At 47.1% G+C, this 57671-nt stretch carries 36 protein-coding genes and 1 pseudogene (1 of these 37 cut by a window edge); 4 read left to right on the top strand and 33 right to left on the bottom strand.

Translation table 11 applies throughout. The annotated features are described in order from the left end of the window. From MHI45_RS02015 to MHI45_RS01965, 11 genes are all read right to left on the bottom strand, one after another. Window positions 1–479: the 5' end (the start) of an MFS transporter gene (locus MHI45_RS02015; protein ID WP_076111062.1), read on the bottom strand. It extends 787 nt beyond the left edge of the window; only the first 479 of its 1266 coding nucleotides appear in the window; it begins with the start codon at window positions 477–479; its stop codon lies off the left edge, out of view. Continuing rightward, window positions 476–1495 carry a 2,3-diaminopropionate biosynthesis protein SbnA gene (gene sbnA, locus MHI45_RS02010; RefSeq protein WP_076111061.1) on the bottom strand — a complete coding sequence of 340 codons (1020 nt, stop codon included), beginning with the start codon at window positions 1493–1495 and terminating at the stop codon, window positions 476–478. Before sbnA ends, MHI45_RS02015 begins: the two co-directional genes overlap by 4 nt. A gap of 23 nt (window positions 1496–1518) precedes the next feature. Continuing rightward, window positions 1519–5616 carry a type I polyketide synthase gene (locus MHI45_RS02005; RefSeq protein ID WP_076111059.1) on the bottom strand — a complete coding sequence of 1366 codons (4098 nt, stop codon included), beginning with the start codon at window positions 5614–5616 and terminating at the stop codon, window positions 1519–1521. Window positions 5617–5636: 20 nt separating this feature from the next. Next, window positions 5637–15521, bottom strand: coding sequence for a non-ribosomal peptide synthetase (locus MHI45_RS02000; RefSeq protein WP_341118890.1), 9885 nt, complete (start codon window positions 15519–15521; stop codon window positions 5637–5639). A 28-nt stretch (window positions 15522–15549) separates the two neighbouring features. Next, window positions 15550–24012, bottom strand: coding sequence for an amino acid adenylation domain-containing protein (locus tag MHI45_RS01995; protein ID WP_341118888.1), 8463 nt, complete (start codon window positions 24010–24012; stop codon window positions 15550–15552). 93 nt (window positions 24013–24105) lie between these two features. Further along, entirely contained in the window at window positions 24106–26553 is a 2448-nt protein-coding gene (locus tag MHI45_RS01990) for a penicillin acylase family protein (protein WP_076114515.1), read from the bottom strand. 16 nt (window positions 26554–26569) lie between these two features. Continuing rightward, on the bottom strand, window positions 26570–27538 hold the full coding sequence (locus MHI45_RS01985; protein WP_076114514.1) for a 2,3-diaminopropionate biosynthesis protein SbnB: 969 nt from the start codon (window positions 27536–27538) through the stop codon (window positions 26570–26572). Window positions 27539–27563: 25 nt separating this feature from the next. Next, entirely contained in the window at window positions 27564–28520 is a 957-nt protein-coding gene (fabD, locus tag MHI45_RS01980; RefSeq protein ID WP_076114513.1) for an ACP S-malonyltransferase, read from the bottom strand. Window positions 28521–28532: 12 nt separating this feature from the next. Then, a complete protein-coding gene (locus MHI45_RS01975) occupies window positions 28533–29612 on the bottom strand; it encodes an HAD-IIIC family phosphatase (RefSeq protein WP_076114512.1) in 1080 nt (359 codons plus the stop codon). A gap of 33 nt (window positions 29613–29645) precedes the next feature. Continuing rightward, complete coding sequence (locus MHI45_RS01970; protein WP_076114511.1) at window positions 29646–29882, bottom strand: acyl carrier protein; 237 nt, start codon at window positions 29880–29882, stop codon at window positions 29646–29648. 40 nt (window positions 29883–29922) lie between these two features. Beyond that, entirely contained in the window at window positions 29923–30768 is an 846-nt protein-coding gene (locus tag MHI45_RS01965; RefSeq protein ID WP_076114510.1) for a 3-hydroxyacyl-CoA dehydrogenase family protein, read from the bottom strand. Between the two features lie 229 nt (window positions 30769–30997). Between MHI45_RS01965 and MHI45_RS01960 the strand changes: the two genes are divergently transcribed. Next, window positions 30998–32134 carry an acyl-CoA dehydrogenase family protein gene (locus MHI45_RS01960; protein ID WP_256718294.1) on the top strand — a complete coding sequence of 379 codons (1137 nt, stop codon included), beginning with the start codon at window positions 30998–31000 and terminating at the stop codon, window positions 32132–32134. 275 nt (window positions 32135–32409) lie between these two features. Here MHI45_RS01960 and MHI45_RS01955 read toward each other — a convergent pair whose 3' ends face one another. The 13 genes and pseudogenes from MHI45_RS01955 to MHI45_RS01895 form a co-directional block, all read right to left on the bottom strand. Continuing rightward, window positions 32410–33003 (bottom strand): hypothetical protein, encoded by a 594-nt coding sequence (locus MHI45_RS01955; protein WP_076114630.1) that lies wholly within the window; start codon window positions 33001–33003, stop codon window positions 32410–32412. Between the two features lie 20 nt (window positions 33004–33023). After that, window positions 33024–33518 carry a hypothetical protein gene (locus tag MHI45_RS01950; protein WP_076114631.1) on the bottom strand — a complete coding sequence of 165 codons (495 nt, stop codon included), beginning with the start codon at window positions 33516–33518 and terminating at the stop codon, window positions 33024–33026. A 1272-nt stretch (window positions 33519–34790) separates the two neighbouring features. Continuing rightward, window positions 34791–35849 (bottom strand): hypothetical protein, encoded by a 1059-nt coding sequence (locus MHI45_RS01945; RefSeq protein WP_076114633.1) that lies wholly within the window; start codon window positions 35847–35849, stop codon window positions 34791–34793. Window positions 35850–37126: 1277 nt separating this feature from the next. Further along, a complete protein-coding gene (locus MHI45_RS01940; protein WP_076114634.1) occupies window positions 37127–37639 on the bottom strand; it encodes a hypothetical protein in 513 nt (170 codons plus the stop codon). A gap of 315 nt (window positions 37640–37954) precedes the next feature. Next, window positions 37955–38635: pseudogene (locus MHI45_RS01935) on the bottom strand (hypothetical protein); the annotation flags it as partial. Between the two features lie 133 nt (window positions 38636–38768). After that, entirely contained in the window at window positions 38769–39287 is a 519-nt protein-coding gene (locus MHI45_RS01930; protein ID WP_076114565.1) for an Imm42 family immunity protein, read from the bottom strand. 14 nt (window positions 39288–39301) lie between these two features. After that, window positions 39302–42199 carry a contractile injection system protein, VgrG/Pvc8 family gene (locus MHI45_RS01925; RefSeq protein ID WP_076114566.1) on the bottom strand — a complete coding sequence of 966 codons (2898 nt, stop codon included), beginning with the start codon at window positions 42197–42199 and terminating at the stop codon, window positions 39302–39304. A gap of 35 nt (window positions 42200–42234) precedes the next feature. Next, on the bottom strand, window positions 42235–42651 hold the full coding sequence (locus tag MHI45_RS01920; protein WP_076114571.1) for a DUF4280 domain-containing protein: 417 nt from the start codon (window positions 42649–42651) through the stop codon (window positions 42235–42237). A 5-nt stretch (window positions 42652–42656) separates the two neighbouring features. Further along, window positions 42657–43187, bottom strand: a complete 531-nt coding sequence (locus tag MHI45_RS01915) for a hypothetical protein (RefSeq protein ID WP_076114567.1) — start codon at window positions 43185–43187, stop codon at window positions 42657–42659. Continuing rightward, window positions 43184–44404 carry a pentapeptide repeat-containing protein gene (locus MHI45_RS01910; RefSeq protein ID WP_076114572.1) on the bottom strand — a complete coding sequence of 407 codons (1221 nt, stop codon included), beginning with the start codon at window positions 44402–44404 and terminating at the stop codon, window positions 43184–43186. Before MHI45_RS01910 ends, MHI45_RS01915 begins: the two co-directional genes overlap by 4 nt. A 100-nt stretch (window positions 44405–44504) precedes the next feature. Beyond that, window positions 44505–45920, bottom strand: coding sequence for a contractile injection system protein, VgrG/Pvc8 family (locus tag MHI45_RS01905; RefSeq protein WP_076114568.1), 1416 nt, complete (start codon window positions 45918–45920; stop codon window positions 44505–44507). Beyond that, the gene (locus MHI45_RS01900; protein WP_076114569.1) at window positions 45917–46597 is read right to left on the bottom strand and encodes a hypothetical protein; all 681 of its coding nucleotides are present in this window, start codon (window positions 46595–46597) and stop codon (window positions 45917–45919) included. Before MHI45_RS01900 ends, MHI45_RS01905 begins: the two co-directional genes overlap by 4 nt. 466 nt (window positions 46598–47063) lie before the next feature. Continuing rightward, window positions 47064–47366, bottom strand: coding sequence for a MazG-like family protein (locus MHI45_RS01895; protein ID WP_340898080.1), 303 nt, complete (start codon window positions 47364–47366; stop codon window positions 47064–47066). A gap of 243 nt (window positions 47367–47609) precedes the next feature. Between MHI45_RS01895 and MHI45_RS01890 the strand changes: the two genes are divergently transcribed. Next, entirely contained in the window at window positions 47610–47768 is a 159-nt protein-coding gene (locus tag MHI45_RS01890; RefSeq protein ID WP_379140406.1) for a hypothetical protein, read from the top strand. A 609-nt stretch (window positions 47769–48377) separates the two neighbouring features. Here MHI45_RS01890 and MHI45_RS35070 read toward each other — a convergent pair. Together MHI45_RS35070 and MHI45_RS01885 are read right to left on the bottom strand one after the other, a co-directional pair. Then, the gene (locus MHI45_RS35070) at window positions 48378–48590 is read right to left on the bottom strand and encodes an SDR family NAD(P)-dependent oxidoreductase (protein ID WP_076110820.1); all 213 of its coding nucleotides are present in this window, start codon (window positions 48588–48590) and stop codon (window positions 48378–48380) included. Between the two features lie 38 nt (window positions 48591–48628). Beyond that, the gene (locus MHI45_RS01885) at window positions 48629–49615 is read right to left on the bottom strand and encodes a zinc-binding dehydrogenase (RefSeq protein ID WP_076110821.1); all 987 of its coding nucleotides are present in this window, start codon (window positions 49613–49615) and stop codon (window positions 48629–48631) included. Window positions 49616–49750: 135 nt separating this feature from the next. On the opposite strand from MHI45_RS01885, the gene MHI45_RS01880 reads away from it, so the two are divergent. Next, the gene (locus MHI45_RS01880; protein WP_076110822.1) at window positions 49751–50326 is read left to right on the top strand and encodes a TetR/AcrR family transcriptional regulator; all 576 of its coding nucleotides are present in this window, start codon (window positions 49751–49753) and stop codon (window positions 50324–50326) included. Between the two features lie 113 nt (window positions 50327–50439). Continuing rightward, entirely contained in the window at window positions 50440–50997 is a 558-nt protein-coding gene (locus tag MHI45_RS01875) for a sugar O-acetyltransferase (RefSeq protein WP_076110823.1), read from the top strand. Between the two features lie 230 nt (window positions 50998–51227). On the opposite strand, the gene MHI45_RS01870 is transcribed toward MHI45_RS01875, so the two are convergent. From MHI45_RS01870 to MHI45_RS01840, 7 genes are all read right to left on the bottom strand, one after another. Then, the gene (locus tag MHI45_RS01870; protein WP_076110824.1) at window positions 51228–52220 is read right to left on the bottom strand and encodes an alpha/beta fold hydrolase; all 993 of its coding nucleotides are present in this window, start codon (window positions 52218–52220) and stop codon (window positions 51228–51230) included. 22 nt (window positions 52221–52242) lie between these two features. Then, entirely contained in the window at window positions 52243–53226 is a 984-nt protein-coding gene (locus tag MHI45_RS01865) for an alpha/beta hydrolase (RefSeq protein ID WP_076110825.1), read from the bottom strand. 369 nt (window positions 53227–53595) lie between these two features. After that, window positions 53596–54354: an ABC transporter permease gene (locus MHI45_RS01860; protein ID WP_076110826.1), complete on the bottom strand. Its 759-nt coding sequence runs from the start codon at window positions 54352–54354 to the stop codon at window positions 53596–53598. Next, entirely contained in the window at window positions 54351–55100 is a 750-nt protein-coding gene (locus MHI45_RS01855; RefSeq protein WP_076110827.1) for an ABC transporter permease, read from the bottom strand. Before MHI45_RS01855 ends, MHI45_RS01860 begins: the two co-directional genes overlap by 4 nt. Beyond that, complete coding sequence (locus tag MHI45_RS01850) at window positions 55097–55819, bottom strand: ABC transporter ATP-binding protein (protein ID WP_445667497.1); 723 nt, start codon at window positions 55817–55819, stop codon at window positions 55097–55099. The genes MHI45_RS01855 and MHI45_RS01850 overlap by 4 nt, the downstream gene beginning before the upstream one ends. Before the next feature lie 38 nt (window positions 55820–55857). After that, on the bottom strand, window positions 55858–56910 hold the full coding sequence (locus MHI45_RS01845) for a sensor histidine kinase (RefSeq protein ID WP_076110829.1): 1053 nt from the start codon (window positions 56908–56910) through the stop codon (window positions 55858–55860). Further along, window positions 56907–57584 carry a response regulator transcription factor gene (locus tag MHI45_RS01840; RefSeq protein WP_076110830.1) on the bottom strand — a complete coding sequence of 226 codons (678 nt, stop codon included), beginning with the start codon at window positions 57582–57584 and terminating at the stop codon, window positions 56907–56909. Before MHI45_RS01840 ends, MHI45_RS01845 begins: the two co-directional genes overlap by 4 nt. Between the last annotated feature and the right edge of the window lie 87 nt (window positions 57585–57671).

Here is a 57671-nt window from a genome sequence, read left to right as displayed (position 1 = left end):
TTTGAGAATAACACGCCTCCCAGCCCGACACCAATGGCTAAAGCCAAATTCGAGGACCAATATTCCAGACGATAAATTAACTTCCGGTTGTCCGGTGTACTAACATCGACCACCATCGCTTGGGCCGCAGGAAGAGCAAGTCCACTTCCAATGTTAAGCAGGATCATCAAAACAAAAGTAAGGTTTGGCCATGTTTGCCAGGGGGAATTGCAAAAAATTAAAAAGAATAAGGCGACAAACCGGAGCACTTCCGATAAAAGCATAATCTTTTTTCTGCCCAGTTTGTCGGCAAGCTGTCCTCCGTACAGGCTTGATACCAAACCGACTACCGTAATCACCGCTACCAGAATACCAGCAAGCGTCTCACCAAAATATTTGGCAAAATAAATCGCCATAAATGGCAGAAACATAAACGTGATAAACGAGGAAAAAAATGATTCAGCAAGCCGGACCTTTATATTCAGATGAAGTTTATTCATTGAGAAATCCTCATTTCAGGGATTGTAGAATGGAGATTTACATACCGATCCTTGATATCTTCATCCATTAAAATGTCGTGTTCTTCTAACCAAGCATCCGAGAAGATCGTATCGTAATATCGTTCGCCACGGTCTGGAAGGATGATGAGCACCTTTTGACTGGGAGGTAAAGATTTGGCTAATTGTATACCTGCGTGGATGGCGGATCCTGAGGACCCGCCCGCCAAGATTCCTTCTTCCAGTGCAAGCCTGCGTGTCATTTGAAATGCTTCCCGGTCTGTGACGTGAACAACTTTATCAAAGAACTCTGGCCGCAAATTGCCGGGAACAACCGCTGCTCCAAGCCCTACCTGGAGTCTGGGGCCAGGGGGGGTCCCGAAGATAACAGACCCTTCTGCATCTACAGCCATAACCTTAATATCCGGAATGAGCTCCTTTAAACCCATACTGCAACCTGTTGATAGCCCTGCTGTTCCAACTGGAGTTACTACCCAATCCAAATCCTGTCCGAAATCTTGAAAGATTTCCCGGGCAGTTCCTAACCGGTGCGCTTCTGGATTGGCGGGATTATTATATTGATTAGGCCAGTATACATGCTCCAGCTGTTCACTCAGGGATTGAACCAGTTCAAGTCTGGCAGCCAAATAATTGCCGTTCTTATCCGGATGATTAACCATTCTGATCTCCGCCCCATAGGCTTGCAGAATCCTGAGATTTACACGGTTGATTTTGGGATCGACTACGGCAATCATCCGGTAGCCTTTGATACGGGCAATCATGGCCAGTCCGATCGCTAAATTACCCGATGACGATTCAACGATAACCCCGCCCGGCTGTAAATCTCCACTGGCTTCAGCTTGCCTGATAATATTAAAGGCGGTTCGGTCCTTCATACTCCCCCCTGGGTTAAAGCCCTCGATTTTGACAAAAACCTGCGCACCATCCGAAGGAGCGATTGTATGCAAAGCGACAACGGGTGTACTGCCGATCAGATCAATTACCGATGAATAGATCATATGAACAACCTGCTTTCTATAAGCTATAGTCTTGCAGCGAATGGACTTACCAAGAAACCGCAATCCACCAGATAGTCAAAATATCGGGTCAATAGGGAAGCGTCTACTTTTGGGCATAGGATGGAATTGTCTGTAAGTCTATCCGCCGTATTCTGCATATCGTACATTTTGCCCTGTACAGGAATCTTTTGACCGGGTGTATGCGGCTCTTTCTCGGGAGCAAAATAGAATAAAAAAGGTGTCAGCGCATTGTCTTTGGATTCCCGGATGGCTTGTTCCAGCTTGTCGTTCCAATCATTAACCGGGATCAGATCGAGTACATATCCATAACTTTGAATCCATTCAAGTAGTGAAAGCCAGGTTTCGGTTTCCGGATTGGTAATATGATAAATAGGCTGACAGCTGTCTCCTTGTCCGGACAGGAAGACGATAGATCGGGCCACAAAATCAACAGGCGCTATATTGACATACAAATCGGTGTATGGAGCAGCCCCGATTTGGATACACCCTTTTACCATGCGGAAGACAAAATCATTGATATTGCTTATTCCATTCAGACTGCTTCCCGTTACATAGGCCGAGCGGAAAATAGAAACGGGAAGACCGCAAGCCCGGGCTTCAAGCAGAAACTGCTCAGAAGCCCATTTGGAGTTCGCATAACCGGTCTGGAAGGTTCGCAAATGCCCGATGTCTTCATTCTCGTAACATACCCGGGTCAGAGGCAACTCTTGGGAATCAAACACAGCAACAGAAGACATAAAGTGTACAGGCTTCAAACGGCTGTAAGAAGCGAGCCGGATAATTTCTTTAGTACCGAGAACATTCGCGGCTCTCAGCTCGGAATACGGATAGATCCAGTTCACCCAAGCAGCCATATGGTAAATGACCGACGTTGTGCTGGCGATATCGACAAATTGCTCTTCGCTTATTCCCAGCCTTTCCTCATCCAAATTCCCCAGTACGGGAATAATGCGATCTCGATGGTCCTCCGTCCAAATCAAGTAGCGCTGCATAACGGATGAGATCCGTTCCATCGCTTCCTGTAGCGTCAAAGCCCGGACAAGGCAGTAGATATCGCTTTGGGTGTCTCGAAGCAGCTCACATAGCACGTGTGACCCGATGAACCCTGTAGCCCCTGTCAGGAAGATCCTGTCATCTACAGTTTCCAAGGCCTCATTCCCGGAGAGGCCTGCAAGAGTCCGAATGCTTTCAGCCACCTGCGGGTCCAGATGAATATCGTCTGGTGCGCTGGACCCCAGCACCGGATGATGTCCAGGTGTCTCCTGGTCTTGCACCTGCTCGCTACGCAAGCGGTTGACCTCGGCTGCAATCCCTAGTACAGTCGGGGCCATGAATATCAGTTCCATCGAGAAATGAGACTGGAAAGTATGATTAATCTTCGATAAAAATTGTGCGGCAACAAGTGAATTTCCGCCAAGTGCAAAGAAGTTATCCTGTGGACCCGGCTGCTCCACACCGAGAATATCCTCGAAAATTCCGGCGATAATGAACGCTGTCTGTTCTTCCTTTGTTGTCTCCCCGGGACCGCCAGTGTTATCCTCTGCTACGTTCATTCCCGGCGGGTGTTGAATCATGCCATCCCTTTCCCCTCCGAATACTGCGGAAAAATTAGATTCGATCCAGTGACGTTTTCTCTCGAACGGATACGTAGGCAGCGGAATACGGCGGCCAGGCCCTTGATCAAGACGCATTTCACTCCAATTTATCGTTTGACCGCAGACCCAGTGCATCCCGCCAAGATATAGGAGTTTGGACACTTCGGATTGCTCCTGATGTATCCTTTTTAACGTGCTGAATGTATATGTGGTCTGGCCTTGTGCTGTGAACATGCGCTGCACTCTCGCGCCTAGAACCTGGAGAGGCCCGACTTCGCTGAACAAGAATCTGGATCCCTGACGTTTGATTTGCTGAATTCCTGCCTCGAATCGTTCAGGGCTCTGCAAATGCCGAAGCCAATAGCTTGGATCTGTAGCTTCAGCTTCAGAAATCCAGGTGCCGGTTACAGAGGAGACGAAAGCAAGGTGCGGCGTCAGGAACTCAAGGTTATCTACTTCTCCCTTGAACGCGGTTATGCCAGGCTCCGGCTCTTCGGAGGATGAAGATGTAGCTTCGACTGTAAGCATCAGCCTTACGCGAGCGGATACCAATGCGACTGCATTCTCCAAACTGAGTATGCCGGAGACGCAAGCTGCCGCGTATTCCCCTGTTCCGCAACCGATAACGGCTGCTGGCTGAATCCCCCAGGAGAGGAGAAGAGAAGCTAGAGCATATTCCACTGTAAAATTCACAGGCAGGCTGTATAAGGAATCCAGCCGGTGCTCATACGGTTCCCCTCTACTTCCATTCGAAGTAATGATCGCCCTGACGTTTATTCCAAGATGAGAGCTAAAGAGAACGTTACAACGCTCCACTTCTCTTTTTACAACCGGAAAGGTCTCGAATAATTCTCTTCCAATACCAAAGTACTCCCCGCCAATGCTTGGAAACATGAAGATGCTTGCATAAGGCTCAGAATCAGCGATCGGCGATTGTTGCAAGAGGGTTCCGACGCGCTTGTCTTCCGGATGCTGCAGCAGATCAATGGCTTCGTCCCTTCCAGAACAGACAAGCAGTCTGCGGTTGGAGAACGTCTTTCTTCCAAACTGGAGCGTGTAGGCCACCTCGGATAATTGTGCTTGTTCGTTTCGAGTCAGATACGTTTGTAAATTTTCGGTCATCTGTTCCAATGCACCGGGCGTCTTAGCGGAAAGCGGCAGCACCTGTAAGTATTCCTGCTCCTCCAAAGCATGCAGAGGTAGAGCTTCTTCCAGTACAAGGTGGACGTTGGTTCCTCCAACGCCAAAGGAACTGACCGAAGCTCTCCGCGGCGCATTTCGAGATTCCCAATTTACTAATGAGGTATTGATATCGAAACAGGAATCTTCCAGCCCCAGTCGGGGATTAGGTGCGGAGAAATGTAGCGTTGGCGGAATCTGGCCGTGTTTCAGGATCAGTATCGTTTTTACAAGACCTGCAATCCCGGCTGCTGTATTCAGATGGCCCACGTTGGTCTTAACTGATCCAAGTATAATTTTGCTGTCGTCCGGCTGGTCATAGCACAACTTCAGAGCTTCAATCTCGATCATATCCCCCAACTTGGTTCCGGTACCATGGGTTTCGATATAACCAATTGTTTCTGGAGGTGTCTCTGCCATGCTGAGCGCCTCCGCAATAACTTTAGCTTGTCCTCTGGCGCTGGGGGCTGTGAAGCCAATCTTCATGCTTCCGTCGTTATTCATCGCGGATCCCTTAATGACAGCATGGATTGTATCTCCGTCCTTCAGGGCATCCTCCAAACGTTTGAGCAGCACAATCCCAACACCATCTCCGAAAATGGTACCGCCCGAGTCTTTGTCAAACGCACGGCAATGTCCGTCATCGGAATAAATATTTCCTTCTTCATAGAGATATCCGGAATGATTGGGCATGGCAATAGAGGCAGCCCCGGCAAGAGCCATGTCGCTCTCCCCGTTAAGCAGGCTTTGGCAGGCTAAATGAACATTCACCAGCGCCGTAGAGCATGCACTCTGTACAGTCATGCTGGGACCTTGAAGATTCAGTTTGTAGGACACACGCGTGCTCAAAAAATCCTTGTCGTTAAAGAGCTTGCTCTGCATCTTCCCTAACTGTTCCAACAGATCCGGCTGGCTGAAAATATGAAATAAGAAATAGGTGCTTTCTCCAACACCGCCAAAAACACCGATTGGGCCAGGATAATCCTCTCCATGGTACCCTGCCGACTCCAGCGCTTCCCAGGCGCACTCCAGAAACAGACGCTGCTGCGGATCCATCAAGCTGGCTTCCTTCGGGGTCAATTGAAAAAATTCTGCATCGAAAAGGTCAATATCTGTTAATACCGGCTTGGCGGAAACATAATTGTCGAGCTTATAGACCGAAGAAGGAATTCCATTCTTCTCCAACTCCTCTTCTGTAAAAAAGGTAACCGACTCGACTCCGCTTCGGAGATTATTCCAGAACTCCTCAATGGTTCCTGCGCCGGGAAACCGGATGGACATCCCCACAACCGCAATGGCATTATCCTGCTCTGTTTCGTAATTCATCTGAATCTCTCCTCTCCGGATTACTCCTGTGGATCGCGGGCTTGTCTCCGCTTCTTCATCTTTTCCTTGCGCTGGCTGACCCGTTCCATGGTCCCGGATAATTCTTCCCGATTGCGTTTATCTTGCTCAGCCGAGTCATGGAGCAGCACAGCCAGCGATTTGATGGTAGGATACTGAAATAAATCAGCAATCGCTATCGTACAGCCCAGTGTCTGCTCAAGCCTACTGTGAACTTGCATTAACCGGAGCGAATCCCCACCGATTTCAAAGAAATGCTCGTCGATTCCGACCGTTTCCCTTTGGAGTACATCCTGCCACACAGCGGCAATGGACTGCTGGAGCGCATTCTCAGGAAGTAGAACAGGCTCGTCATTCGACTCCTGATGCTCATTAGGGAGGGGCAGCTGTTTCCGGTCAACCTTGCCGTTTGGCGTTAACGGAATCGCATCTATGAACAATAGATAAGATGGAATGCAGTAATCGGGCAGCTGGGCTCTCAGATAGGAACGCAACTCCTTGGCTGACAACTTTAATCCAGGCTTTGTAACGATATAACCAGCCAGATATTTTTCATGGGGAGGCTTGTCTAGCGCGACTACGACGCTCTCCCGAATTCCCGGATGGCGCCCGAGAACGGTCTCTATCTCCCCGATTTCGATGCGATGACCACGGATTTTCACCTGGTGATCCACGCGCCCGAGGAACACCAGATTTCCGTCCTCAAGGTAACGGACCAGATCTCCGGTTTTGTACAGTCTGGAACCCAATGAAGTATCAAATCGGTTGTCCAGAAAGACCTCTGACGTTTTTTCGGGATTACCGACATACCCTCTTCCCACACCGACCCCGCCTACATAAAGCTCACCGGGCACTCCAAGGGGTACAGGCCTCAGGTGGCTGTCCAGCACATACATCGCCATGCCACGGACCGGAAGTCCGATCGGGACAATGCTCCACGGGTTAGCCGGTTCTTCGTAAATAGGGTAATGTGTAACATCGTCGGAGCACTCCGTTGGTCCGTAGGCATTCATCATTGGAATATGGGAATATTGCCCGAACCACTGCCTAACCAAATCTGGTGGAAGAGCTTCTCCGGTAGGGATCATCCAGCGGAGGTAAGGCAATTCAGGCGCTTTATCCATCCGGTCGGTTTGATCCAGCATCGTCCGTATCACCGATGGCACCATTTCCAGAATGGTAATTTCTTTGCGTTCAATAACTTGCAGCATGGCAGCTGCGTTATAGACAAGCTCATCCTCGCAGATATGCACGCTTCCACCAACCAAAAGCCCGGACAAAAATTGCCACACGGAAATATCGAAGCATTGCGATGCATTTTGGGCGATCCTATCACCTTCGGTCAGCTGAAGATCGGTTATTTTGGCGTACAGATGATTCATCATTCCTTTGTGCTCGACCATTGCGCCTTTCGGCCGGCCTGTTGATCCAGATGTAAAAATAATATAGGCCAGCTGATCCTTACCGGGGTACATGCCGGGGGAATCCGTAGCGTGTTCTGCCTGAAGCAGCTCTGTCATTGTAACAATCTCGCATAATTGATCTGAATTTCGGGTTTCCATCATGCGCTCAAACGGTTCCGAATACTCATCTGATGTAATCACCAGCCTGCTGCAGCTTATGTCCACCATATCTGCAATCCGCTCCTCCGGATAATGCGGGTCGAGCGGAACATAGACGCCTCCCGACTTTAGAACGGCGATTAGGGTAATCAAGAAATTCAGATTACGCTGGCCGAGTACAGCAATACATACGCCTGGACCCGCGCCCTTAGCGATCAGCTCACGAGCAGCCTTATTTGAGCGGGTATTCAGTTCGAAGTAACTGATGCTCTGATCCCGGTCACTCGCAGCAATCCGATTCGACCAATTCGCTGCTCTCTCTTCAAATAGCTGAGGGAATGATACATCCGGTAACGAAGGATCCTTTGAAGCATTGTTCTGGTTCCACCGGTACAAAAGCAACTCTTTCTCCTCCTCGGACAACAGATCCTGATGCAGATAACGGGCATGACGGTTACTGAGCAAGCAATCGAATGCTTTTTGGTAATAGCCTGCCACTTCGCCGACCAGTCTCTCAGACAAGATGCAGGCGTTGTAGTGCAGTTCAAAACGGACATGGCCGGTGGCAATATCGCGGGAAAACTCTGCGCGAAGCGGAAAGTCGGTTTCAAGCACAGTATCCATATCGGTCAATTCAAGCTCAGGCAGCCTCAGCAGCTTCTCAGCCACATGAAAGTGGGTGTAGTTAAAGACTGTCTCAAATAAAGGCTGGCCTCCCTGATCCCTTTGGATATGAGCCATGGGATAACGACGGTAAGGGAGCAAAGTGGTCTCTGTACGGAAAGTTTCCCGTATCAGCGATTCCCATGAGTCTTCTTCCACATTGAGATTTAACCTGAACGGAATGGTATTCAAGAACAAGCCCAGCATGCTCTCAGCCTGATTTGCCTCGGGTCTACCATTGTGCTCCAGCCCCGTCAGCACATCCTCCGTACCGCCCAGCAGGCCCATAACTCTCATGTGTACGGCTAGCAAAATGCTTTTTAGCGGCACCCCCATTTCCTCAGCCAGTTGGACAAGCTTATCCGAAACGTGCTGCGGGATATCCACCTTCCAGTAACGAATCGTAAACCTGCCGGCTACATCAGGTGAGGAAGTAATCCGCGGGACCGGGCTAAAAGTCATACCCTCCAATGCATCCAGCCAGAATTGCTTATCCCCCTCAGTGGCGGCCGCCTGCCTCTCCAAAGCCACATATTCACGGAAAGGAACAGCCGAGGCTCTTATCGAAGTAGCCGAGCCGTTGATCCGTTTGATATAGTCTGTGAACAGTTCGGCGATCAGGGCGTTAACACTCCAGCCGTCAAGCATGGAATCGTGGAAACTAAGGGTGGCACAGTATTTGTCGTCTCCCAGCACATGCACGAAGAAACGAACCAGCGGCTTGCTCCAATCGAATTGTAGCTGCCGCTCACTCTCCTTGAACCGGTGTAGCGCTTCTTTCCGCTCTGCTTCAGATACCTTGCTGAGATCTATAATGATCAGCGCCTCGTCTATCTGCAGATGGACCAGCTGAACCGGCTCGCTATAAGAGGATAGATCAAAGGTTGTCCGAAGAATGGAATGCCGCGCAGACAGATTTTGAATTGCCTGCTTGAAGGCCTCTTCGTCAAAACGCCCCTTAATCGTGAAGCTCATGATATCGTGATACAGAGCAGTATTCGGATACAATTTGCTATGATAGACAAGCCCTGCCTGAAGAACAGTCAACGGGTACGCATCCTCAACTCCAAGGCTTTTCAATTTGACGGCATCAGCAGGAGTCAGCAGCGCGAAGGGCTCGACGGATCTCACTTCAGTTATCTGTGCGGTATTGGCTCCAATCTGGTTCAGCAGCGCTGAAATCATAGGGAATTCAAAGAGCTGCTGCAGCGTAAAGAAAATTCCAGCAGTTGAGGCCTTCGATAATACTGAGATGCTCCGGATCGAATCTCCGCCCAAGGTGAAAAAGTTATCGTTAACGCCTACCCGGTCTACGCCCAACACATCCTGCCAAATGTCAGCCAGCTTGCGTTCTGCCTCGGTTGACGGCGGGACATACCCTGTCGCAAGTTCTGATCTGCTCTCCTGCGGCATCGGCAGCTGACGGCGGTCTGTCTTCCCGCTTGGTGTCAGCGGCATCGCCTCCACTTCCACCCACGCCGCCGGAACCATGTATTCTGGCAGCTCCTCTTTCAGAAAGCTCCGTAGCTCTGCCCCACTCACACGCCCCGGCTTCTTCGATGTCCAGTATCCGATCAGCCGTTTCCCGGCACGGCCGTCCTCCCGCACAACAACGGCACTTTCCACTACCTCAGAATGCTTCAGCATTGCCGCTTCAATTTCCCCCAGCTCAATCCGGAATCCTCGCAGCTTGATCTGGTCATCGCTCCGTCCGGCGTACTCCAGTCTTCCGTCCGGCCCGTATCTGGCCAAATCCCCCGTCTTATAAATTCGTGATCCCGTATCTTTGCGGAACGGGTCCGGCAAGAACCGCTCGTTCGTCAAATCCGGCCGGCCGTGATATCCTCGGGCTAACTGCACGCCCCCGATGTACAAATCTCCCGTGACACCCGCCGGCACCGGCTGCAGCTCCCGGTTCAGCACATACATCTGCGTATTGGCCACCGGATATCCAATCGGTATGTTGCTCGTTCCTGTTCCCGGGCTGCACTTCCAGAAGGTTACGTCAATCGCTGCTTCCGTCGGCCCGTACAGATTCCACAGCTCTGCACCGACCTGCGTGAAATACCGTTCTTGCAGTTCATACGGCAGAGCTTCCCCGCTGCAGATCACCCGCTTCAGGCTCGCGGTGTTTTCCACCCCGGGCTGCTCCACGAACATTTGCAGCATCGACGGCACGAAGTGCAACGTCGTCACCTGTTCCTTGCGGATCAGCCGAAGGAGGTAATCCGGGTCCTTATGCCCTTCTGGCGCTGCGATAATTAGCCCGGCTCCGGTCATCAGCGGCCAGAATAACTCCCACACCGATACGTCGAAGCTGATCGGCGTCTTCTGCATCACCCGGTCCTCCGGCGTGAGGCGGAAAGTATCCTGCATCCACAGCAGGCGGTTCACCACCGCTTCCTGAATATTAATCACGCCTTTGGGAGTACCCGTCGAACCCGAGGTGTAGATCATATACACCGCATTCTTCGGTCCTGCAGCCGACTTCACCGGTTCCTCTTCCACAATCTCCTCCGGTGGTGCGGACTTTGGCCCGTCTAGAAGCACGATCTGCGCAGCATGCTCCGGCAGTCCTGCGGCCAGATGGGACTGGGTCAGCAGGATCGGCACTCCAGCGTCCTGCAGCATGAAAGCCAGCCGCTCCCGGGGATACGTAGGGTCCAGCGGAACATAGGCTGCCCTGGACTTTAAGATGCCCAGCAGCCCGACCATCATCTCAAGCGAGCGTTCTACGCTGATGCCCACGAACCGGTCTGGACCAGCGCCCATTCTGCGGAGCCGTCTAGCCAGTTGTTCCGCTTGACGGTTCAGCTCGCTGTAAGTCAGCTCCCGGCCTTCGAATCGGACGGCCATCGCGTCCGGAGTCCGTTCGGCCTGCTCTTCAATCCACCGGATCAAGGGCTTGTCCAGCTCGTACTCACACTGCGTAGCGTTCCATTCCGTTAGGACCTTTCTCCGTTCGTCCGCAGGGAGAGGGGTAAACGCCGAATAACGGATCAAGGGTTCCTGAGTCATTGATTCCAGGGTCCGCAAGTAATATTCCTTGAATTGCACCATTTGCTCTTTGCTGAACCGAGAAGTGTTCCACTGCAAAATCAATTTGAGCTCCGATGATCTCGCGTCGAGATTAAATTGGGTCATCCAATCAAAGTTGGTGTAAGCTATGTCTGCCGCGTTCAGGACGCTCAAATTTTGCGCCCCGGCGAAGGATTGATAAATATGGAAATCGGTAAAGTTAAATACGCTATCAAACAACGGCTGCCCTTCAGCTGCGATTTTTTGGATTTCGTCCAGCGGAAGACGCCGGTGCGGCCAGACTTCCATTTCTGTTTTAAAGGTGATCTTCACCAGTTCCAGCCAGTTTATATCCTTCAACTGCAGCCGCAGAGGAAGTGTATTAAGGAACAATCCGAGCACCTGATCTCCAGACAACTCTTCCGGGCGACAGTTGGCAACGAGACCTGTAACCAGATCAGGTTCGTTGCATAACGTTCGGAGAACATACAGATGGCTGGCGAGAAGTACGCTTTTGAGCGGGACTGAAGCCATTGCCGCCAGCTGCCTGGCACCGTCAAAAAGCTCAGCCGGAACAGTATATTCAGCGGAATCCATTGCGATTTCCCGCAGACCGTTGTTACCGGTCCCTGTAGCACCAGGTAATCGGTTATAAGCCGCTTCTGACAGGTATTTCTCCCAGAATCTTCGGGTACCCTCGTCTTCCAAGGTCAGCTGTTCCAACTCCACATAGTTAGAGTATTCAATGGACAGTGCGGTTTCCTGCATGGGCTCCCGTTGCCAAATATAATCGTTATAGTATCCAAACAACTCGGTCAGCATCGAGGCTACACTCCACCCGTCCAGAATGGCATGGTGCTCGGTGAGCGTAAACTGGAATGTATCTTCGGTCAAAAGATGAATATGGATTCTAAACAATGGAAATGAAGTCCAGTCAAAAGAAGTTCTGCGTTCCGTTTCATGCCAGCTGTTTAACGCGGCTTCCTGTTCCCTCGTGGACATGCCACGCAGATCGTCCATGTTCACTTCAGCTTGAGCCCACCCGTGTACCAGCTGCAGCGGAACACTGTAGGAAGTCAGGTCAAAGGAAGTCCGCAGTACACGATGCTTTGAAACCACCTTTTGAACAGCTCTGTCGAGAGCTGCGAATTCGAGCTGACCCTCTAAGGTGATGCTGGTGATGTTGTGATAAATGGAGCTGCCGTTTGGATGCAGGACCGAATGAAATAACATCCCGGATTGGAGCCTGCTCAGCGGATAAGCGTCGATGACACTGTCCGGCATTTTGGACCGGTCCGATTCATTGAGACCGTGAAATGCCGTCCGTGTTGTACCTTCAGGTAAGATTTGCACTTCCGGTTTGAGAGCTTCTGCTAGCATACGGATTGTCTGGAGCTCGAACAGCTGCTGAATCGTGAACAGAATCCCCAACTGCTGAGCCTCCGCCCTTACGCGAATAGCCCGGATTGAGTCGCCGCCAAGTTCGAAGAAGTTATCATCAATCCCTATGGAATCAACACTGAGTACCTTCTGCCATATCGAGCACAGCTGTTGTTCTTCCCCGGTCCTTGGGGCGCTGAATCTGCTGTCCCCGTCGACCTGCTGTACATTCATGGACAGAATAGCCTTTAGATCCGCTTTCCCGTTATGGGTAAGCGGAATGGTATCCAGTTCATAGAATGCAGCAGGAATCATGTAATTCGGCAGCTTTTGCCCTAAGTAAACCCGGATAGCCTGAAGGTTTAGCTCCCTTCCAGGTTTTTTGACCAAATACGCCTCCAGGCGTTTCAGTACGGAGAGCCCCTGCTCCTCTCTAATGGTCACAACCCCTTCGCCAATCTCTGGAACTTGTTTCAATACAGCCTCAATTTCTCCCAGCTCAATGCGGAAACCGTTGATTTTGACCTGATGGTCAATCCGGCCGATATATTCCAGGTTCCCACCGGACTGAAAGCGGGCTAAATCCCCTGTTTTATAAAGCCGCTCTCCGTGAACGTAAGGATGAGGTATAAACCGGTCTGCAGTCAATTCTGCTTTTTTCCAATAACCTCTCGTGACCCCGGCGCCGCCGACATACATTTCTCCCGGAATGCCTACGGGTACGGGCTGCAAATGCTCGTTCAACACATAGATGGAAAGATCGCCCAGCGGACGGCCGATGATACTTCCACTGTGTGTTTTTGTATCCAAGCTGCTAATCGGGTAAAGCGTCGTATGAACCGTTGTCTCCGTTATCCCGTACATGTTGACTAACTGGACAGCATGTTCCCCATGACGCTGAAACCACGGCTTAAGCGAATCCATATCCAGAGCCTCTCCGCCAAAAACGATGTAACGCAGTGCAAGCTCAGTGCCAGGAAACGCGGATTCTTCAGCCTTCAGCAATTGACGAAAAGCCGAAGGTGTCTGATTCAGGACGGTAACCTGCTCTTGAAGCAGGGTACGGTAGAAATCTTCCGGTGAACGACTAATCCAGTAAGGTACTATCACAAGGCGGCCTCCGTACAGGAGTGCGCCCCAAATTTCCCAGACGGAAAAATCAAAAGCATAGGAATGGAACAGCGTCCACACATCTTTTTCGTTGAATGTGAAGTAGGACTGTGTGGTTTCAAAGAGCCGGACAGCGTTGCCGTGCTCTACCATAACCCCTTTTGGCTGTCCGGTTGAACCTGATGTATAGATCATATAGGCCAGATGACCAGATAAGATGGTACAATTGGGATTGCCTGTCGGCTTCCCGGACAGCAACATTCCAGGCCCGTCAAGTTCGATCCATGCGCCTTGATATGCTGAAAGCGAAGTGGAAAGACCATTCGATGTGATGATCGTCTGCAGACCGCTGTCACGCAGCATATAGCTTAGTCTGTCGGCAGGCAGCGCGGGATCAAGCGGAACATAGGCGCCGCCGGCTTTCAGGATGCCGATGAGACCGACGATCATTTCGATTGACCGTTCTATATATAAGCCGATGAATTGTTCTGCCTGTATCCCCGATTGAAGCAGATAATGGGCGACCCGGTTAGCTTGTTCATTGAGCTCCCGGTAGGTCAGCTCCGTTTCATTAAAAGTTAAGGCAATGTGATCGGGCGTATGTGAGGCTTGCTGTTCAAACCATTCAACCAGATTGTGATGTTGCAGCTGAGCTTCCGACGCTCCTCCGCTGTATTCCTTGATCGTCCGCTCCAGTTCCGCCCCACTCATAATGGATAGACGGGATATAGGAATGTCTGGCGATTCAACCGCACTCTTCATCATATTTAACAGGTGGTCCGCCATGCGCTCCATGTCCTCAGGATCAAACAGTCCGATGCGATACTCCAGCGTTCCTTGCAGAACACTTCCCTCCTCTTCGACCGACAACACCAGATTATACTTGGCTGTATCGTTATGAAGGTTCATGTATTCCAATGTCAGACCCGGAAGCTCCAGGTTCTGTTTCGGCGTATTTTGCAGCGTGAACACGGCCTGGAATAAGGGAGAGACTCCTGCGGACCGGCTGACATGGAGTTCTTGGAGCACCTTTTCAAACGGAACTTCCTGATTGGAAAAAGCGTTCAGGCATGTATGCTTTATCTCCCTAACCAATTCACGAAAGGTTGAGGCTGCAGAGAGTTGCGAACGGATGACGAGGCTATTCACGAAGCAGCCGATCAGATTGGCAGTCTCGGAATGGTTCCGGTTAGCCACCGGCGTACCGATCAGCAAATTCTCCTGTCCCGTATATCTGAACAACAGGGCCTTGAAGGCAGACAGCAGTGTCATGAACAGTGTGGCACCTTCGTTCGTTCCGAACTCCCGCAGCTTGGCGGTTAATACCGCTGGAATTTCAAAAGAACAGATGTCACCCTCAGTAGCCGGGACTAATGGAGATTTACGTTCCATCGGTAATTGCAGAACAGGATGCGGGCTTTGTAAATGGTTCTTCCAATACTCCAACTGCTTCCGGTAACCTTCTGATTGAAGCCACTCTTGTTCCCACCATGCATAATCCGCATATTGAACCGGCAGCTCCGGCAAGCTTACAGCCACCTGATCCACTAGGCTTTTATAACAGGACATAATTTCTTGGATCAAAAGCCCTTTGGACCAACCGTCTGAAATAATGTGGTGCATATTGATATAGAAAATCAAAGTATTCCTGCTGACATGAAACAGCTTGGTCCGCAGAAGCGGCGCTTCCGATAAATCAAATGGCTGCTGCGCATCCGCTTTGGCAGCACGGAGCGCCGTTTCCTCTCCATAATCTTCTTCCTCTCCCCTGAGGTCGATAATCTCAAGCGGGATACTAATCTCGCTCGCCATCACCTGCTGAGGTTCTCCGTTCAGCTCGATAAAGGAAGTACGCAGCGCCGCATGCCTGCGGGCAATAGCTGACAGACTTTCCTGCAAGGATGCGATTTGAAGATTCCCGGTCATTTTTACAGCAGCACACATATTGTATTCCGAGCTTAAGGAGTCATATTGACTCATAAACCACATTCCGGTTTGAGCAGAAGATAATGGAGCCGGACCTCCGGCTGCCCGTTGCATAATACGGGACCTTCTCGGCTCATGCTCTCCCCGGTTCATCCTTTTGCTCAGCAGCGCAAGTTTGGCATCGGATAATTTGGACAGACGAGAGTCTTGCGGGTCAAAGCTTGTCATTTTGCCAGTCTCCTTTACGATCTAGTCCCTATTCGGCTTCCAGCAGCAAGCGGGCTTCTTCTTCATCCATGCTCTCGATTTCCTCGATGAGAAGACGCTCGATTTCATTGCTCAAACGGGCAACTGTAGGTGAATCAAACAAATGCTTAACAGAAAGGTGCACGCCGAACTCGTCCCGGATCTGAGATATCACTTCCATAGCCAACAGGGAATGCCCGCCCCATTCAAAGAAATGATCGTTAATGCCCATATTAGGTGCTCCAAGAAGCTCCCGCCAGTATTTCAATATGAATTCATCAATCGCATTTCTTGGTTCTGCGCTGCATTCTGCTGGGTTGCTGGTGGTGTCCGGATGAGGCAGGCTCACCATGTCATATTGGCCACCATAGGTTAAAGGAATGTTGTCAAGCAGAACCAGATACCGAGGGATCAAATGACCCGGCAGCCTCATGTGCATGTACTCTTTCAATTCGGAAGCCGTTACGCTCTCTGGATAAACTGACAGATATACTGCAAGCACAGGGACAGGACCCGCGTCAATTTTCTTTATGCACACCTGTCTGACCGCAGGATGACGATACAAGACAGCTTCAACAGGTTCTTTCTCCATGCGGAAACCTTCGGATTCGGCGTCATCATCTATTGTTCCAATGTAGCGGATAGTACCGTCCTGCAATCTGCGGACCCAAATACCGGAACTGAACCATTCAGCCTGCAGTGAACTCGTTTCTGCATGATGTACAGCAGCGCTTTTCCAATACAGCGGCCCAGGATCAGATTGGGTAAAATACAGTTCTCCGGGTGCTCCTAAGGGTACTGGCTGCTTGTACCGGTTTAGAACGGCTGGCTTCACGTCATATAAAGGCTGACCCAGACAAGGCTCCGCGTAATCTGCAATCCGGCATCCAATCGCTGCTCCCGCCAGCTCCGGCAGTCCGAAAATTTGATAGAAACGGATATCCTCGCTCTTCGCCAAGCTACTCCACAGTGTTTGGTCCAGCAGCTCATCGATAACACAAATCGTCTTCAGTGCGGTTGGGCGCTGAAGTATTAGCCCCTCTCCGATCAGCATTCGCAGCTGAGGCGGCGTACAGACAAATACTTCGATTTCATGTTTTCTTGCAAAAGTGAGCATCTCGGTGGATTCTGTACGAATGTCATGCCGGACAGGATACAGGGTATGCCCATATAAAAGATACTGCAACTGCGTCAGAAGGCTCTCCGATTCAGTAGAACCGGTCCATCCTGCCCGCAGAGGTTTTTCTGTCAGCTCTTTCTTGAGCAAGTCTTCCATCCTTTTCGCTTGAACTGTCAGAGAGGAATGTGTGACAATAACTCCCCGGGGTGCTGAACCACTGCCGGAGGCGTATAATAGGCATACCGGCTGTTCAGGCTTCAAGCGGGTTTTAAACTCAAGACTGTCCTCCATGCCACAATTGGACCGTGTTATTCTGGCATCGTCAATAGTGATGATTTGTTCCAAGAATGACGGCAGCTTTTCTTTTAGATGCTGCTGGGTAAGAATCAGCAGCATACCAGAGTCTTCGGCTATCGTGTTGATTCTTCCAGTTGAACATTCAGCATCGATCGGGACGCATAAGGCTCCGGATTTCAATATCCCCAGGAAGGACACCACAAAATCAGGCGATCTTTCCATAAAAAGACCGACGGGGCAACCTTCCCCGATCCCTTCCTTCAGCAGCCTGGCAGCCAATAGCTCGGCACGCCCGTTTAATTCCGAATAGGAGACCGTATGCCCTTCATATACAATGGCTGCGGAATTCGGTGTCCGGTGTACCTGCTCTTCAAACAGTCCAATGAATCCTTTGGTTGACGGCTGTACCTCTCCATACTGCGGTTCTCCGCTTGTCTGCAGATATTCTTTTTGCGGTATAGACAAGGTATGGATATTCCAGTCTGGATGCGCTGTTACAGCGTGAAGCAGATCCTGGAAATAACCCGCCATCCTGTTTATCGTATCCGGATGAAACAAATCAGTGTTATATTCGAAATTCCCTTCCAGTCCGCTGGCCGTTTCTTCGAACGTCAGCGTTAAATCAAACTTGGCAATGCCCTGGTCATATTGGACCGGCTCCGTAAGGATATGATCGAGCCTAATAGCCGGAAGCTCGTTGTTCTGCAAAATGAACATCACCTGGAACAAGGGAGAATACATAGGATTCCGTACCGGCTGCAATATCTCCACAAGCTTCTCGAATGGAACATCCTGATGATCATATGCTTCAAGGCAGCTCTCACGGACTTTGCGAAGTAACTGTCTAAAGTCAGTTGTCCCTGACAGATCTGTCCGCAGAACCAGGGTATTGGCAAACAAGCCAATAATGGGTTCTATCTCTTTCCGGTTCCGGCCTGCGATGGGCGTCCCCACTGCAATATCGTCTTCATTCGTATATCGGCCAAGCAACATAGTAAATACCGCCAGAACAGTCATGAACAAGGTAGCTCCCTCAGAACGCCCCAGCTCTTGTAGTGACTCAAGCAATCCAACATCCAGCCTAAACCGTTGCACACTCCCTCTAAACCGCTGCTGTTCGGGACGCGGGAAATCAGCAGGAAGCATCAGGACAGGCTTAAGGCTACGCAGCTTCTTTTTCCAGTAATTCAGTTGACTTGTCCATTGCGGTTCTGCCGAAGAGCGGCGCTGCCAGCGTGCATAATGTGAATATTGGTATTGAAGCGGAGTCAGAGGTGAAGTCTTATGATGCAAATAGGCGTTGTAGAGCTTGGACAATTCTTGCGTAAATATCGCTAAGGACCAGCCGTCCGAGACAATATGGTGCATCGTGACTAGAAACAGATGATCTTCCGTATCTAAACGGAACAAAGACGCCCGGATGAGTGGATCGCTGGACAGATCAAAGGGTCTGCTTGCCTCCTCCGCAGCCAACCGCTGAATTGCAGATTCCCGATCCTCCTTGGCATATGGACAAGGCAGCAGTTCAAGCTCCAGACATACCCATTCTCGTATTTGAACAAAAGGAATACCGCTTAACTCATGAAAAGCAGAGCGAAGACCTTCGTGACGATTGACGATCTCGTTCAGGCTGCTGCGAAGAGCTTGTAGATTCAAGTTTCCCTTGAACCTTAGTGCGCCGGGAATATTGTAGGCCGCTTTATCTTCCATATAGTTATTCAGGAACCATAACCGCTGCTGAGCAAAAGAAAGCGGATAATCTGCGTCGCGGTCATCAGCACCTGCATTAAATCCTTCTAACTTCTCAGAGGATTCGCCATAAGCAGAGGGTAGACTGTGCTGCTCAAGGTAACGTGACATCTCGCTGATTGTCGGATTCTCAAAAATCGCTTTCAGCGAGATCTCGGCCTCTAAAGATTCCCTTATCCATGACGCCAGTTGTGTTGCCATAATGGAATGACCGCCCAAGGTGAAAAAGTTATCGTTAACGCCTACCCGGTCTACACCCAGCACATCCTGCCAAATGTCAGCCAGCTTGCGCTCTGTCTCGGTTGACGGCGGGACATACCCTGTCGCAAGTTCTGGCCTGCTCTCCTGCGGCATCGGCAGCTGACGGCGGTCTGTCTTTCCGCTTGGTGTCAGCGGCATCGCCTCCACTTCCACCCACGCCGCCGGAACCATGTATTCTGGCAGCTCCTCTTTCAGAAAGCTCCGTAGCTCTGCCCCACTCACACGCCCCGGCTTCTTCGATGTCCAGTATCCGATCAGCCGTTTCCCGGCACGGCCGTCCTCCCGCACAACAACGGCACTTTCCACTACCTCAGAATGCTTCAGCATTGCCGCTTCAATTTCCCCCAGCTCAATCCGGAATCCTCGCAGCTTGATCTGGTCATCGCTCCGTCCGGCGTACTCCAGTCTTCCGTCCGGCCCGTATCTGGCCAAATCCCCCGTCTTATAAATTCGTGATCCCGTATCTTTGCGGAACGGGTCCGGCAAGAACCGCTCGTTCGTCAAATCCGGCCGGCCGTGATATCCTCGGGCTAACTGCACGCCCCCGATGTACAAATCTCCCGTGACACCCGCCGGCACCGGCTGCAGCTCCCGGTTCAGCACATACATCTGCGTATTGGCCACCGGATATCCAATCGGTATGTTGCTCGTTCCTGTTCCCGGGCTGCACTTCCAGAAGGTTACGTCAATCGCTGCTTCCGTCGGCCCGTACAGATTCCACAGCTCTGCACCGACCTGCGTGAAATACCGTTCTTGCAGTTCATACGGCAGAGCTTCCCCGCTGCAGATCACCCGCTTCAGGCTCGCGGTGTTTTCCACCCCGGGCTGCTCCACGAACATTTGCAGCATCGACGGCACGAAGTGCAACGTCGTCACCTGTTCCTTGCGGATCAGCCGAAGGAGGTAATCCGGGTCCTTATGCCCTTCTGGCGCTGCGATAATTAGCCCGGCTCCGGTCATCAGCGGCCAGAATAACTCCCACACCGATACGTCGAAGCTGATCGGCGTCTTCTGCATCACCCGGTCCTCCGGCGTGAGGCGGAAAGTATCCTGCATCCACAGCAGGCGGTTCACCACCGCTTCCTGAATATTAATCACGCCTTTGGGAGTACCCGTCGAACCCGAGGTGTAGATCATATACACCGCATTCTTCGGTCCTGCAGCCGACTTCACCGGTTCCTCTTCCACAATCTCCTCCGGTGGTGCGGACTTTGGCCCGTCTAGAAGCACGATCTGCGCAGCATGCTCCGGCAGTCCTGCGGCCAGATGGGACTGGGTCAGCAGGATCGGCACTCCAGCGTCCTGCAGCATGAAAGCCAGCCGCTCCCGGGGATACGTAGGGTCCAGCGGAACATAGGCTGCCCTGGACTTTAAGATGCCCAGCAGCCCGACCATCATCTCAAGCGAGCGTTCTACGCTGATGCCCACGAACCGGTCTGGACCAGCGCCCATTCTGCGGAGCCGTCTAGCCAGTTGTTCCGCTTGACGGTTCAGCTCGCTGTAAGTCAGCTCCCGGCCTTCGAATCGGACGGCCATCGCGTCCGGAGTCCGTTCGGCCTGCTCTTCAATCCACCGGATCAAGGGCTTGTCCAGCTCGTACTCACACTGCGTAGCGTTCCATTCCGTTAGGACCTTTCTCCGTTCGTCCGCAGGGATTACAGGCAAACGGGACACCGGACAATCCGGATCGGCCGCAATCCCACCGAGCAGAACTTTGAATGCTTCTGCCATTTTTTTGGCCGTATCCGCTGTGAACAAATCCGTATTGTACTCCAGTCTGGCTCCGAGCGTTCCTTCCGTCTCCACGATCATAAGTGTAAGGTCGAACTGAGAAGTCTGCGGCTGCAGTCCGAAAGATTCCAGCTGCAACTCCCCAAGGGCAAATTTCTCCCCGGAACGTCCAAGAATGATACTGGACAGATGCTCCAGCTTCTGCGGTTTCTCCAGAACAAACATCACCTGGAATAGAGGAGAAACCCCGAGGTCTCTTGTCACCTGCAGGTGTTCGAGCAGCCTTGCAAACGGATAGCCCTGATGCTGAATTGCGCCAAGCACCTGTTGTTGGATTGTCTTAAGAAATTGGACAAAGGACAGGTTATCCTCTACAGAACCGCGGATTACAACCGGATTAACATAATACCCGACCGTATCCTTCATATTCGGGTCATGGCGCTCAGCAGTAGGAGTACCAACACAAATCTCTGATTGCCCGCTGTAGTGATGAAGCAGTACTTGAAAAGACGCCATAAGCAAGGCATACAGGGTTACACCCTGAGCCCTGGACAGGTCTTTAATCGCCTTCGTCAATTTCTGCCCAATCTCAAAATCGTAACAGGAGCCTTTATAGCTCATATTTTTAGGTCTTGGCTTATCCAAAGGCAATGCAAGCTGTTCGATAGGCTTGGAGAACTGCTCCTCCCAGTAAGCAGCAAGCTCTTGTCCGCACCGACTGTCCAGAAGCTCCTGCTGCTGCATAACAAAGGATCTGTACCGTCCGACAGACTCCGGCAACCGGACTTGCTCACCGCTTACCAATTTGGGGTATACCTCCCCCCATTCCTCCATCAGCTGCACAAGAGACCACAGATCCGCCGCGATATGATGCACGGATAGCAGCAGAATATCGCCTGCCTGCGAAGTTCGTATAAGCCGTATGCGGAACACTTCCTGCTCCAGCTTAAACGGCTTGTGTGCTTCACAGGACAGCAGAGACCGCAGCTTCTGTTCGTCATGGTCAGCTACATCGATGATTTCAAAATTGAGTATGGCGTTTGTAAGAGTGCTGGCGACTGGCTGTTTATCTTCCATAGGATAGACAGTCCGCAGCACTTCATGTCGTTCGATGAGATATTGAAAGGACTGCTGTAGTGCGACCTCTTGAAATCCCGATGAGGATTTAACGGCAAACGACAGATTGTAAGCGGTGTTCCTCGGCTCATACTGCTGAAGGAACCACAAAGCTTTTTGTCCATAGGAAAGCTGATGGTTCCAGCTCATCTCTTCATTAATAATAGAAGCAGGTTCGGCAGTCCCTTCCTCCATCTTTCTGCAAATGTCCTGTGTTAATTCGGGAAGGTTGGTTCCGTTAAGCAGGTTCACCACCGACAAGGAAACCCCTAAGTCAGTGTTAACTCGGTTAATCAATTCAAGAGCTGCAAGAGAGTCCAATCCCCAGTTCACTATGGACTCATCCCTTGAAAGACGGGACTCATCAATGTTCAGCGCATTTGCAAGCAAGCCCCGAACGTAGCGACCGATGCGCACAGCCCGCTCTTCAACCGGCAGCTTCAGCAGCTCCTGCTGATCGGGTGAATCTGTGGTTGGCGGTTCACTTGAAATGTAGTTATTACTGAGCATATCCAGGGTTCCTGACAGAAATTCTTTTTTACATAGCTGTCTCTGGATCTTACCGCTTGAGGTTTTGGGAATACGTCCTGGATTCAAGAGAATAACGGCATAGGTCTGCAGTCCGAACTCCTCCGCGATCCGGGAACGAATGGCATCGCTGACCTCTTCGGGATTCAAGCTTTTCCGGTATTTGCGCTCAACCTCATGTACAATGACCAGCATTTCCTGCCGGTTCATCTCAACTGAAAAAACCGCACCGTGGCCAAGGCGAAGCGTGGGATGGGCTTGTTCGGCTGAGGCTTCGATATCCTGAGGATAATAATTGATGCCGTGTATAATCAGCAGATCCTTTTTACGGCCTGTTATATAGAGCTCGCCATTTCGCATACATCCTAGGTCCTCTGTTGCCAAATAGAGACGGGGATCGTCTAGGAGCCTTCTTCCAAAACTCTGCCCGGTTGCTTCCTGGTTATTCCAATAGCCTTCCGCAACGCTCGGGCTGGAAACCCAGATTTCTCCGATTTCATCAACATCACAAACTTCGGACGTATCCGGTCGTACAATACAAATGTCCTGGCCTTCCATATTTCCGCCTGACCCAATCAGGATCATCTGGTCTTCCTGATCTTTCGGAGTCCTTACCTTATGCTCACCCAATGCTTTTCTTGAAAAAGCAGAGACTGAAGGTCCCTTTCCGAGCTCTCCTCCAGTAACCATCAGCGTCGATTCAGCCAGTCCGTAACAAGGGAAATAGGCATCATTCTTGAACCCGCTCACCGAGAATTTGTCCCTAAACCGCTCTAAGGTCTCTGCTCTTATTGGTTCTGCTCCGTTAAAGGCCAAACGCCAGCTCGTCAGATCTAGACCTTCCATTTGCTCCTCGGTTATGGCCTCGACACATAAATCATAGGCGAAATTCGGTCCTCCGCTTACAGTCGCCCTCTTGTCGGAAATCATCTTTAGCCATTGGAAAGGACTCTGCAGGAAGTCCACCGGCGCCATCAGCGTAGAGGGCAGTCCAGCATACAACGGAGATATAATGCCGCCGATCAATCCCATATCGTGATAAGGCGGAAGCCAGAGCACAAGCTTGGTCTCTTCTGTTAAGCCAAAGGAATGGGTAATCCGTCCCGCATTATGCAGCAAATTGCCGTTTGTCAACCGTACACCCTTGGGCTGGGAAGTCGATCCAGAAGTATATTGCAGGAAGACCAGGGTGTTTTCCTTTGATTTCATTTCCTTCCAGTACACCCCATCTCCCGCTTTGAGGAAGTCATGCGAAGTTAACCATTTCAGTTTCCGCAGCTCAGACGAACCGGTTAACTGATTCTGGATGCTCTGATAGATCCTGTCGCTCGTTAGCGCTAGCTTAGCCTGTGCATTGGCTACAATAGATTCAATCCGCGACAACGAGCGGTTAAGCCTCGGCGGATAGACCGGAACTGCAACAATTCCCGCATACAAACACCCGAAAAAAGCCGTTATATATTCTAGGCCGGGCGGATACATCAGTAGCGCCCGTTCCCCGTCCAGCTTCAATTCCTGAAGAACCGCAGCTATGGAGCGGGCGCGGTTGTCCAGTTCGGCATAGGTTATTTCCTGCTCCTGACCGTTTACCATAAATCCCAGAGCCTGCCGAGTGGGCTGCATGGCTGCTCTCCATCGGATCAATTCCACCAAACTTAAAAAATGGGACATCGTCACTCACCTCATAGCAAAGAATGTCATTTACGATGAAACGGATACCTGAAAGTGATTTTGGAGTATCGTTGCTTCGGAAGCATAGGCTTCTTATAAGGACGGCTTAGCCGTTTCCACTTGCGGGAGCATTTTTAACAGCGTTCCCTGCCGGTATTCTTCCGGGTCCATTTTTTGATTGAACTGCAGTCCAGCGGCATGATTCTGTGCTTGATCCTCATAATGCGGACTACATACATTACCCGATTGACCCGGTGCCAGGATATCATAGGAGCAGCGTTTCAGATCAGACAGGTCAACCACCGTCCGCCAGGATGCAGACCAGTATACGGCACCAGTGGCGTTCGGAACCATCGCTCCCACCGATATATTGCTGCCCCCGATGGGGCGCATTTTGGTGTTCAGCAAGCCTTTCAGGCCTTTTACGGCTGCGCCGAAGGGATGCACGGGACCAATGCGGTGATATGTCCCCCAGGTCCAAGTGCCGGGAGTATTCCCCTGCAGCCGGACACACTCCTGGATAGCTTGCTTGTAGCTCTTAACAACGGCTTCAGCCCATCCCCCTGCACGAATGAACCAATCATTTTCAACTCCCTTATCGGCTTCAATAATCATCCTGTCGAGAACATTGACCTTATCAAACATCCGGGTGAAGAGCACCTTTCCCATAACAGGCTCGAAGATGGCCCTTCCCAATTCATCCACCCATTTATAAAAAATAAGCGGTGCGGCCTGATCCGCTTCGTCCTTCCGGTTCCAGTGCTCCAGGATATCTAAAGCCGACTGTTCAGCAGGAGCAAGCTTAGCGTGCAGCCGGATTCTTGGAAGCAGAATTGGCAAAAGCAAATCAGCCTGCGGATTCATGTAGTCAACCTGAAGCTTCATCATCTCCTCGGCCCTTATCCCCGACATTTTGGAGAGCATTTCGTAAATACGGTTTGCCCGGTAAGGAGGAGCCCAAGCGTATGACAGGAAGTATGGATAACTTTCGTCAGCTAATTTGTTGTTAGCGCTGATAATCATACCTTCTTGCGGATTCACTGACTCTGGAAGTTCATCAAACGGAATATAACCGGTAGGTTCATATGCTTTCTTCCATCCCGGAACGGGCAGCAGGCCGTCATGGTTCTGCCGGATCGGCACTAGTCCCGCTACCTTGGAAGCTATGTCATCCTTTGACGCGAACATGAAGGTTAGTACCGGAGTCTGATACTGCCTCAGCGCAGTTCTGAACTCCTTCCAATCTTTCGCATCATTGAAAGCCAGCACGGCTTCCAGCTCTGTGGTAGGCAGATGAGCCGGCCATGACAGGGCCAATGCTTCCGAATCGTCTTCAAGCTCTTCATCCATCCCGAGTACGCCACATAAAATGGGACCGTGATGCGTAACCATAACCTCAAGCTCGGTTTCAGGCTCTCCCTTGACCTTTATTTTTTCGCGGTATATTTCGGCGTCTAACCAGCGTTCGTCATATTCATACTTGTATTTGTCTTTGGGATTTATTTTTTCTATATACAAATCTTGTGTATCAATTTTTGTGTTCGTAACTCCCCAGGCGATGTGCTCGTTATGGCCCAGCGTGATGCCAGGCACACCCGGTATGCTTACCCCGATCACATTTTTACGAGTCACTCCGTCTTTAATGATCACTAGATGCGATTGATACCAAAGTGAAGGATTACTGTGGTTAATGTGCGGATCATTGGCCAAAATCGGATAGCCTGATTTGGTATGTCTCCCTGATAATACCCAAGCGTTGGACCCAGCTGTTTCGTCCGGTAGCTCTGTTGTCGCTGCGAGGAGCTCTTCAAGATCAAGGAGCGGATTAATGGAAGGCTGCAATGGTACTCTGCTGCATTCTTTACCGCCTCCGGTGGATTGAGGGCTTGACTTAACCGTGACAAACCCGTCCGGCGGATATACGGGGAACAATTGGGTGCATAAGTGGAGTCCGGCCTTTTTAGCCAGCTGATAACGATAAGTCTCGGCCCGCCAATTTTCGCTCATGTCATATGACATCAGCTTGAGGATCATGAGGCAGTCTATCGGATGCCAGGGAGCCGGCCGATACCGCAGCAGCTTGAATTCCAAAGCCAGCTTTCCCTTCCCCGTCACCTGTTGGATGTAAGCGTTAACCCCCTTGCAATAGCTGTCCATGATCATACGTGTCTTCTCAGAGTAAGCAGCAAGAGAACGTTCGGCGGACTGCCGCAGCTGAAGCGTCCGGAAAAGCTTGTCGCTTCTTAACTGGGCGCTGCCGATAATTTCGGCCAGCCCTCCTCCGGCAAGCCGGCGCATCATATCCATTTGCCACAAACGGTCCTGTGCCGTGATGTATCCCTGCACCTGATACAGATCCTCTTCAGTCTCCGCTTCGATATGCGGTACGCCTCTTTGGTCCCGGTATACCCGGGATTCGTATGTTAACCCGGGTATGATCAGACTGCCCTTGGTTTGAACTCTTGAACGGGTGAGATAGCCGATTCCTGCTCGGGTAAACGAAGCAGCCATAATATTGTTGAGCAGATCCCAAGAAATCATAAGGAGCCTCCTTTACCTACTCTTTAAGCTCAATTCCAGCTCCAAGCCCAGCGGCCATTCGATAAAAATAGGAACCCACTGCGATATCAAATACCGCCATCCCCATCGGATTGAACATCACGGCTTCAGCAGTGGACAAGTGTTTAAAAGCGCCATTGATAACGATATCCCCGATGGAGAAGGTACCTTCTTTTTGCAGATTCTTAAGCTTATGCAGCATCTCGATGTCCGTGTTTTCCCGGCATACCTCATCCCAGTCGTCAACAGCGATTTGCCGGGTGTATTCGTAAATGTCCGCGGTGAAATCCCGCAGAGACACATTGAGCAGTAAAGCTCCGTCTTTGGGCTTTCGGTCAATATACCGGTGTTTCGATACCGTGCATGTCATAAAAATATCCGATTTCCCGTAAACCTCTTTCCAGTGATCACAGACGGTAACGCGGTCCCGGATAGAACTGTTGATATTTTCTGTATCCACTCCGCGCAGGTCATAGATAAGTACCCGCTCTATTTCTTCCGGGAAAAGCGCAGCGATCATTTTCAGATGGAGCTGTCCGATAGGGCCGAATCCGATAATTCCTGCGGTTAGATGAGATTTCTTTTGGGCTTGCAAAAACTTCTGTATAACCAAACCGGAGACCGAGGCGGTTCTGATCCCGCTGATCAGACCGCTGTTTATGATGGAGACCGGCTTCCCGGACGAAGCGTCGTTCAGAACGGTAACCGAATGTGCACGCTGTATCCCCTGATTAATATTGTTCGGGAAGCTGGCGATCCATTTGATTCCAGCCATCGAAAAAGATCCGCCGACAAAGGCTGGCATCGCAATAATGCGGTTGGCTGGGTCTTTAAAACGCACATAGGGTTTGACCGGCTGGGAGAAATCACCTGCATGCAAGCATTCTGTTGCCTTCTCAATTTCACGAACCGTTTCTTTCCAATGTAATCCGATTCGGTTCAGATCATCCGTATTAAGGTATAGCATAAGAACCTCCTAGATATAGATTGGATTATATGAAGCTGTTCTGCAGGCTCAAATATTGATTAAGGGCCTGCCGATCCGAAGCCGTATCAAAACCGAACGAAGTTATTCCACTAGGGATATTGGCTTTTACCAAACTGCTCAATACGGTTTTGGGGCCAAATTCAACTGTCAGGCTGATGTTCTGCCCGCTAAGAAAGCTCATCGTATCAACCCACCTAACCGGATGAGTGATCTGCCGTTTCAGCAAGTCAGCTGCCGTTTCTTCATCCGAGTAAGGCTGTCCGGTCACATTGGAAATGACCGGCCAGCGAAGGCGGGAGAAATGAATTGATTGAAGAGATTCGGCAAATTGTTCAGAGACCCCGGCCATTAAAGGATGATGAAAAGGAGCGCTGCGAAATAAAGGGGTTATCGTTGCACCCATATTTCTCAGGCTCATCTCAACCAGATCCATTGTCTGATTTTCTCCCGAGAGGGCGGTCTGCTCCGGAGCATTCAGACAGCTGACGCTAACCCTGGAGCCTGATGGATCAGCGGAGCTGCACTCAAGCTCTACCTTCTCCAAAGCCACGCCATCTACTATCGTCATTCGACCAATTCCCGACTCAATATGACGTTGAGTGAGTTCCCCACGCCGGTGTACAAGCTGTAAGGTATCCTTGAACGTAATTGCTCCGCTGACTGTAAGTGCAGCGTACTCACCCAGGCTGTGTCCTGCTGTATAATCGGGCTGAATTCCGATCTCCTGCATATAGACTCGATAAGCACTGATACTCGTTGTTAGAAGAGCCGGTTGAACGATAGAAGAATCTGACATATCACTATAACTACCCTCGAAGCAAATCTTGGCAAGATCGTATCCCAAAAGATCGCCTGCTTCTTCGAAGGTCCGCCGGACTACTGAATACTCCCGGGCAAGCGCCTGTCCCATTCCAATGTACTGTGACCCCTGACCGGGAAAAATAAAAGCAAGCTTCTCCATGGTTGCTCTCTCCTATTCTTTGCTGGTTTTCATCTTTATGTAATCGGGAAAAGGCTGAATAGCAGACAGATCATGTTCAAGCAGCACCGTATTTCCGTTCTCTCCGATCTCCTGAAAGCCGGCGAATTTGTATGTAACATACATCATCCGGTTCCAAGGATTTTCAACAAATTCCGCTCTCAGCTTACATCCCGCCTTGCGGGCTTCACGCATCACAAAATTCAGCATGACGGACCCGACGCCGCGGGACATCACTCGGCAGGACATGAGCAGCAGTTTGAGCGTCCATATATCCTCAGAGCATTCAACGAGGGCAAGTCCGATTTTTCCGTAGGTTCCATATTTATCTTCCAGCTCCGCTACCCAAAGCCGGTGCCGGTCTGATTGCCGGAACTCATCCAATTCCTGATAAGAATAGGTATAGCCTGTAGCATTCAGCTGATGGGTTCTTACGGTCAGCTCTTCGGCCCGCTGCAAATCTCCCTCGCTGGCCGGGTAAAGGCTAAAATCCAAATCCAAGGTAGCAAGAAACTCCTCTATGGTACCCGAAAAACGTTCTTCATCTTCTTTTCTTTCTATATCGTTCTTATACAGGCTCCGGCGCATCCTGGAATCTTCGGTAATGAATCTGGGGTTCATATCGGGCCTGTCCAGGATTGACGAAATGTCTTCAGCGGCAATACATCTTACTTCAGGCAGCGAATAACGGACCTCGTCTCTTTCAAAGGGTTGATCATCAATAAAGGCAATGGTGTTCGGATTGATGTTGATCAGGGCAGCTATTCGTTTAACCGATTCTGATTTTGGCTCCCAGGATATTTGCGGGTACAGGAAGTAGCTATGGATACCCAGCTCCTTCAGCTTCAGCATCGCTTGGCTGGCATCGTTCCTGCTGGCAATAGACAGCAGAATGCCCCTTTCATCCAGCCTCTTAATGACCTCCAGAACGCCTTCCCTCAAGCCCACCTGCTTGTCCTCAAGCAAAATCCCTTCCCAAAGGGTATGATCCAAATCCCATACGACGCACTTAACTTTGACTTCCTCGACAGTCTGCTGTACGTTATCCCCGGTATGATTTCCATGTAAGTTCAATCCCCAAACACCCTTTCCCTTTGATCTAGCCCGCTAAGCAAGCAGCCGGTTAACTGTCTGTTCAATGGAATTGATAGATTTGAAATTATCGGGATTCATCTCCTGATTCGTAATGCGGATGCTGAAGCGGGATTCCAGATACATAATGAGCTGCATTGCGAACAGGGAGTTAACAGCACCAGAGCTGAAGATGTCCTCATCATCCTGAATATCCTGATTTTTCACATAGCGGGACAAAAATGCACGAACATCCGATTTAATATCTGACATTAGCCATTCTCCTTTTTTTGTTTTTTTGCATATATGGAGATTAATATTGATAGAAGCCCTGACCGGATTTGCGTCCGCATTTTCCCGCCGACACCATCTGGCGCAAGAGAGGGCAGGCTCTAAACTTCGGGTCCTGGTACGATTCGTACAACACTTCAAGTGAATACAGTATGGTATCCAGCCCGATGAGATCACCTGTTTCAAGCGGTCCGCTGGTATGGCCGAAACATTCTTTGAAAATACGATCGACATCCTCTGGCGGGGCAACCTGATCCTGTACCGTCCAGATCGCTTCATTGATCGTCAGCATTAACACCCGGTTTGACACAAATCCCGGCATATCGTTAACTAATATGTATTTCTTGCCCATTCCCGCTAGGATGCCGGCTGCACAATCAATCGTTTCCTGTGAAGTATAAGCGCCCCGGATGGCCTCCACCGTGGATTTTAAGGGTACAGGATTCATGAAATGAATGCCCAGGATACGGTCGGGGCGACGGGTAAGCCCACCAATCTTTGTAATAGATATACATGAGGTGTTGACTGCAAAAACCGCAGATTCAGGGCAAATCTTGTCCAAAGCCGGATATATATCCTTTTTAACCTCCCATTTTTCCGTTACGTTCTCGATAATAAAGTCGCAATCACTGAGAACATCCATATGGAGATCGCCTTCGATGCGGCTTAACACCTCGTCTGGATCAAAGGATTCCTTCCCCCGCGTATAGAACTGGTGCATTCTTGCATTGTTATATATCTCTCTTTTCGCATGTATCAAAATATCCTCGTTAACATCTACCAGTCGCACATTAAATCCGGATTGAGCCAAATTCTGTGCGACCCCAACTCCCATGACACCTGCTCCGATGACACCGACTTTCTTCATTTTCCGCACACTCCTATATTTTTTATGATATATGGCACATAATGTTTTATTTCCAATAGTTAGACTATTATGTAATCAGATCCTAATTCACAAAACAATAGTAAGGCAAAAATATCCATTTGTCTACTAAAAATATGCATAAATATACAATATAATCTGTTATCAAAGATAATTATGTAATAATATATTATTATTACAACCAAATTCCATATAGATAAGGCGGCCTGATATGATGGATTTTCGTTTAACCAGAGAACAAATCGAACTGCAAAAACAATTCAGATGTTTTACCGACGAAAAAATAGCCCCTTATGCACAGCAGCATGATGAAGAGGAAAAATTGACAGATGAGGTTCTTGAATACATGAAACAATCAGGCTACCTGGGTACTATGATTCCACAGCAATATGGCGGAACAATGCTTAATATGGTGGAAACCGGGCTGCTTAACGAAGAGATTGGCAGAGGATGTGCCTCTGTTCGCAGTCTGTTAACCGTTCATGGAATGGTCGCATTGGGTATTCTGAGATGGGGAACTGAGACACAGAAGGATTACTGGCTCCCTAAGCTGGCCAGCGGCAGTAAGATCGGGGCATTTGGTCTGACAGAACCTCTTGTAGGCAGCGATGCCAAAAGTGTAAGTACATCCGCTATTTTGCATGAAGATTCATACATCCTGAATGGGGTGAAAAAATGGATTACGATGGGGCAGATCGCTGACGTATTTATTATTATGGCCCAGTTGGATGGAAAACCTACGGCTTTCCTGGTGGAGAGGGACAATCCGAATCTGACAATTAAACCAATGAAGGGACTGCTCGGCTGCCGGGCTTCCATGATTACAGAACTCACCTTGGAGGATTGCCGGATTCCGGCTGACAGCATTATAGGGGCACCGGGTACAGGCCTGTCGCACATAGCTTTAACCTGTTTAGACTATGGAAGATATACGGTAGCCTGGGGGGCCGTTGGTACGGCACAAGCATGTCTGGAGGCAAGTGTTCATTACGCTAGAAAAAGAAAGCAATTCGGAAGACCTCTTAGAGAATACCAGCTCATCCAGAAGATGATCTCGGAAATGATTGTAAGTATTAAAGCTGCAAGACTTATGTGCTTTCATGCAGGAAATTTGAAGGACATTGGCGATCCCGATACCATTATGGAAACATGGGCTGCTAAATATTATTCAGCAAGCATAGTCAACAAAATTGCCAGCGATGCTGTTCAAATTCACGGAGCCAACGGCTGCAGCCGGGATTATCCTATTGAACGATATTTTAGAGATGCCAGAATCAATGAAATCATAGAAGGAACATCACAGATGCATGAAGTCTTAATTGCAATGAACGGATTTCGGACAATCTAAAACCTAGTTTTCTATAGCCGACGATTGTTCCGATACAAAAAAACTGTCAATTCAACATCTAAGAATCTAATACTTTATTTTTCTTCTTATAATAGCGGGTGGTTTTATGTTTCCCGCGTTTCACGCGCTCAACTGGCTAAAGCCATAACAAATAAAACCCGTCAGTGACGGGTTTTATTTGTTAAAGAAGAGTTTTTATCATTAGAGTATTTACAAATGAATGTAAGTTTCCGATAGTTTAAATGGTATGAGTAAAGAAGGGGGATGTTTAATGCTTAAATCAAAAAGCTTCTGATTATTATTGGTCTCATTGTTATATTAGAATTTATTGTTTTTACAAGCATGTCGCTGCAAGATGCTATAGCCATGAACTTTTTTATTGTATCTCTTGCTATACCTCCTATTTGGTTTGTGGGGATGTTCAAGCCTTCACTGATCGTTCGAAGGGGAATTAAAAGAAACCGAAAAACATTGACTAAGTATTCTGCAATTCTATTTTTCGCTTTCACTGCTATGTTTATTACAGTTACATCAATTGTGAAATACAAGTCACCAGAACGAACCCCTTCTATGGCAGAGATATCGTTTGAGTCAAATATCCAATCCCATTCTCTATAACCAGAGCCTTGATTGAACACACGAATATTAGGTTGGACTTGACCCACAGCTTTCTTTAAGAAAGTAGAGTTAACCTTTGCTGATACCTGAATATCCAAAATGTTTTGAAGCCTGTGTGTTTGATCCGACACCTGGATGTCAATAAACTGGATGCTTTCAGAGATTTTTAAGTCAAAGTCAAACTTTATGTATGTATTGTTGTTCAAATGATTAGAGTGCATAGATGATTCAAACAAATTAATTTTATACATGAATGAAATATCTCCCTCTGTTAAAAAATTTTTAGTGAATAAACCCCTTCCTCTGAACATGAACCACAATTCAAATGAATTTCAAACCCCAAAATCACTGTAGGGATGGGTCTGCCTAATGTGCCAGAAATACAAAATCTATGCTGCCCTTGACCTGTACTGTAGTGACCGCATTTATATTTGTATAAATAAATCGGAAACATACGATCCGGTTCCTCTTTCATTAGTTGATTAACATATGGACAATGCTTGGGATTCGATTTGTCTGTATCTTTGTGCTTATCTAAATCTACTAAGCCTTGAAGAAATAATGAGCACCCCTTCGAGGGATCTTTATAAACATGGCAATTACCAGAATGAAGATACAGGCTGACTGATTTGCCCTTTAAATCAAAGTTTTTTACTCGAACTGTGATTTTATCTAGATTGAAATAGTAATCAATCTCGTCCCTAATTAGCTTCATAGACTTATTGATCCGTTCTCTTCTAAATGAAATTAACCTTCCCTGCCCCATGCCGCGACTCCTTGGTAACTGGTCTGTAAAAATTATCTTGCACTCTGTATAGTAGCCGCCTTTTTAAGTTGCATCAAATTACTCTCTTGAATCGATACATCCAAATTGTGACTGTTTACAACTGTTGGCTTAGATGGATTGTATTTGCTGCATCGAAGCAAATGCGTGTATTCCATAAAATAACGGCATTTTCCGAATATAAAGTGATCCCTGCGTTGCAGAGACAATATTTCCTCATACTTTGTTTGCAAGTCAGTTGTATCGGGTGTACAACATTATTTTGTAATCGACTTGGGATATGTTCGCACACGGACATTGCTACCTCATAGGTCCGAAGAATGGAGCTTTTGCCAACATTGTTTGGCCCTACTAAAACGACAATCTAATACAGTTCAATTGCGACTGGATTCTTCCTATTCCGCGAAATTTCTGAATGATCAATGCTTCAGTCGAGGACGCCCTTGATTCAACGATTCTAATGTACGCTGCTGCTCGCTCATTTCTATTCCTCCTATACATTCGTTCTTAACCTCAACAGTAAACTACCTAATTACAAGGGACTATTTCCCTCTTAGGAAAACAATCCCTTCATTTGTAATCCGGAGCGTTCGTTATCGCAGCTGCCGAATAGGCGGGGCGACCTTTTCCCTGGCTTCTGCCGGCGGGCCGCCACCGCCTTCCATCGCTATTCCTGTTTCCCCACACCGGCTGCGGCAGCTCAGACGATCCTGTTGCATCTCTCTGTAGGAGTCGATTAACCGGTGCTGCAGTTGCTGTTTTGTCCGGGACGCCCGGAGATATCCAACTTAACCCGCCGCCGCGGCTGATGCCCACGTAGCTGGTCCTCCTGGCCAACCACCGACTCCCATCGCTCTTCCTGGTTTCCACGCGCCGACCACGCCTGGAATTCATACTACATTTGCTTTTAATACTTACTTTACAGTCGATTATCAAATCGGCAATAGTATCATGTTCTTGTCCAATTTCGGCAAAGGGACCAATTTCTTGTCCTGATCAAAGGACAAGAAATTGATCCCTTAAAACAGAAAACCCGCGCTGGGCGCGGGCTCTAATGGGACTATGTTCTTTTGGTTTAACAATTTCGTAGTATCATACATGGTCCCATTGCCGACAAAGCCCTGTTCTTGTCCTGAAAAAAGGACAAGAACTTAGTCCAATAAGCTGTTCCTAATGGAAGCGCCTTTTGTATTATACTGTGTCAAAATTCTTGCTGTGAATATATTTTATCCATTAATTATTTTACTTAATCACTTACACTTCATATGGATATATTCTTTCATATCCCTTTCTTTGATTTGAAACTGTTTCAATGTAATCATAGTGATCCTCCTTGATGTGTGCCTCTGTGTATTCAATCCACACTTCATCTATAGTACTTCGCTCAACAATATTTCTTATCTCACGAATTAACTCCCCATATCCGTCATTAATATTACCATTCATTATTCTATAAAAACTGTTGTTAAAGAAAAGAATTTTCTTATAATCAGATCCGTAATTCTTAAATTTATCTTCAGCCGACTTTATAGTTTCATTAAGGTGCTTTGTCTGAGTTAAAAATGTAGAGCCTAACACACTGCAATCTAATTCGATTCCATTACTAGGATCTATAAAATGAATAGAAAAATTTAGTTTTTTTTCATTAGTTCTGATGTACTCCTCAGTCCTAATTGGGTGCTGAACCCATTCTGATTCGATAATATTAATATCTTCCATTTCTCCTATTTCAGGCCTACTATAAAGATTCCTTTTCACTTCTTTCAATTTCTTGTCAAACTTGTGTTTACTGTATTTAGAGACATCTAAAGTCACATTTCCAAACTCTACATTCCTTTTTTCCATAGAGGTAACCTCATTATATGCAGCACTTAATACTCTAGAGATTAGGTCTTCTTTTTCTGAATTATCGTCTTTACTATTCAAAATACGAGACAATGATAATATTGTTTCATCGAATGTTAACTTAACACCTATCAGTTCAGACTTTTTCTTATTCAATTTTTTGCGCGTTTTCTTATTTTTGCAGCTAATATCCTCAATTAAACCACCAATAATTTTAGTAAATGAACTTACGGTGTTTATTGCTTGACCATACAATGTCTTAGCTTCGATTACAATATTTTGCCCTTCATAAATAAAAGAAATTTCAGGCCTTTTTCCCTCTGTCCCCGTATTATCCAAGCATTTAAAGCCAATATGTCTTAGGTCCGTTTTGTATAATCTATTAATAAATTTGTTTAAAAATAAATTCACCTCACAGTTTCTATTTTCACATTCTCCGGTCTCAATGTAACTACATGATTCTCCCATAATAATCTCCTTTTTCAAATAATATATATTCATGGATTTATATTTAAAATATACTCATTATGCTCGGGAAATAGATTTCTAATATGCTCCACCATATACATATCTCTTCGGATACCAAACAATACTTACTTCTAAAATTAAGTCTAATATTTCATCCCCGCGTCTTTCACCTGTCCTTTTTGAAAATAAGTGCCGCTCAAACTAACGAATGCTAATGCTATCCGGTACAATAGGTCTTCATTTAACAACACTATTATTTTTCTCATATTTGAGTTGGTACGACTTTCGACAGTTTGCTGATAAAAGTCATTTTTTCAGTTAAGATGATTTCAGTATACTTTACATCACATAAATCTAACATGCTCCTTCTCACATAATGATTGGAGTTCTCTTGCTAAAATGGTGTTTAATCTCTTAGTAGTCTGACAAATCTCCGTTCGTACTATTCAATTCATCTAATTTCAGATAAAGTCCGCTGGAGTTCCAGAAGAAATCACTTTTCAATTAAAACGCCGACTTATGCGGAATCGTGGAATTTGGTTACCTAAGTCATGACTTCTCCACATGAGTTCAAGGAAGAAAAATTTGATGTGTTATTGAAAAAAGATTTGATGAAATTTATGAGAGCGTTTAGATAATCATTAAATCGGCAATAGGACTAAGTTCTTGTCCATTTTCGGTAAAGGGACCAAGTTCTTGTCCTGAGAAAAGGACAAGAACTTGGTCCCTTAAAACAGAAAACCCGCGCTGGGCGCGGGCTCTTATGGGAGTATGTTTTTGTCCACCGACACAAACTGTCGGAATATTAAGTTCTCATTTTAAATACTTCAAAACAATAACGCACAAAGTCATACCCATATCGCTTCATTAAAGTTTTATCTTTTCCATCGCTGGTGTTCCTAATAATTTTTACTAATTGAGCATCCAAAGGACATTTCCTTTCAGCTGAATCAAAAGAGCTTGGGTCTTGTTTAACTTCAAAAAGGGTCACTCCTGATCATTAGTGAAACAAATTTAGTTGTATTACCCCAGTTTGAGTGCTCCATTACTGTTGCGTGTACTTCTGACAAGGCTCCACAGGCTTCTACTGATACTATCCGACGGTCCCGGGCGGTTGCAGTTCAGTGACACAATGGTGCTCGATTAGCTATCCGGAGACTGCAGGAGCAGACCGCGCGGCTCCTACGTCGAGCTTCAGCTCATGCTTCTGCCCATTCCTCAAAACCATAGTAATATGCTCTAAACAAAAAAACGCATTAAGTCCGTCCTATTTACTGTTAACATTTTATGTAAGTTTCTTCTGGATACACCCCGACCCGTGGTAAAACCCTTTCCACAAAATTCTCTTCCCAGAATTGTTTTTGTTCTAGACCACCTATATTAATTCCCGTAAATTGAGGATCTATAAATAAATCCTGCCCATTTATTAATTTGATATGTAAAACATCACATATCAGTGCATTTTCCATATTCTCTAAGTTAAAAAAAACTATACTATCCACGTGATTTTCTGCTAAAGGGTTGGTAAATATAACGTCACCAACCTTAGTTCTACTAGGAATCACATCTTCAATATCAGTTTCATATCTAAGAGAATCCACAATTGTAATATGGAGCTTCCCGTAACCATCTATTGCCTCAAACTGGATAAATTGGTCAGAAAACTCCAAAAATAAAAAATTCGTATTAGAAATGAATTCAGCAATTCCATTTTCCTCTATGTGTACAACACCAGTTAAATGAATCTCATCTATATTATTTCTTATTAGTTCTTTAATTTTCTCCAACATTTCTTAGACCTCCATTTTTATGGTATAAACATTATATTCAAATCCATTGCCTTACCTTGCTCAAGTAGTGTAAGCCATTCACCATTTGGGGATGATAATCGCGTTGCTCATACAAACCCATCGATTGGTTTACCCTAATGGTTTCATTGGCCCCCTGGGCAACATCCCATGCCAACTCCGTTTGAAGTTGCGCCGATTCTCGCTTGGCTTCTGCAGTAAGAATCTCATTTTCTCCGTATTGCTCAAACATTTTTTTCCACCAGACTTAGGTTTAGGTTTCTCTGTCTCTGGCTGTGGCTGCTGAGCGAGATAGCTCTCGTAATTGCCCCACCAGCGTTGCCTTAGGTCTGCGGGCACTTGATGATAGGTAAGATACATCGCCTTCGATTCTGCCAGCAGGTTTTGAACGAGCTCCAACGGGCCGCCCGAATGCGCTAACTGCCGCGCACTCGTAAACACGTTTCCCAGGATCCACTTGCTATAGTAGTCTTGCTTTCCCTGCTCAAGCTCGTACTGGCTGATCAACCCTTCCAGCGCCAGACTCGCCAAATATTTCAGCGGATGCAGACCCCCTCCAGCGGCTCCGCCCCCGGCTCGACTCGTTCCCGTGCTCCGGACAGGAATCGCTGCAGTGGCCTGCATAATCATACCTACTGCCTTGCCCGCAGGACCTCCGAAAGCGTTCAGGAAGACACCTGCAACCCGGGCCACTGCCGGAATCGCCCCTAACAGCTTGGACACCGTTCCCAGCAAGGCCTCCGCTTGTTGTTGCGCTGCCGGGCTTGTGATCTTCGCCGCAGGAGCCTCGGCCGGGCTGCTTGATGAAGCCTGGGCTGCGGCTTGGGCGGCCTCGTACGCCTGGATACTCATCAGCGGCGGCTCCGGTACAGGAGGGAGGTCGGCCACGAACACCGGGGCCTTCACCGTACCTTCCTGATCAATCACCGGGGCCTGGAGGATCATGCTGCTGGCGCCGCCTTGCAGATACATCACTGTGCGCACAAATGAATTGAATAAATTTTTGTAATGCTATTACATGAATTAAGTGTATTATTGGTTGAATAATGGGTTACTCCCCACCAAAAGGAAACCTTGAAAATACCTGAGCCTCTTCAAGATAATGTTGGTACTATTTAATCTCGTTTTCATAAATTTCGCTTAATAATTCATAAGTTTTGTATAATTCAGTTTCAAATTCTCTCACCTGAACAATATATTCTAAAATGTCATCTGTTTTTTTTACTGAGTTCAAATTCCTTATTAAAAAACGTGCACTACCTTTGTACTCTACTAAGAATATCTTCGAATCGTTGAAAATATCCAAGAGCGGACAGACGTTAAACCGAGCCCAAGACTCTTCGATAGAAATGCTGTCATATTGGTTAGAATCGCCATACAGGGCTTCATTGAGTCTATTGAAACACTCCTTAGCATCTAAATTAAATAGTTTTTCATTGGAACGATTGCTATTATCTTTAACCAAAGACTCAAGTGAAAATAATACATCTCGTAATGATGTACCCGACTCATAATCGCCAATACGAATTCCATTTATCCAATAGCAAAACTTACCGAACATCCAAAAACCACCATAGTCTGCATTAAGGTCAAACTGAATGGCAAATTTATTTGAATCCCCTATTAACATGATGGGCTACTCCTTTACTTTATTCCTAATTGTTGTCGAACAGACTTTGTTAATTTATCTTTTGTGATTTCTCCCGCAAAATGAACACCACGGGCATTATCACTAAAGTACTGATAAATCTTTCCATCCTTATTCACTCCATACCAGGTCCCCATCCCCCCTCGAACAGATTTATTATAAATTTCTACAGAGTCAGCTGGTTCTGGAGTTTTCTTAGGATTGTAGTATGGACTTCCTTTGTCATGAGCAGGATTAGCTTTATATGGTGGCTTAGTCCTCTCTGCAACAGAATCTGGATGGTATGGACTATCCTTTAAAGCAGGTGATTCAGTACTTTCCCCTTTCCCCTCTGCATGACCCGGCTTCTCCGGCTTCGCACTTGAAGACTTAGGAGGCTTACCTTCCCCCTTCATCATTTGCCAAAGCTCTGCAGAGCTTTCTCCCAGGTTGGAGGCTCCGTTGTAGGCCAACACCCCTCCATGGGAGATAAGACCGGTGGATGCAACACCTGTAAGTACGCCGAAAGGCGTTAATACGCCCGTAGAAGATACAGCCACGGAAAATAATTCTCCTCCAGCGCCGACGATAAATTCCCCGATTCCTTGCAACGAACTGACCACGTCGCCTGCGATTTCCCCCACCTTGCCCGCGATCGGATGGTTGGGATGATAATCGCGTTGCTTATACAAACCCAACGATTGGTTTACCCTAATGGTTTCATTGGCCCCCTGGGCAGCATCCCATGCCAATTCCATTTGAAGTTGCGCCGATTCTCGCTTGGCTTCTGCAGTAAGAATCTCATTTTCTCCGTATTGCTCAAACATTTTTCCCCACCAGGACTTAGGTTTAGGTTTCTCTGTCTCTGGCTGTGGCTGCTGAGCGAGATAGCTCTCGTAATTGCCCCACCAGCGTTGCCTCAGGTCTGCGGGCACTTGATGATAGGCAAGATACATCGCCTTCGATTCTGCCAGCAGGTTTTGAACGAGCTCTAACGGGCCGCCCGAATGCGCTAACTGCCGCGCACTCGTAAACACGTTTCCCAGGATCCACTTGCTATAGTAGTCTTGCTTTCTCTGCTCAAGCTCGTACTGGCTGATCAACCCTTCCAGCGCCAGACTCGCCAAATATTTCAGCGGATGCAGACCCCCTCCAGCGGCTCCGCCCCCGGCTCGACTCGTTCCCGTGCTCCGGACAGGAACCGCTGCAGTGGCCTGCATAATCATACCTGCTGCCTTGCCCGCAGGACCTCCGAAAGCGTTCAGGAAGACACCAGCTACCCGGGCCACTGCCGGAATCGCCCCTAACAGCTTGGACACCGTTCCCAGTAAGGCCTCCGCTTGTTGCTGCGCTGCCGGGCTTGTGATCTTCGCCGCAGGAGCCTCGGCCGGGCTGCTTGATGAAGCCTGGGCTGCGGCTTGGGCGGCCTCGTACGCCTGGATACTCATCAGCGGCGGCTCCGGTACAGGAGGGAGGTCGGCCACGAATACCGGGGCCTTCACCGTACCTTCCTGATCAATCACCGGGGCCTGGATATCTGTTTCGCCATCCAGGATCATGCTGCTGGCCCCGCCCTTCAGATACAGCGCCGTTCCCGCTTGGAGCGACAGTTCCTCCCCTGCATCCAGCTTGATGTTAGCCCCTTGAATCAGTACATTCCCCGGACTGCTGACGGTGATGCCAGCTTCATGCAGGGTGATCGAACATTCACCAGAGGTGGACAGGGTCAATTCTTGCCCAGACATCTCTACGCCGCTTCCTTGTGCATGTCTCCACATTTTCACATCGGGTTGTCCATTGGTATTGCGATGTTGACGCAGTGAACCGGTCACATAGGCTTCCTGCTCACGGTTTGTGGGCAAATACAGCTCCACCTGCTCCCCGATTTCCGGCATATTGTACCACCCGGTATGTCCCTCCGCCACATACCGGGTGGCCACCGGGAACCAACAGGCTTTAGCCGGGTCCTGCTGAGGATCCATATCCAGTTGGAGCTGTACGTAATCCTGCTGGACCTTCAGCACCTTTCCTGTCAGCATAATCCCGACGGCCTTATCGTTCCCATAGCGGGCATACCGGATATCCTGCTCGGGCTGGAGATCATAACGGGTGCGCAGCAAGCCGTCCTCCAGCCGTGTCACTGCTGAAACGACAGCAAGCTCTTTCCTTGGTCCGACGGGTAACGTAAGCCGGTCGCCCAGCGCATAGTATTGCAGGCTTTCGATCCTATACGTTACATACGGCCCCGCATGTTCTCCCGGTTGTCCCGTGTCCAGCTCATGGAATGTTTTCCGTACCCGGTAAGACCCAGCCCTTTCTACCTTATGCATTTTGCCTTCCGGCAGGCCGAAAAAAAGCTTGGGCGAGGCTGCGGTCACCTCCGGCACCAGTACGGAACCGAAGCGGGAAGCGAGGCGCTTTAAAAACGCCCAATCCGTCTCTTCATATTGTAAAACAAAAGCGTCCAGCTTGGTATGATTGCTTACAGTATCAATGGCATCTCCGTACCTGTACTTGCGCACCAGCGTGGTGACCAGATCATCGTAAGTGCGGTGGATATCTTGATAGGAACGCTTTTTCACCTTACTATCCATTTGATACGAATGCGAAGCTGCCTCCAGTTCAAACATATACACGCCCCGTGTACAATGAACCGACAAGCGCATAACGATCCCATGGAACAGCCGTCTTACGGACTGTCCCTGCTCATCCAACTGGTGAATGACTATCGGCTCCTGGTCCATGGTCTTGCCGATACACTTCGCTCCCTGCTCCTCGGGGAGCACGCCGCTGATCTGCAGATACGCATGATCGTTGATCATTCTTGTGATTTGCAGTCGCTCGATAAGCTGAGGCTGAAAGGGACCCTCGAAGCGCAGGCTTTCATACCCGATCCCAGCTGACAGTAGACTCATGAGGTTTCATTCTCCTTTCCACAACAACCTAGCTGTCAATCCAACTCCTGCCCGTCATTTTCAATCCGGATATGACCGCAGTACAGACACTGATGGGTGCAGTGTTGCTTCAAAGCGGGCTGGCCTTCGATCATCATGTCGCTTTTCCCGTTCAGCCACGACATCGTGAGCACAGGAATACACGGGGCTTTTTTCACGCCGTAGATGTCCACCATTTGGCTAGCCTGCACCGCGGGATTTAGCGGACTGAAGCAATTTCCGAACGACTGGATGTTCACTCCCGGCACATAGTCTCCGATATTCATTTGCGCTTTGTTTTTGACGTAGACGCCATGGCTGAACGGCCTTTTCAAACGAGTGGGCTGTGTACCATAGCTACAGCTTAGAATGGCGCCTGCAACTACATATTTTTGTTTGGACCCCGTTCCCGGCTGTACTTGAGCTTCCTTCACCTTCTTCACCTCTCCTTGACTTCCATCTCGACTCTTTGCACCCCAATGCCTGTAAAAGACCGGCGCAACAGGCTTTCCGCTACCGCCAACTGGATGTATATGTAAGGCTCCATCAATCCGGCAATTCGGAAAACAGGGGCTTGAATGTCCCCGTGTCTCAGCACCAAATGCTTTAATGTACCATTGGGGTACCACAATGTTTGTGGGGAAAGACACTCGACCACCGGAGGGCGAAGCAACCAATATGCATCTTGTCTGGCTTGCCGGATATCGCTTAATATGGCAGATTTCCATGCGAGTCCCGGCATATATTGTGCCAATAGTGCTCTCATCCGGTCGGACACCAACGGCAAAGGAAACTCCAGAAAATCCGGGTATACTGTTCGTTGATCCGTATGTACAGCTAAAAAAAGAGGGGTTTCATCCTCTGCCTGAGCCCCGGCCCCCCAGAGGGCATCCAATTGCAATTTGGTTAAGGAAGCAGGCTCCACCCGATGCTTGACGCGTTCATCCACTGTTAACCGAAAGATTATCATAGCAGCCACTTCCCTTCACCAATTGGGATTCCCCTCGAATCGCTGCGCTGCTCATCCGTAAAGCTCACCCCTTGCAGCTTCGCTCCTGTGAAATCAGCACTTGTCACCATAGCCCCGGCAAAAGATGCACCTGCCAAATCAGCCCCCACAAAACAAGCGTTTGTGAGATTGGTCCCGACAAAGGACGCTTTGTGCAACACGGCTGCCTCAAAGACAGCGCCTTGAAGTTCCGCTCCTCTAAAAGAAGCCTTCTGCAAGTTTGTGCCTGTAAAATTCACTCCCGCATAACCAAGCGGCTCCCCGTCCCAATTCTCCTCACCGAACCCGGCATTGCCCATCACACCCTCCAATACCGCGCCTTGCATGGAACAGCCACTAAAATCCGCTCCGTTGATCAAGCTATAGCTGAAGTCGGTTTCATCAAGCTGACTTTCCTGCCAAACCGTTCCAACTAATATACAAGCATGCAAACGGCCGCCTTCCATTCCGATCTGGCGAAAAGCGGTATACCGGAAATCGAAATGGCTGTAATCTCCACCCGGCAGTTGGACGCTGGTCAGCGCCTGATAGCTGTAGGCATGCTCCTGTTCTTCCTCCAGCCAGTCTCTAACCAGGCTTGAATCCAGCAATCTGTGTTCTTCTTTGTACACGCACACGCTCCAGTCCATGTATTCCCCGACACGAATCTCGAACGTCTCTTCACGATCCAACTGCTGAAACTCCGGCAGAACTGCCGCCCGTTTCAGTGCCAGACGAATCAAACTGACCAACATGGCATGGATATGCACCGCTGCTCCCAGCATTATCTGCTCCAGCACAAGCTCGGATAAAGCGACTTGCTGTGCTTGTGCCTCGGTTAGGAGATGCCCCCGCAATTCCGTCCAATAGCCATAGACCCAACTTGCATCGTACACGGACTGTACCGGCTTGGGATCAAGCACCCATAAGGCGTCTGCTGCCTCCACCCAATAGACAGGATGTTCTTCCAGCCATGCGGTGCGCAGCATGGAATAGGTGATATATCTGATGTTTCCTTTTCGCCCCGCAAGTTGCTCTTGCCGGAGCAGCACGCAATACTCCCGAAATTCATCCATAAAGGCTTGAATCCGTTGCTCCTTCTTCATATTCAAATCTAGTGCCCATTCTCTTTGGATACTGGACCATGCCCCGTTCACCATCGCCCGCTGCTCGTCCAGTCCATCTGCTTGCTCCTTCACCTGCATCCATCCACCACCTGATTTTGCTTTATGTCCAACCTCATCATCTCCATAAACGTAAAGCATACATCCAGACAGGGTAGCGCTCCTGCATTACACTCTAATTCGATTTCACCTCGCTGCCTTTCATGCCTACCGAGCCGCTCAAATGAAGATGGCTGCCGTTGCAATCCATGCGCAGCTCGCGGCCTGCGGACAGATTCATCGTTTTCCCTGCTGACAGACTCAAGTTGCCGCCAGCCGAAATATGGACCTGCTTGCTGCTCACTATATGAATACCTTCACGATCGTCCAGCTTGATATAAATGGAGCCATCCTTACCGGTAATGACCAGTTCGTCCGGTCCCAGCCGAATTTCCTTGCCGTGCGGTGTACGCCATATTTTCAGATGAGGATCAGAAAACTTGTTATGGGCACTTGTTCTGTCCGCACGTCTGACCGCACTGCCGGCAACCCCGTCTTCTTCACGGCTGCCGGGAAAATAAAGAGACACCGGATCATCTGTTTCCGGCATCACATACCAGCCTGTATGTCCGCCGCCGCTATACACGGTCGAGTAGTTGAACCAATGCGCCGTGTCTACCTCCTGCTTATCGTCGCAATCCAGATGGATGCGCACCTGATCCTGCCGCACCTCCATAACCCGTCCGCTTAACGATGCACCTGCCAGCTTTTCCTGGTAGTAGCTTTTTTGCCACAGTCCTTGGTAAGAAGCTAGTGTATATTGATGTCTTAGCAGCCCCTGCCTCATTTCAGTATAGGCCTCCGTTACATACAAGCTGTGTCCCTGAAATGTCATTTGATCGCCCAAATCCAATACCTCGTCCGTCTCTACCTCATAGACAATAAAATCATTTTCGTTCAGCTCCGCCTGCTCATTCTCCTGGAAGTAACGAAACGGCAGCATCTGCTTGCGAACTGTATAGCGGGTATGATCCAGCACCACCGGAGCAGGGTTATCCTCAATGCCAAAATAAAATTTCGGGCTGTCAAAGCGGGCCGCAGGCATCAAGCTCGTATGATATCGGGAGGCCATGCGTCTTAAAAATGCCCAATCCGTCTCCTGATACTGAATGGCAATCCGCCCTATTTTCGCTCCACCTGTAGCCCCGTCAATCACATCCAGGCCTTCGTAGCCCTTCCCGATCTGCTCCAACATTTGCGGAACCGTCATTTTCGTATGCTGAAAAGAGCGGGTACGCCGCTGAATGTCCATCCGGTAGGTATGGGAAATGGCTTCTACCTCCAGATAGTACACGTCCTGCGCGACTTTCACCTCCACCGATAGCGCAATCCCGCTAAACAGCGGCTTGCTGTCACCGGACTCCTCCCGTTGGCTCACTTCAATGACGGTGTTCTTACCCGTCGATTCCACATAACTGTCCTGCATGTCTTCCGGGATGACACCTGTAAAATACAGCCGGGTGTGCTCGTTGATTTTTTTGGTCAAGGTAAGCAGCTCCAGATTGACCAGAGTATAGGGAGAGATTTGGATATGTTCGTAGCCCAGGCTCATAACGAGGCCACCTCTTTCTTAAGCGGAGAAGGGGAGAGAAGCGGAAGGATACGGAGCGATTGCACCAGATGTTCCGCTACAGGCAACCACGTCTGCATGCTGGACTCCATACAGTTGAAGGTGCCCATCATCACATGTCCTTCATGGATGAACAGCAGCATTTCATTGTACAGATTCTCGTCTACACCCGCTGCTACAAAGCGGATAATTCCGATGGACAGTCCGGAACGATTGGTGACCTGTTCGGTGCCTTTCCAATTACGAATCGGTTGTACAGACCGTAAGACATCGGCCATCTGCTCCGTAAACTCAGGGAGTTCATCCGCATCCAAGAGCGTATCTGCAGGACTTAAGGTGATATTAATCGTCTCTTCCAAAGAGGTGTAGATCACCTGGGGGCGATGCTCCGAAGGATATTTGAATTTGGCCTTCTCCAGCGGCATAAGACTAAAGGATTTCGGTACACTAACCTCAATATGCCCATCCAGAATCGTTCTTGGCTCTAACGTGATGTGCTCATTGCCGATTCGCAGCACCATGTTTTTTTCAGCAACGGGGTTGTCCTGCTCTGATTCAGATAATGGGAGTGGGGCCAATTTCGCTTGATCATTGTCAGGTGTCGCCTGGTCAATGACCATATTCCTGAGGCTAAGAATTTGCTCGTCCATATAGTTCATAGAGCTAGTCCCTTCTTCTTAAATGTATGAGGAAAAATAATCCAGCATATCTATATATCGGTTCAAGCTTGATTCAACATGAATTCTATGATGTAGTAATCTAATCTCGCACTATACATATAACTTCCTCCTTGCCGGTATGAACCGGTCTATTCAATATGATACTTGACGTATAACAAGTGCTTTATGAAGGCATTGATTCCTCGCATGTATGACATCCTTCGCACTTAGCAGCAAACATATCATGCAATTGTGTCAGGTCATCCAAGGTAATAGTACTATGTTCTTGTCCACCGACAAAAAAACAAACACAACTCCAGTGAGTTGTGTTCAATAAACTACGCTCATCATTTTGTCCATTAAGCGTAAAACTTCTTTGGTTGGAATGATGTAGTCACCTGCTTCAATTGGATCTGTCCCTATCTTTACATGAGGTGTCATACCGTGTGCCGAGTGAGGAATAGTTTTATTCTTTTACTTTTGTAAGTACACCATTTTTATTTTCGTATATTCTTTTTTCATTTTTTTCCATTTTACACACTATCTCTTCTTCCAAGTTAATTCCTAGAAGTTCCGAAAGCCCTATTAAGTAGAGTGCAACATCAGCCAATTCTTCACCCAAATCGTCTTTTTTTTTCAGATAAGCTTCGCAAGCTTCTGATAATTCGCCATATATAAAACAAAATTCTTTATAAATATCAGTAACATTAAATCCTTTCGCAATTTTATTCTGATAAACTCTTTTTTGTAACTGTAATAAATCAATCATTTTATTCACCTATCCTATATATAATTTTTATTTGCAATAGATAAGTCTTGGTAGAAAGCTTTTTTATATGTCGGGATTATGATTGATATTTCCGGCAATTCATATTCTCCTTTCATAAAATGAAATATAATACTTTTTATTGCAAATTAAATTCTTTGATGTAATTATATGGCTTTTATGAAAAACATTATATACTATAAAATCTCTGTTATATATGGCTCGAATTTCGGATAGGGGTTCAATATTTCGGAGATATCGGTTTATAATGCTGAGAGAACCTATGACTATTATCTCCAGCATTTTGGCAGCAACAGTCTGGACAACAACGGGCTACAGATCCGTTCCACGGTCCATTACTACACTTCATATAACATCGCCTTCTGGAATGGAGCTTTTAGATAATCATCAAATCGGCAATAGTGCCATGTTCTTGTCCATTTGCCGAATACCCCCTTTCTAATGCATCTAATGCAAAAAAACAACCGATTATTTACGGTTGTTTACAGTCGTTTAATTATGTTTTTTACTGCAATTTGATTGGCGTTTAGTCATGTTTATTACAAATGAATCTACGTAATCCTTTAAGGCATTGTTTTCTGGCCAATTCAATGCGATTCGCATTGGTGTATACGGTCTCATTTTTGATATTTATGTTCAGCTAAACCGAGCAATTAGAATAATACCAGCACCTCGAATTGCTAAAGCTACACTAAAGAACCCACGCCTAGTGTGGGTTCTTTAAGGACACCATGTTTGTGGTCTAGAAAACTGACACTTTTTATGTTATAAAGCGTTGATTTCACCCATATGGCTGTACTAGTATCATGATTCTTTATTACTGATGATCATATTGAATAATTCTTCTGCTACTGCATTTGGATCTTGTTGTCCATCAGGATTTTGCTCTGACCGTACATTTCCAGGATCGAACAATTCCACTGTTATATCATGTTCTTTTTCCTCAATAGCTAAAGTTTTCTCCCGAAACGGCTTAACACTTGATCGCGCAGTTTATTCATATCTTCTAGTCATGTAACAGCTGCTGGTATTATACAGGGTTGGCCGTTTGATTGATATTATCGCCGAAACTCCCTCCAATTTTTCCTTCCGTCTACCTACCAGAACGACCATTGATCCCTTTTTTGCAAATTTAACAGCCGTCGCACGCCCCAAACCGTTGCCAGCTCCAGTAACAAGCGATATGTGATTATTAAGCAGGTCCAATTCAATTCCCTCCCTAAGTCGAACTAGTCGCTATACTCCTAAATGACTCTGGCTGCAACCTTGCCGGTGATCTTACCTTCTTTTAATTTTTTTAAATAGGTAGGAATTTCTTCCATAGTTATCGTTGTGATTTGTGGAGAGATAATCTTTCCTTCTGCAATCAATTTACCAAAATGATCTCCGATTCTCGCAAGATTGGATTGTGCATTAAAATCACCATGTGTATGAGCAGCACCAAGTGCTATCTCGTGTAGAGACATCCCTTTGTCATAAAAACGGATTCGGCTAAAATCAGGGAATCCAGCCGTTACAACCATTTCGCCGCCGAAGGCAAGAATCTCAAGGTCTTTAGTCGCACTATCGGGACTTATCGTATTTAAAACGTAATCAACACCCCGGCCATTAGTCAGATTCAAGATTTCTTCATTTACACTTCCTTTAGTAAAATCAATTGCCTCATCCGCCCCAAGAACGCGTACATAGTCGATATCCTTTCCTAAGCAAGTAGTAATCACTTTCAATCCACATATTTTTGCTAATTGAATCGCATATCCCCCTACACCCCCTGCACCGCCATGAATCAATATGGTGCCACCGGATTGCGGCTTAAGCTTCTGCATTATCGCTTGATATGCCGTATATCCTGCTGCCGGAACTACCGCTGCCAGTTCGAAAGGCACTTCATCCGGCAGTTTGCTTGCAGTGTGAGCTGTAGTCACTGAGTATTCCGCAAATCCGCCATCGAGATTATTGATGCTGCGAAGATAGTACACGCGGTCTCCAATTTTAAAATTGTTCACGCTGCTGCCAACGGCATCTACAATTCCTGCAATTTCTAATCCCAGAACGCGTTTCTTCTCGGACTCCAGACCATCGTACTCAGCCACTTGGTAATCCGAAGGGTTCAATCCTGCTGCATAGACCTTCACTCTGATCTCATTATCTTTGGGTTCTGGCATCTCCCTATTTGTAACAACAGTAAGGCTGTCCAGTTCCCCTGGTTTTTCAAGAATTAGTGCTTTCATAAGATTTCCCCTCTCAAATCTAATTGACAAAATTCATTAAATAACATACATTCGAGCTGACATTACAATTGTAACATCATATCAAACAGGGTCAATGCATGATAGAACGGGCTTAACAAAGAAGGGGGGATTGTAATGTCTGAGAAAGAAGTTACGGAGTTACAACGTATGGAAGGCCTCAGGTTATCAAATGAGGAATCTAATCGAATCACTAGATCAAGTATTGAAGCTGCTTTGGTGCTGCTTATGAAGGATCAGGCTTTTGAGGATATAACGATTACAGGTATCGTTAAACGGGCCGGGGTGTCCCGCACTGCTTACTACCGGAATTACAACTCCAAAGAAGATATTCTACAGAGTACGATGAAGGAAATTGTAGATAAAATCGTTGCTGCGATGAATCTGCATCATCCAATTAGAAACTCTTATGATTATTGGCTTGCTTTGTTTCAAACTTTAGAACAACATATCGACTGCTTACAAATTATCCTGAAAGTTAATATGGCAGATACTATACTTAGCGAAATGCAAGACGCACAATTGATTAGATCAAAAGAAGTATCTTTACTTACGAACTACGCTGCTTACTTTTGGAGCGGTGCTATCTACAGTGTAGCTGCAAGTTGGATTAGAAGCGGTGCGAAGCAATCCGCTGCAGAAATGGCAATGCTCTGCTATAAAATAATAGAAGCGGTAAATGGTGATTGTTGACAACGTAAATCTTATTACAGATTGTAATTTCAATCCAAGATCATATCAGAATAGTTTTTATGTGAACACCCTATCGTATATACTTAGTAAAACGTTGGAATAAGGGGATATTTATGAGCGGACCTAAGAAAGGAAAGTTCTACTACGAACGTGGAACGGATGAACTACGGGAGAAAGGCTTGCGTGTCCAGAAGCTTATTAAGGCTTTCAATGACTGCGACCCTGAGGATGGGAAAGAGAAAGAAAGATTGATTCGAGAGTTGTTTGGAAGCGCTGGTGAAGGAATAAGCATCGAGCATAATTTTCATTGTGACATAGGTTATAACATTCATGTGGGACGCAACTTCTATGCTGGCTATAACTGCACCATATTGGATATGGCTGAAGTTCACATTGGCGACGATTGCATGTTTGCACCGAACGTCGGAATCTATACAGCTGGTCATTCAATTGAACCGAAGGACCGAAATAAAAGTGGGTACGGCATACCGATTACGATTGGCAACAATGTCTGGATTGGTGGGCACTGCGCCATTTTGCCAGGAGTGAAAATTGGTGACAATTCTATTGTTGCGGCGGGCTCAGTAGTAACAAAAGATGTACCTGCAAATACGATTGTTGAAGGTAATCCAGCCAAGTTATTGAAGCTTATTGCAGAGGAAGAAAATTAGTTCACTTCCACGTGGCTTTGAACTAACAGAAACGTTATTTCAACAAACAGCGGCAGTCTATAACTTTATTTTCTAGTTCAAGGCTGCCGCCGTTGGAAATATTGGGGGCGAGATCCGTTCCGCAGATTCCTGTCATTTCAAATTTTTTCGTCTCCTTTTGTTCGTAAAAGAGTGTAACTGCAACGCAAAAAAAAATCGCGCAGCGCGCGATTTATGATGGTATCAGACTGTTAATCTGTTGAGTTTATTCCTCCAGTAAAATCCCTTATTTTTTCAGAGATTTCTTTTGGATGGGAACGATACAGATAATGTCCCGCGTCCAATAAGACCATTTCTCCATGTACAGAGTTCTGGATCTGCTTCTTATGTTCCGGAATCCATCGGTCCGTCGCAGGGTGATTCGCCTGAAGAAAGAAAAGGACAGGTAAATTGGCAGGAAAAGTAAGCTTTTCTGCTGCTTTAAAGTTGGAATACATGCTCACTGCCTCATTTAATTGAGTTGTATTATACATGTTTTTGCGTATCAAGATGTCCAATTGTTCTTTAGCCGCTTTATCATAGGGCAGTCCTTCATAAGGGTCAGCACTCAGTTTCAATTGTAACCGGGCAAAGCCCAGGTTGCGGAACCATTTAACCGGTTCTGTATCAGACGAATCAATTTTCTGTTCGCTTAGTGATGGAACACTGCTGTCCAGCCCGATAAAGGCTTTCACTTCATTTGGATATTGGTTCACATAATCCAGACTATAGAGCCCGGAAATGGAGTGAGCAATAAGGGTGTAACGATCGATCCGGAGACTTTGTAACGCTTCATGAATTTCACTTACTATGTTGGCTGAACTGCGCTCCTTCCGGGATTGATCGCTCAATCCGTAACCAAAAGGTTCGATCACGACGACTTTATAATAAGGGCTTAACTCCGATAGGAGTGGCTTAAAATCAAGTGCAGGCGCCGCTGTTCCATAACCGGGAAGAAGCACTACGGTTTCTTCGCCTTCGCCTTGGATGAAAACATTCATATGCTTACCATCTACAGACACAAGCTGACCATACTGTTCCATTCTTTTTTGTTCTGAATGACTGCTGATTTTGTTTACGGTAAACACGATGGCGATAAAAAGTAGTATAGCTATAACCACTGCGGCGATTACTTTTAATGAAATATGCAGCACTCTTTTTACTATTGAACGCTTCCTTACTTCCTCTCCTGCTGGTTGTGTCAAACTCTCTCTCTCCCTACTCTTATTATTTGAAAGGTTGTATTTGCTTCATGTACGCTTTGAATGCCCCGGCGATTTCTTTGAATTTCGTATGATGCAGGTAATGTGAGCCTTCCATCGGGATCATTTTTCCCTGTGCCGATTGTTTGACTTGTGCCTCATGCAGCGGAACCCACTGCTCATTGTTCTCGTTATTCGACTGGACGAAGAGAAGCACCGGCAAATCGTTAGGGTAGGTAAGTTGTTCTCCATTTTTGAAATTGGTACCGAGATGTCTGAGCTCATTCATCATTGTTGGATTGGTCGCGACTTGATTCGAAATGAGACGCATTTGTTCTTTAGTATACTCATCGAAGGCAAGTGACTCATATGGATCTTCGCTCACCTTTTGGAGCAATCTCATCAGACCTGATTTTTGCAGAAACTGCATGGATTTCAGAGGCAATTTGACATCCATGCCGGGCTGATTCGGAACACTGCTGTCGATGCCGACAAAAGCAAGAACCTCATCCGGGTAGCTGTTCACGTAAGACACTCCGTATAGTCCAGTGATGGAATGTCCCATAAGAACGTAACGGTCAATACCCAACTGCTGCACAGCTTCGTGAACTTCACTGACGATATTCTCTGTTGTTCTTGCCTTCTCAGTTTCGTCGCTCAACCCGTATCCGAACGGCTCAATCGCTACGACTTTGTATTCGGGAGACAATTCATCTATCAGCAATTTGAAATCAAGCACTGGCGACGGAGTTCCTTGTCCAGGAAGAAGGACGATTGTCTGTTCGCCGCTGCCTTGAATAAACACATTCATTTTTTTACCATCCACATTGACATACTGGCCGTACGGTTCGATTTTCTTTTTCTCGACCCCGTTACTGATCACATTAACGATAAACAAGATGCCCATGAACAGGACAAGCGCCCCGAGAAGACCTCCTATTATTTTCAACCATAGTTTATGTTTTTTGCGGATTCTGTTCCCTGTCTTGATTTCCACCGTTCCTGTCACGTTCATCTTCTCCTGTCTTTATATCTGTAGAGCCGCGCTAGCGACATATTCAAAGTGTAATCAACCAAGATGTCCCCTTCGTGACGGCAATATGAACGGAGTATGAACAGGCACAGAAAGAACGTTATCATGACAGTCAAACCTGCGAAACCCTTCTCATGTCCTGCATAGCAATGAACCGAAATATATAACTAATACTAGCTTTGGAATTATAAATTAAATACTTCGAGTACTACTTTACTCACCCAATATAATAAATACTCTCTTCTATTTGCTATACAAGCAGTTAAAAGAGAGTATTTTTGTTCCTAAGCTATTCCCACTCAATTTTCTCAAGAACATCCCGTGGGATTCATCGATGGAATAAACTTACGCATCTCGTTTACGGTAAAATACAATAGCTGCTGCAAAAAAGATCAGTGTCCATAACATTGAAATACCTGTCCCTTGCATGGGTGTAAGGACATTTATCTCATCAGAGGAAGGCGGCATATACATATAATATCCTGCCGTATCCGGAAAATAATTTTTAATACTAGGTAGAAAATCTCTCGACAATGGACTGACAATGAAATAATAACCAAGCAATACCACTAAGGCAGGAGTGGTTCTTCTTAATAAAGCACCTATAGCTGCACTGAGAAGTGTGGTTAATGTTAGATAGCCTGTTGCACCTGCTAATGTTTGTATCATTGTGTCTATTTCTATCACTACTGCTATGTCTCTCATCATGATAGAAGTATATAGTACACCTGATGCAGTAATAATAAACGCAGCAGGAATAGTTATAATTGCCAATGCCAAATGCTTCGTGGATAATTGGAACTCACGCCAAGGTATCGTAGTTAAAGTAGTTCGAATTTGTCCACCCGTATACTCCGAACAAGTAGCGAAGATACCAAGAATAATGAAGCCTGCTTGAAGATATCCCATAGAAGAAAGTCCTATATTCAGTATACTCTGCGTTCCTGCAGCTCCTTGTAGACCAGCAGAAGTAAAAGCTGCGGCTAAACCTAAATTAAGAATGAAGGTACCCATAAGAGTGCGCCATATCAATGGTAATGTAACTAATTTATCCAGTTCAGCACCAAGGATTTGTGTTATCTTTCTACTAGATGAGACACTCATGATGCAACGTCCCTCCTATGGAATACAATAGCTGCAACAATGAAAATAACGGCTACCCAGGCAAACATGACTACACCGCCTGTGAACGGGGTGTGAAATCTGTCGCTCATAAATATAAACATTTCAGCGCCGGCCCTATCTGGTAAGTAAAACGCCAACTTTGTAACCTTAGAAAGCAGGACACTAAATGATACAACGGATGAATTTATCATGAGCACAGCAAGCGGGATAATACCATTCTTTGTTAGAACAGTAATCCCAAAGGCTAAAAGAGCAGTGAATGTCCAGTAACAAACTGCACCGATAAGTTTAGACCATTCAAATGCAGGAGCATATTCACCAAGAATAAGATGCGTTGCTGATACAGTTGTCATAATAGCAACAATACATAACAGTATGCTGATCACTGTCACAGCGCCTGCTTTTGCCAGCAAAAAAAGAAATCGGGATGAAACAACAGTTAAACTTGTTGTAATCTGTTGTCCTCCACCAGATTCACTGCTCTCTGTCAAATACTCACTGCTGACAGCAAGCACACCAAGAATAATGACACCTTGCACACCAAGAGCTAAGCCAATATATCCAACTTCCGATAGCCGTGTGCTAACTCCAGCTATAATCGCATCTTTTTCTGCTATACTGTCCAAGGCAGCAATGACCGCTGGGGCAAATGCTCCAAGAAGAAAGGCAAGCCAAATGCCCGGCAGGGAGAACAATTTAGATAGTTCCGCGTTGAATGCTCTCATACAACCTCACCTGCATTTTCAGATGTCAGGGCAAAAAAGGCTTCCTCCAGCGTGGAATGGTTACCTATTACTTCTTCCAATGTTCCATCTGCAACGATTTTTCCATGTTTAATAATCACCACATCATCAACAGTCTCTGCAAGCTCTCCCATTAGATGACTGGACAGTAACACCGTGTTTCCAGACTCAGCACGTTCACGTAAAAATGTCCGAATCCAACGAATTCCTTCTGGGTCGAGCCCGTTTACGGGTTCATCTAAAATCAATATTTGTGGATCACCAAGTAATGCAGCAGCCATTCCAAGTCTTCTTCCCATACCAAGGGAATAACTTCCAACTCTTTTGCCAGCCGCATTAGTAAGACCCACTATTTCCAGAACTTCCTCGACACGTGAGCGGGATAATCCTGCGGCACGGGCAATCCATCGCAAATGTGCCCGTCCTGTTCGCATACGATGAGCTCCAAATCCATCAAGTGCGGCACCTACTGTTGCTAGAGGATTATGTAATTCTGCGAATGGCTTTCCATTAATTAGCGCACTCCCTGAGGTGGCACGATCTAATCCAAGCAGGATGCGAAGTGTAGAGCTTTTACCTGCCCCATTTGGACCTAAAAAACCAGTTACTCTGCCTGGTCTAGCTTTAAAACTAATACCTGATAAGATTTCCCCAGTTCCGCGATGTTTGACTAAGTTATCAACTGTAAGCAACCATAACACTTCCTTTCTGTTATGGTTCTAATTATAAAGAAGCAAAGTTACATCCCGGTGATCATGCTGTTTAATTCTGGGTTACCTTTAGGTTTAGCTCTACCAATAACCACTCTTGTGCCATTTTCATTTGATGTAAAGTCAGCTTTCAGCTTCATTTTTTTCAACATATAATTTGAAGCCGATAAACCAATTCCCGCCCCACGCCCATAGGAAGAGTTATCCATACCTGGACCTCTGTCTGCAACAAGGATCTGTTCTTTTTCTACATCTACCATAATGTGTACATATTTCCCCTCTGCTGCGTGGCGAAGAATATTCTGAAATAAATTGTCCAGAACCCGTGTCATCCATTTAGGATCTGCTTTCCAATAAAAAGTCTCCTCTGCCGGTAAATCAACATCAACCTGAATTTCTTTTTCTTCAAATACAGGATACCACGCAGCAACAGATGCTCTTACTAAACGTCCAATATCTGTTGAAATGGGCCCAAAAGGATGTTTCCCTGATGTAAGCAATGTATAGGAAAGTAAATCATCCATTAGATCTCCGACTCTTGTAATCGTATAGTTCATCTCTGTTAATGAGTTTTGTCCTTCTAAACTTATTGCTTCTTTATTTAATCTGGTGATATGTCCTCTCAAAATAGTAAGTGGCGTTCGTAAGTCGTGAGATAAATTCGCAATGAGCCGATGTCGTAATAATTCCTCTTCATATTCTCGCTTGCGGCTGTCTTCAAGCTGCTGAATCATCCAATTAAAAGAACTTCCTAACTGGTCTATTTCATCCATACGATCTCTTTGAACAGATATTGGTTTAGGAAATGAATTATTATTAGCTGAAAATGACATGACTTCCTGTAAGCGGGTGAGACGTTTACGAAGCCTCAAGAAGAAAATCCAAGATATTACAACAAATGCTACAATAATAAAACCAAACAATAGCAGTACAACGTAAAAATAATTTAACTTATTCAGCTCTTCTTCATTAAAAGGAGACTCAATAAACGCAGATAAGAAAATAAGTACAATCGGAGGAAAAAAGATAAATAGAAAATGTCCTTTTAGAAAACGACGAAATAATGATTTAGTCTGTTTCATAGTTTCACCCGATAACCTATTCCCTTCAACGTTTCAATAATCTCTGGGGAATCCGGATGACGTTCCAACTTTTGGCGCAGTCGATGGATATGTACCATTAATGTTTTATCACCTGTTATAAAAGCTTCTTCCCAAACGGCTTCATAGATTTGTTCTTTTGGTAAAACTTGATTAGGGTGGCGTAAGAAGTACATTAAAATTTGATGTTGTTTCCCTGTCAATATAATTTCTTCTCCTGTGTGTTTGTCAAATACCATTTGAACTTCTGGATCTAATTCAATATCATTTCCTAATGAAATACGTTCGGAATGTGTTACGCCACTTCGACGGATTAATACTTCTAATCTTGCAACTAATTCCTCCGTATGGAATGGTTTCGTTAAATAGTCATCAGCAAATTGTAAACCTTCTACCTTATCATCTATCGATGTTCGGGCAGTTAACAGCAAAATAGGAACAGCAGGAGCTGCCTTTTTTAATCGTTTTCCCACTGTAAATCCGTCTAAACCGGGTAACATGATATCCAAAATAACGATTTCATGCTGATTTACTTCTTTTTCGGCTCCATCACCAGAAAGCAGCCACTGAACTGAAAATCCTCGCTGTTCCAATTCTTCTTTTACCCAACTGCCTATTTTCTCATTATCTTCAATATATAATATGTTTCTTTTCAAGTAACATCCCGCTCTCTAAATTGAGTTCACTATTAGACAGAATAACACAATCTAAAAAATGGTTTCCAGTTAAGACAATTTTATCGT

Source organism: Paenibacillus sp. FSL H3-0321 (assembly GCF_038002865.1).
Lineage (GTDB): Bacteria > Bacillota > Bacilli > Paenibacillales > Paenibacillaceae > Paenibacillus_AQ.
Note: the sequence above shows the minus strand (reverse complement) of the source record. Positions and strands in the feature narration are given on the sequence as shown.

Coding starts and splice junctions, on each gene's coding strand:
- MHI45_RS02000 (WP_341118890.1), bottom strand. CDS start 15,521: ATGACAAGCTTTGACCCGCAAGACTCTCGTCTGTCCAAATTATCCGAT.
- MHI45_RS02005 (WP_076111059.1), bottom strand. CDS start 5,616: ATGAATTACGAAACAGAGCAGGATAATGCCATTGCGGTTGTGGGGATG.
- MHI45_RS01855 (WP_076110827.1), bottom strand. CDS start 55,100: ATGAGAGCATTCAACGCGGAACTATCTAAATTGTTCTCCCTGCCGGGC.
- MHI45_RS01915 (WP_076114567.1), bottom strand. CDS start 43,187: ATGATAATCTTTCGGTTAACAGTGGATGAACGCGTCAAGCATCGGGTG.
- MHI45_RS01860 (WP_076110826.1), bottom strand. CDS start 54,354: ATGAGTGTCTCATCTAGTAGAAAGATAACACAAATCCTTGGTGCTGAA.
- MHI45_RS01895 (WP_340898080.1), bottom strand. CDS start 47,366: ATGATTGATTTATTACAGTTACAAAAAAGAGTTTATCAGAATAAAATT.
- MHI45_RS01925 (WP_076114566.1), bottom strand. CDS start 42,199: ATGAGTCTACTGTCAGCTGGGATCGGGTATGAAAGCCTGCGCTTCGAG.
- MHI45_RS01960 (WP_256718294.1), top strand. CDS start 30,998: ATGATGGATTTTCGTTTAACCAGAGAACAAATCGAACTGCAAAAACAA.
- MHI45_RS01985 (WP_076114514.1), bottom strand. CDS start 27,538: ATGCTATACCTTAATACGGATGATCTGAACCGAATCGGATTACATTGG.
- MHI45_RS01965 (WP_076114510.1), bottom strand. CDS start 30,768: ATGAAGAAAGTCGGTGTCATCGGAGCAGGTGTCATGGGAGTTGGGGTC.
- MHI45_RS01940 (WP_076114634.1), bottom strand. CDS start 37,639: ATGTTGGAGAAAATTAAAGAACTAATAAGAAATAATATAGATGAGATT.
- MHI45_RS01875 (WP_076110823.1), top strand. CDS start 50,440: ATGAGCGGACCTAAGAAAGGAAAGTTCTACTACGAACGTGGAACGGAT.
- MHI45_RS01995 (WP_341118888.1), bottom strand. CDS start 24,012: ATGTCCCATTTTTTAAGTTTGGTGGAATTGATCCGATGGAGAGCAGCC.
- MHI45_RS01885 (WP_076110821.1), bottom strand. CDS start 49,615: ATGAAAGCACTAATTCTTGAAAAACCAGGGGAACTGGACAGCCTTACT.
- fabD (WP_076114513.1), bottom strand. CDS start 28,520: ATGGAGAAGCTTGCTTTTATTTTTCCCGGTCAGGGGTCACAGTACATT.
- MHI45_RS01900 (WP_076114569.1), bottom strand. CDS start 46,597: ATGAACTATATGGACGAGCAAATTCTTAGCCTCAGGAATATGGTCATT.
- MHI45_RS01970 (WP_076114511.1), bottom strand. CDS start 29,882: ATGTCAGATATTAAATCGGATGTTCGTGCATTTTTGTCCCGCTATGTG.
- MHI45_RS01990 (WP_076114515.1), bottom strand. CDS start 26,553: ATGATTTCTTGGGATCTGCTCAACAATATTATGGCTGCTTCGTTTACC.
- MHI45_RS01945 (WP_076114633.1), bottom strand. CDS start 35,849: ATGGGAGAATCATGTAGTTACATTGAGACCGGAGAATGTGAAAATAGA.
- MHI45_RS01905 (WP_076114568.1), bottom strand. CDS start 45,920: ATGAGCCTGGGCTACGAACATATCCAAATCTCTCCCTATACTCTGGTC.
- MHI45_RS01955 (WP_076114630.1), bottom strand. CDS start 33,003: ATGTATAAAATTAATTTGTTTGAATCATCTATGCACTCTAATCATTTG.
- MHI45_RS01930 (WP_076114565.1), bottom strand. CDS start 39,287: ATGTTAATAGGGGATTCAAATAAATTTGCCATTCAGTTTGACCTTAAT.
- MHI45_RS01845 (WP_076110829.1), bottom strand. CDS start 56,910: ATGAAACAGACTAAATCATTATTTCGTCGTTTTCTAAAAGGACATTTT.
- MHI45_RS01950 (WP_076114631.1), bottom strand. CDS start 33,518: ATGGGGCAGGGAAGGTTAATTTCATTTAGAAGAGAACGGATCAATAAG.
- MHI45_RS01880 (WP_076110822.1), top strand. CDS start 49,751: ATGTCTGAGAAAGAAGTTACGGAGTTACAACGTATGGAAGGCCTCAGG.
- sbnA (WP_076111061.1), bottom strand. CDS start 1,495: ATGATCTATTCATCGGTAATTGATCTGATCGGCAGTACACCCGTTGTC.